General features: G+C 61.4%; 51 protein-coding genes (2 of these 51 running past the window's edge). 23 read left to right on the top strand and 28 right to left on the bottom strand.

The window, feature by feature from the left end:
- Positions 1-401: the 3' portion of a hypothetical protein gene (locus ACQKPS_RS19135; RefSeq protein WP_254480138.1), read on the top strand. The gene continues 169 nt to the left of window position 1, outside the view; the window shows 401 of its 570 coding nt (coding positions 170-570); the start codon falls outside the window, past its left edge; the stop codon is at positions 399-401.
- Positions 402-476: 75 nt separating this feature from the next.
- Here ACQKPS_RS19135 and ACQKPS_RS19140 read toward each other — a convergent pair whose 3' ends face one another.
- Entirely contained in the window at positions 477-2150 is a 1674-nt protein-coding gene (locus ACQKPS_RS19140; RefSeq protein WP_313202993.1) for an MFS transporter, read from the bottom strand.
- A gap of 236 nt (positions 2151-2386) precedes the next feature.
- On the bottom strand, positions 2387-3316 hold the full coding sequence (locus ACQKPS_RS19145) for an alpha/beta fold hydrolase (protein WP_427605347.1): 930 nt from the start codon (positions 3314-3316) through the stop codon (positions 2387-2389).
- Positions 3317-3486: 170 nt separating this feature from the next.
- Here ACQKPS_RS19145 and ACQKPS_RS19150 point away from each other — a divergent pair, with 170 nt between their 5' ends.
- Positions 3487-8367, top strand: coding sequence for an NEL-type E3 ubiquitin ligase domain-containing protein (locus ACQKPS_RS19150; protein ID WP_427605348.1), 4881 nt, complete (start codon positions 3487-3489; stop codon positions 8365-8367).
- Here ACQKPS_RS19150 and ACQKPS_RS19155 read toward each other — a convergent pair whose 3' ends face one another.
- Positions 8368-10884: a UvrD-helicase domain-containing protein gene (locus ACQKPS_RS19155; RefSeq protein WP_427605349.1), complete on the bottom strand. Its 2517-nt coding sequence runs from the start codon at positions 10882-10884 to the stop codon at positions 8368-8370.
- A gap of 175 nt (positions 10885-11059) precedes the next feature.
- On the opposite strand from ACQKPS_RS19155, the gene ACQKPS_RS19160 reads away from it, so the two are divergent.
- Complete coding sequence (locus ACQKPS_RS19160) at positions 11060-11758, top strand: pirin family protein (protein WP_427605350.1); 699 nt, start codon at positions 11060-11062, stop codon at positions 11756-11758.
- Positions 11759-11794: 36 nt separating this feature from the next.
- Here ACQKPS_RS19160 and pgm read toward each other — a convergent pair whose 3' ends face one another.
- The 6 genes from pgm to ACQKPS_RS19190 form a co-directional block, all read right to left on the bottom strand.
- Positions 11795-13432 (bottom strand): phosphoglucomutase (alpha-D-glucose-1,6-bisphosphate-dependent), encoded by a 1638-nt coding sequence (pgm, locus tag ACQKPS_RS19165; RefSeq protein WP_283722859.1) that lies wholly within the window; start codon positions 13430-13432, stop codon positions 11795-11797.
- Between the two features lie 86 nt (positions 13433-13518).
- Positions 13519-15780, bottom strand: a complete 2262-nt coding sequence (locus ACQKPS_RS19170) for an ATP-dependent DNA helicase (RefSeq protein WP_427605351.1) — start codon at positions 15778-15780, stop codon at positions 13519-13521.
- Positions 15777-17426 (bottom strand): VRR-NUC domain-containing protein, encoded by a 1650-nt coding sequence (locus ACQKPS_RS19175; RefSeq protein WP_427605352.1) that lies wholly within the window; start codon positions 17424-17426, stop codon positions 15777-15779. Before ACQKPS_RS19175 ends, ACQKPS_RS19170 begins: the two co-directional genes overlap by 4 nt.
- Positions 17427-17511: 85 nt before the next feature.
- Entirely contained in the window at positions 17512-18822 is a 1311-nt protein-coding gene (locus ACQKPS_RS19180) for an aminotransferase class I/II-fold pyridoxal phosphate-dependent enzyme (protein WP_427605487.1), read from the bottom strand.
- Positions 18822-20174 (bottom strand): hypothetical protein, encoded by a 1353-nt coding sequence (locus tag ACQKPS_RS19185; RefSeq protein WP_427605353.1) that lies wholly within the window; start codon positions 20172-20174, stop codon positions 18822-18824. Before ACQKPS_RS19185 ends, ACQKPS_RS19180 begins: the two co-directional genes overlap by 1 nt.
- A gap of 460 nt (positions 20175-20634) precedes the next feature.
- Positions 20635-21657 carry a zinc-dependent alcohol dehydrogenase family protein gene (locus tag ACQKPS_RS19190; protein ID WP_254480147.1) on the bottom strand — a complete coding sequence of 341 codons (1023 nt, stop codon included), beginning with the start codon at positions 21655-21657 and terminating at the stop codon, positions 20635-20637.
- A 206-nt stretch (positions 21658-21863) separates the two neighbouring features.
- Here ACQKPS_RS19190 and ACQKPS_RS19195 point away from each other — a divergent pair, with 206 nt between their 5' ends.
- The 3 genes from ACQKPS_RS19195 to ACQKPS_RS19205 all read left to right on the top strand — a co-directional run bounded on the left by ACQKPS_RS19195 (position 21864) and on the right by ACQKPS_RS19205 (position 23638).
- Positions 21864-22778, top strand: a complete 915-nt coding sequence (locus ACQKPS_RS19195; RefSeq protein ID WP_427605354.1) for a LysR family transcriptional regulator — start codon at positions 21864-21866, stop codon at positions 22776-22778.
- An 81-nt stretch (positions 22779-22859) separates the two neighbouring features.
- A complete protein-coding gene (locus ACQKPS_RS19200; protein ID WP_427605355.1) occupies positions 22860-23177 on the top strand; it encodes a type II toxin-antitoxin system PrlF family antitoxin in 318 nt (105 codons plus the stop codon).
- Complete coding sequence (locus ACQKPS_RS19205; protein WP_427605356.1) at positions 23177-23638, top strand: type II toxin-antitoxin system YhaV family toxin; 462 nt, start codon at positions 23177-23179, stop codon at positions 23636-23638. Before ACQKPS_RS19200 ends, ACQKPS_RS19205 begins: the two co-directional genes overlap by 1 nt.
- A 140-nt stretch (positions 23639-23778) precedes the next feature.
- Here the strand turns inward: ACQKPS_RS19205 and ACQKPS_RS19210 are convergent, their stop codons facing one another.
- Entirely contained in the window at positions 23779-24666 is an 888-nt protein-coding gene (locus tag ACQKPS_RS19210; RefSeq protein ID WP_427605357.1) for a MerR family transcriptional regulator, read from the bottom strand.
- 152 nt (positions 24667-24818) lie between these two features.
- On the opposite strand from ACQKPS_RS19210, the gene ACQKPS_RS19215 reads away from it, so the two are divergent.
- Positions 24819-25265, top strand: a complete 447-nt coding sequence (locus ACQKPS_RS19215; RefSeq protein WP_254480150.1) for a PAS domain S-box protein — start codon at positions 24819-24821, stop codon at positions 25263-25265.
- A gap of 36 nt (positions 25266-25301) precedes the next feature.
- Here the strand turns inward: ACQKPS_RS19215 and ACQKPS_RS19220 are convergent, their stop codons facing one another.
- The 14 genes from ACQKPS_RS19220 to ACQKPS_RS19285 all read right to left on the bottom strand — a co-directional run bounded on the left by ACQKPS_RS19220 (position 25302) and on the right by ACQKPS_RS19285 (position 36143).
- Positions 25302-26828 (bottom strand): cryptochrome/photolyase family protein, encoded by a 1527-nt coding sequence (locus ACQKPS_RS19220; RefSeq protein ID WP_427605358.1) that lies wholly within the window; start codon positions 26826-26828, stop codon positions 25302-25304.
- A gap of 8 nt (positions 26829-26836) precedes the next feature.
- Positions 26837-27142 (bottom strand): DUF6482 family protein, encoded by a 306-nt coding sequence (locus ACQKPS_RS19225; protein WP_313203002.1) that lies wholly within the window; start codon positions 27140-27142, stop codon positions 26837-26839.
- Positions 27139-27675 carry a DUF3833 domain-containing protein gene (locus ACQKPS_RS19230; protein WP_427605359.1) on the bottom strand — a complete coding sequence of 179 codons (537 nt, stop codon included), beginning with the start codon at positions 27673-27675 and terminating at the stop codon, positions 27139-27141. Before ACQKPS_RS19230 ends, ACQKPS_RS19225 begins: the two co-directional genes overlap by 4 nt.
- A gap of 2 nt (positions 27676-27677) precedes the next feature.
- Positions 27678-28214 (bottom strand): chalcone isomerase family protein, encoded by a 537-nt coding sequence (locus tag ACQKPS_RS19235; protein WP_313203004.1) that lies wholly within the window; start codon positions 28212-28214, stop codon positions 27678-27680.
- Positions 28215-28318: 104 nt separating this feature from the next.
- Complete coding sequence (locus tag ACQKPS_RS19240) at positions 28319-28678, bottom strand: cupin domain-containing protein (protein WP_254480155.1); 360 nt, start codon at positions 28676-28678, stop codon at positions 28319-28321.
- Positions 28675-29268, bottom strand: coding sequence for a GNAT family N-acetyltransferase (locus ACQKPS_RS19245; protein ID WP_283722873.1), 594 nt, complete (start codon positions 29266-29268; stop codon positions 28675-28677). The genes ACQKPS_RS19240 and ACQKPS_RS19245 overlap by 4 nt, the downstream gene beginning before the upstream one ends.
- 151 nt (positions 29269-29419) lie before the next feature.
- Positions 29420-30784: a sensor histidine kinase gene (locus ACQKPS_RS19250; RefSeq protein WP_427605360.1), complete on the bottom strand. Its 1365-nt coding sequence runs from the start codon at positions 30782-30784 to the stop codon at positions 29420-29422.
- On the bottom strand, positions 30781-31443 hold the full coding sequence (locus ACQKPS_RS19255) for a response regulator (protein ID WP_427605361.1): 663 nt from the start codon (positions 31441-31443) through the stop codon (positions 30781-30783). Before ACQKPS_RS19255 ends, ACQKPS_RS19250 begins: the two co-directional genes overlap by 4 nt.
- Positions 31444-31445: 2 nt before the next feature.
- Positions 31446-32087, bottom strand: a complete 642-nt coding sequence (locus ACQKPS_RS19260; protein WP_427605362.1) for a hypothetical protein — start codon at positions 32085-32087, stop codon at positions 31446-31448.
- Positions 32084-32890, bottom strand: a complete 807-nt coding sequence (locus ACQKPS_RS19265) for an SDR family oxidoreductase (protein ID WP_427605363.1) — start codon at positions 32888-32890, stop codon at positions 32084-32086. Before ACQKPS_RS19265 ends, ACQKPS_RS19260 begins: the two co-directional genes overlap by 4 nt.
- The gene (locus ACQKPS_RS19270; RefSeq protein ID WP_283722878.1) at positions 32877-33557 is read right to left on the bottom strand and encodes an iron-containing redox enzyme family protein; all 681 of its coding nucleotides are present in this window, start codon (positions 33555-33557) and stop codon (positions 32877-32879) included. Before ACQKPS_RS19270 ends, ACQKPS_RS19265 begins: the two co-directional genes overlap by 14 nt.
- A gap of 8 nt (positions 33558-33565) precedes the next feature.
- Positions 33566-35029 (bottom strand): AMP-binding protein, encoded by a 1464-nt coding sequence (locus tag ACQKPS_RS19275; protein WP_427605364.1) that lies wholly within the window; start codon positions 35027-35029, stop codon positions 33566-33568.
- Positions 35019-35696: a thermostable hemolysin gene (locus ACQKPS_RS19280; RefSeq protein WP_427605365.1), complete on the bottom strand. Its 678-nt coding sequence runs from the start codon at positions 35694-35696 to the stop codon at positions 35019-35021. Before ACQKPS_RS19280 ends, ACQKPS_RS19275 begins: the two co-directional genes overlap by 11 nt.
- 111 nt (positions 35697-35807) lie before the next feature.
- Positions 35808-36143 carry a hypothetical protein gene (locus ACQKPS_RS19285; protein ID WP_427605366.1) on the bottom strand — a complete coding sequence of 112 codons (336 nt, stop codon included), beginning with the start codon at positions 36141-36143 and terminating at the stop codon, positions 35808-35810.
- Between the two features lie 211 nt (positions 36144-36354).
- Between ACQKPS_RS19285 and ACQKPS_RS19290 the strand changes: the two genes are divergently transcribed.
- Genes ACQKPS_RS19290 through ACQKPS_RS19300 form a run of 3 tightly spaced genes read left to right on the top strand, consistent with a single transcriptional unit; the run spans position 36355 to position 39489 of the window.
- Entirely contained in the window at positions 36355-37557 is a 1203-nt protein-coding gene (locus ACQKPS_RS19290) for a zinc-dependent alcohol dehydrogenase (RefSeq protein ID WP_254480158.1), read from the top strand.
- A 19-nt stretch (positions 37558-37576) separates the two neighbouring features.
- Entirely contained in the window at positions 37577-38902 is a 1326-nt protein-coding gene (locus ACQKPS_RS19295; protein WP_427605367.1) for an SDR family oxidoreductase, read from the top strand.
- A gap of 47 nt (positions 38903-38949) precedes the next feature.
- Positions 38950-39489 (top strand): type 1 glutamine amidotransferase domain-containing protein, encoded by a 540-nt coding sequence (locus tag ACQKPS_RS19300; RefSeq protein WP_176506724.1) that lies wholly within the window; start codon positions 38950-38952, stop codon positions 39487-39489.
- A gap of 67 nt (positions 39490-39556) precedes the next feature.
- Here ACQKPS_RS19300 and ACQKPS_RS19305 read toward each other — a convergent pair whose 3' ends face one another.
- On the bottom strand, positions 39557-40081 hold the full coding sequence (locus tag ACQKPS_RS19305; RefSeq protein ID WP_254480160.1) for a hypothetical protein: 525 nt from the start codon (positions 40079-40081) through the stop codon (positions 39557-39559).
- A 185-nt stretch (positions 40082-40266) separates the two neighbouring features.
- Between ACQKPS_RS19305 and ACQKPS_RS19310 the strand changes: the two genes are divergently transcribed.
- A complete protein-coding gene (locus ACQKPS_RS19310) occupies positions 40267-41124 on the top strand; it encodes an SDR family oxidoreductase (RefSeq protein WP_283722884.1) in 858 nt (285 codons plus the stop codon).
- A gap of 38 nt (positions 41125-41162) precedes the next feature.
- On the opposite strand, the gene ACQKPS_RS19315 is transcribed toward ACQKPS_RS19310, so the two are convergent.
- On the bottom strand, positions 41163-41396 hold the full coding sequence (locus tag ACQKPS_RS19315; RefSeq protein WP_054887750.1) for a PLD nuclease N-terminal domain-containing protein: 234 nt from the start codon (positions 41394-41396) through the stop codon (positions 41163-41165).
- 206 nt (positions 41397-41602) lie between these two features.
- Here ACQKPS_RS19315 and ACQKPS_RS19320 point away from each other — a divergent pair, with 206 nt between their 5' ends.
- The 3 genes from ACQKPS_RS19320 to ACQKPS_RS19330 all read left to right on the top strand — a co-directional run bounded on the left by ACQKPS_RS19320 (position 41603) and on the right by ACQKPS_RS19330 (position 43077).
- Positions 41603-42106, top strand: coding sequence for a CinA family protein (locus ACQKPS_RS19320; RefSeq protein WP_254480162.1), 504 nt, complete (start codon positions 41603-41605; stop codon positions 42104-42106).
- Positions 42107-42171: 65 nt separating this feature from the next.
- Positions 42172-42624 (top strand): hypothetical protein, encoded by a 453-nt coding sequence (locus ACQKPS_RS19325; protein ID WP_254480163.1) that lies wholly within the window; start codon positions 42172-42174, stop codon positions 42622-42624.
- A gap of 9 nt (positions 42625-42633) precedes the next feature.
- Positions 42634-43077 carry a DUF421 domain-containing protein gene (locus ACQKPS_RS19330; RefSeq protein WP_283722886.1) on the top strand — a complete coding sequence of 148 codons (444 nt, stop codon included), beginning with the start codon at positions 42634-42636 and terminating at the stop codon, positions 43075-43077.
- Positions 43078-43545: 468 nt separating this feature from the next.
- On the opposite strand, the gene ACQKPS_RS19335 is transcribed toward ACQKPS_RS19330, so the two are convergent.
- Positions 43546-44781, bottom strand: a complete 1236-nt coding sequence (locus tag ACQKPS_RS19335; protein WP_427605368.1) for an aromatic ring-hydroxylating oxygenase subunit alpha — start codon at positions 44779-44781, stop codon at positions 43546-43548.
- A gap of 207 nt (positions 44782-44988) precedes the next feature.
- The gene (locus ACQKPS_RS19340) at positions 44989-45972 is read right to left on the bottom strand and encodes a LysR family transcriptional regulator (protein WP_427605369.1); all 984 of its coding nucleotides are present in this window, start codon (positions 45970-45972) and stop codon (positions 44989-44991) included.
- A 467-nt stretch (positions 45973-46439) separates the two neighbouring features.
- On the opposite strand from ACQKPS_RS19340, the gene ACQKPS_RS19345 reads away from it, so the two are divergent.
- From ACQKPS_RS19345 to proX, 9 genes are all read left to right on the top strand, one after another.
- Positions 46440-47453, top strand: coding sequence for a GlxA family transcriptional regulator (locus ACQKPS_RS19345; protein ID WP_427605370.1), 1014 nt, complete (start codon positions 46440-46442; stop codon positions 47451-47453).
- Positions 47454-47564: 111 nt separating this feature from the next.
- Positions 47565-48884, top strand: coding sequence for an NAD(P)/FAD-dependent oxidoreductase (locus ACQKPS_RS19350; RefSeq protein ID WP_427605371.1), 1320 nt, complete (start codon positions 47565-47567; stop codon positions 48882-48884).
- A gap of 139 nt (positions 48885-49023) precedes the next feature.
- Entirely contained in the window at positions 49024-50352 is a 1329-nt protein-coding gene (locus ACQKPS_RS19355; RefSeq protein ID WP_427605372.1) for an MFS transporter, read from the top strand.
- Positions 50353-50420: 68 nt separating this feature from the next.
- The gene (locus ACQKPS_RS19360) at positions 50421-51314 is read left to right on the top strand and encodes a dihydrodipicolinate synthase family protein (protein WP_427605373.1); all 894 of its coding nucleotides are present in this window, start codon (positions 50421-50423) and stop codon (positions 51312-51314) included.
- A gap of 11 nt (positions 51315-51325) precedes the next feature.
- A complete protein-coding gene (locus ACQKPS_RS19365; RefSeq protein WP_427605374.1) occupies positions 51326-52816 on the top strand; it encodes an aldehyde dehydrogenase in 1491 nt (496 codons plus the stop codon).
- A 271-nt stretch (positions 52817-53087) separates the two neighbouring features.
- Entirely contained in the window at positions 53088-54425 is a 1338-nt protein-coding gene (locus tag ACQKPS_RS19370; RefSeq protein WP_427605375.1) for an MFS transporter, read from the top strand.
- A 177-nt stretch (positions 54426-54602) separates the two neighbouring features.
- Positions 54603-55748 (top strand): quaternary amine ABC transporter ATP-binding protein, encoded by a 1146-nt coding sequence (locus ACQKPS_RS19375; RefSeq protein ID WP_427605376.1) that lies wholly within the window; start codon positions 54603-54605, stop codon positions 55746-55748.
- A 67-nt stretch (positions 55749-55815) separates the two neighbouring features.
- Positions 55816-56769 carry a glycine betaine/L-proline ABC transporter permease ProW gene (gene proW / locus ACQKPS_RS19380; RefSeq protein WP_427605377.1) on the top strand — a complete coding sequence of 318 codons (954 nt, stop codon included), beginning with the start codon at positions 55816-55818 and terminating at the stop codon, positions 56767-56769.
- 36 nt (positions 56770-56805) lie between these two features.
- Positions 56806-57671, top strand: partial view of a glycine betaine/L-proline ABC transporter substrate-binding protein ProX gene (gene proX / locus ACQKPS_RS19385; protein ID WP_427605378.1) — the 5' portion only. It continues 163 nt past the right edge of the window; only the first 866 of its 1029 coding nucleotides appear in the window; the start codon lies at positions 56806-56808; the stop codon falls past the right edge of the window.

A 57671-nucleotide genomic window follows, 5' to 3' on the forward strand; every position in this document is an offset into this window, starting at 1 on the left:
TACCCCTGGCAGGGGTCGACAACCTGCCCTATCACATCCTGTTCACCCTAGATGGCCATCCACCCGCCCTGCTCGAACCCGGCAGCCGTCTCAAGCACCGGCGCAACGGCTATGTGCTGCACGTCGAGAACCGTGCGCTGATGCTGTACACCTGGCGCATCCTGCAGCACTTCACCCCGAAGACGCTGGGTGATCTGCTGGCCCGCTACCAGGTGCCGGGGCGGCCGATGATCGAGCTGGAAAACGGCTGGTATGACGTCGAGGTGCTGGCGGGGGCGCTGATCAGGGACGGGTTGTACGAACCGGCGTTCGAGTTCGTGTTGACCAAACGCTGGAGCCGGGGTGAGGCCAAGGCGGTGGATACCGGGTATGCCTTCACCCTGCGCGGCTATTTCGATTGAGCGGCCGCTGCCCCCCCCACAGGGCCCGCATTGCACCTGTGGGAGCGGCTTCAGCCGCGAAGAGGCCGGACCTGCCTATGAGATATCGCGGTCCTTGGTCTCCGGCAGGAACAAGATCCCCAACACCGCCGTCATCACCGCAATCACGATGGGGTACCACAGCCCGTAGTAGATGTCCCCGGTCGCCGCCACCATGGCGAACGCCACTGTCGGCAGGAAACCACCGAACCAGCCGTTACCGATGTGGTAAGGCAGCGACATCGAGGTGTAGCGGATGCGCGCCGGGAACAATTCAACCAGCCAGGCGGCGATCGGCCCGTAGACCATGGTCACGTAGATCACCAGCAGCGTCAGCAGCAACAGCACCATCGGGTAATGGATCTTCGCCGGATCGGCCTTTTCCGGGTAACCGGCCTCCTTCAAGGCCCCGGCCATGGTCGCGGTGAAGGCATCTCCCTGGGTCTTCAGGTCGGCAGCCGCCAGGCTGCTGCCATCGAAGCTCGGGATCACCCGCTCACCGATACGGACCTGCGCCACGCTGCCAGGTTCGGCTGCCTGGTTGGTGTAGGGAATCGCGCGCTTGGCCAGGAGGCTTTTGGCAATGTCACACGAGCTGGTGAATCTGGCCTTGCCCACCGGGTCGAACTGGAACGCGCACTGGCCAGGGTCGGCGACCACCACCACCGGGTTCTGCTCCTGGGCGACGAACACGTCCGGGTTGCCGTACTCGGTCAGCGCCTTGAAGATCGGGAAGTAGGTCAGCGCAGCGATGATGCAGCCGGCCATGACGATCTTCTTGCGGCCGATGCGGTCCGACAGGCTGCCGAAGAAGATGAAGAACGGCGTGCCGATCAGCAAGGACCCGGCGATCAGCAGGTTGGCGGTCTGTGGGTCGATCTTGAGCATCTGCAGCAGGAAGAACAGCGCATAGAACTGCCCGGTGTACCACACCACCGCCTGCCCGGCCGTGCCGCCCAACAGCGACATGATCACCACCTTGAGGTTGTCCCAGCGGGCGAACGACTCGGTCAGCGGCGCCTTGGACGCCTTGCCCTCGGCCTTCATCTTCATGAACACCGGCGACTCGTTGAGCTGCATGCGGATATACACCGAAATCGCCAGCAGCACGATCGACAGCAGGAACGGCACTCGCCAGCCCCAGGCCTCGAACACTTCGGTACCCATGACGGTGCGGCAGGCCAGGATCACCAGCAACGACAGGAACAGACCGAGCGTGGCGGTAGTCTGGATCCACGCCGTGAAGAAGCCACGCCGGCCTTTGGGTGCGTGCTCGGCCACATAGGTGGCCGCACCGCCATACTCGCCACCCAGCGCCAGCCCCTGAAGCAGGCGCAAGGTGATCAGGATGACCGGAGCCGCCACGCCGATCGCCGCATAGCTGGGCAGCAGCCCCACCACTGCGGTAGACAGGCCCATGATCACGATGGTGATGAGAAAGGTGTACTTGCGCCCGATCATGTCGCCCAGGCGGCCGAACACGATGGCGCCAAACGGCCGCACGGCAAAACCGGCGGCAAAGGCCAGCAAGGCAAAGATGAACGAGGTGGTTTCATTGACGCCGGCGAAGAAGTGCTTGGCGATGATCGCTGCCAGCGAGCCGTACAGGTAGAAGTCGTACCATTCGAACACGGTGCCCAGCGAGGAGGCGAAGATGACCTTGCGCTCCTCCTTGGTGATGCCCCGTTGGGGCGCGCTACTGCCCGTGGAAGCGCTGTCGAGAACCGCCATGGGTTGCCTCCGTCTTGTCGTTATCGCAGGCCGGAGTACCTCACTTCCATTTGACCGTCGCACCCAGGCCCAAGGGCTACAAAGGTTGCGCGAAGCACGACGAGGTCAGCCGCCTCGGATCGCAGCAAGGTAACTGAAGCATAATCGGCTTTGCCGCAATATCCACTTGCCAGCATCGACAGATACCATCACCCCAGAAACCGCTGCACTGGCGCCGCCACCAATCCCATGGCCCGCTATTCGTTCACCTGGCGCTGCAGCAAGCCCCCTTCATAGCGCGCGAGGATGCGTAAAACCTGATCAACCAGCGCCCGGTCCGGCGCCTCGAGATGAAAATGGTGCCCACCGGGGTGCCAGGACACCTTGGCATGGCCCGGCAACGCCGCCTGGCGCTGCTCGAAACCGTGGCCGCCGCTGAATGCGCCCTGCCTGCCGAGCATCAGGTACAACGGGCAGCGGATTTCCCGCAACAGGTCACACGCTTCGCGCTCGGTCAGCGGCATCGGCTCGGGCAGCACCAGCCGTGGGTCGTGGCGCCAACAGTAGCCGTCGGCCAATTGCAACAGGTCGCGCTGGGCCAGCAACCGCGCGGCATCCTCGCTCAGATCGCCATCCAGGCGCTTGCGGCGTTGTTCGAGCGCAGTTTCCAGGTTGTCGAACCGGCTGCCATGGGGCTCGCCAAAACCCTGCAACTGGCTGCGCTGGACCATTTTCTTCAACCGATAGGCACGTGCCAGGTGCTGTACACGATCGTCCTCGGCCACGGTGAACGGCGCGCCGATGCCATCGAGGAAGATCATGCTGGCGATCCCACTGGTCATGGCCGCCAGCAGCGAGGCGATGCCGGTGCCCATGCCGTGGGCAATTACGTGATACCGGGACAGGCCCAGGCTGTCGGTGACCGCCAGCATGTCTTCGGCATGCTCCCAAAGATAATAGCCACTGTCGTGGCGGCGGTGATCGGAACGGCCATGGCCGACCAGGTCGGGGGCCACCACGAAGCAACCTTCGAGCAACGGCCCCAGACGCTCGAACGAGGCGGCATTGTCCAGCCAGCCATGCAAGGCCAGCACCGGGATACCCTCTTCGGGTCCCCAAGTGCGGACCGCAATTTCAATGCCATCGAGATCCAGCAAATGATCCTTGGGACTGCACAGCGAATGCATTGGCGTTCTCCCTGAAAACATGCCGTACGCCACCATCTCTCAGTCCGCCTGCCCTCGCTGGCCCCTCGCCGACCCCTGCATGCACAGGACCGACGGTGCAGGCAACTAACTACCACCTCCTGAGGCCGGGCAGGTCGCCGAATGGCGCTTCTTTCGACAGGAGTACCCTCATGGCAACCTCACCCACGCCCTACCATCAAGCCCAGATTGACCGCAGCCTGCCACTCTGGGCGAAAACCATGCATCCTGAGCATACCCGCCGGATTGTCCAGGCCGTGCGCAAGGACTACCTGGATGAAAATGGCGCGCCGTACAGTTGGTACGCTGCGGCCAGTCAGCAAGACCAGGCGCTTGTGCGGCAACTGATTGGCGGCCGCGATACGCGGCTCAAGGCGCTGCATGGCGCGCTCGGCGAGCTCAAGCAGATCCATGAATTCTGCAAGCCGTTGTTGAGCCAGCGACTGGGCCTGGATATCGAGGTGGACCAGGCCCGATACATCCACCAGCCTTACAAGGTATTGGCCGCGCAAGAAAATGCGCCTGGCCTGGAGTTTTCACTGGGAGAACCGCAGCCGCTCATCACCCAACCCGATGGGCCGGCTCAACCGCGTTCCCTGCTGGAAGCCGCGTTGCACAATTTTGCAGGGCCTGAGGATGTAGGCCCTTATGACACCCTGACCCAAGGCCGTGACAGCGACGCAACGCTCTACGGCCTTGAGCCAAAGGCGTTCGTCGATCACTGCCGAACGCTGAACCTGGGCCAACGCTATCAAGACCACCTGCAAGCCATTTACCACGGGCCGCGGCAAGCAGAAATCGAAAAGCTGTGGATTGACGCAACCCGCCAGTCGCTGAAAACCCAGGCGACGATTGCCTACCTCAAAGGCCTTTTGACGCTGAAGGGGCGCGATGCACTGACCCAGTTATGCGATAACCACCCTACTCCGAGCTATGGCGAACACACGCTTCACTGCTGGCGCATGAGCCTGTTCGACATCCCGTTACCTGACGTGCTGCTGATTGGCCCGGATCGCACCGACCAGGCCAATCCTTGCATCCTCTATGTCCCCCAGGACAGCGAGCACCCAGTCAGGGAGTTCCCCTCGCTACAGAAGGCCGGCGCGCATTTGCGCCAACGCCTGCTGCACACCCCGTTTCGCCGCCATCTGATCGCTTTCGCTGACCAGGACAGGCAAGCCGAACTCACCGCCAAGCTGGAAGACGCCCTGTTCGAACAATCCACCGCCGGGCGCAAGCCTACAGCCAATCCCAAACTGAAGTTCGACACCGCCAAGCTGGCATTGCCCATCTGGACTGCGCTGTACCGCAACCACACGCGGCGCCTCAAGGCCGATGCCCGAACGATCGCTGTCCCCACTGCCGAGGCCGATGCCAAGGCACGCAAGGAACGCTTGGCGCGCTGGCTCGACGCCGGCATGAACGTGCTCAATGTGGCTGCGTTCTTCGTCCCTGGGCTGGATGCCGTCATGCTCGGCGTGTTCGCCTACGACATCATGGATTCGGTGTTCACCGGCTTCGAAGCCTGGGAGGAAGGCGATACCCATGAAGCGTTGCTGCAGCTGGAATCGCTGGCCATCAATGCCGCCACGATCGGCGGCTTTGCAGTCGGTGCAAAACTGGTCAAGGCATCGGGCTTCGTCGATGCACTGGAAAGCGTCTGGATAGATGGCCGGCAACGCCTCTGGCAGCCCGATATGCGCCCATATGCCAGCGACGCAGAATTGCCTGCGCAGGCGCAGCCCAATGACCAGGGGCTCTACGTCATCGGTGACAAATACCATGTGTTGCTTGAAGGCCAACTGTACGAAGTGTTCGAGGACGCAGACGGCAAATGGCGTGTCCGCCATCCTGAAAACCCCGATGCCTATAGCCCGGCATTGCGCTACCTGGGGGAGAAACGCTGGCAGCTGGAGCATGACAACCCGCTCGAATGGGACGATGGCCAACTGCTGAAAGGGCTTGGCCGCTTCAGCGAGGGCCTTGAACCTTCGGAACAACTCACTGCCTTGCGCATTGTCGGCGACGAGGCAGACAGCCTGCGCCACAGCCAGATCAACGCTACCCGCCCGCCAGCCCTGCTGGTCGACACCCTGCTGCACCTGCGCCTGGACAACGACACTCAGAGCATCATCACCCGGGTACGCCATGGCCTGCCACTGGCGGCATACAAGAATTTCGCGCTGCCGGAGCTGACCGGCATGCAGGGCTGGCCAGCACGCTACAGGTTGAAGGTGTTCACGGGGGCTGAAAAATGGGGGGATGCGATCTACTTCGGCGCTGCAGACGCCCCCGATACCGTATCGATCGAGATCGGCCGGGAGGACCTGGACGCCGGCAACCTGAGCAGTGTCGTCGTCGGGCAGATGGATGAACAAGCCCTGCAAGCGTTGCTGCCAGGCACGGCTGCGCAACAGCGTGCACGCGTGCTGGACGAGCAACTGGCGAACCGTCTGACAGAACGGCGCAGCGACATCTTCGAAAGCATGTACAAAAGCCAAAGTACTCCGCCCAGCGTTGAAACACAGACACTCGGCCGCCAGTTCCCCGGCTTGCCCGACACCGTCCTGCAAGAGCTGGTCGAGCATGCCAGCAGCAGTGAACGCCAACGCATGGCAAGTGGCCGCGTCCCCTTGCGCGTGGCTGAAGAAGCACGCTACCTGCAAGCCCGCGCCCGCCTCGAACGTGCCTTGCTGGGCCTCTACCGGCCCAGCCTGGCCAATACTGACAGCGAGTTGCTGCGCCAAGCCCTGCAAGCCGCACACCCGCAAGCGAGCGCAGCGCAATTGCTGGACATCGCGCTTGCCGACCGCCCCGGCTGTGCCAGGCTGCTTGGCCAGCAACCGATCAAGCCCGGTTGGCGCTCGCCCATGCGTCTGGCCCATGGGCGCGTCGGTTACCCGCTCAGCGGCCGCGGCGCAGCCAGTCTCGATCCGAGCGTGGCTACGCGGCGCCTGCGCTCGCTCTTCCCGGCCCTGGACAGTCGCCAGATCGCCGCCCTCCAGGCCGAACTGGGTGAGGCTGGCGACCTCGGATCCGCGATCGGACGGTTGCAGGCAGAATTGCGCGATCTCAACCATGACCTGGACGATTGGGTGCGCAACGCACGGGGCCTGGATGATCGTCTCGAACGTCAACAATGTGCCGAGCAACTCAAAGGGGCCTGGCGCCGGGAAGGTGGCAGCGACCAACACACGCTTGTGCTCGAGCGCATGCGCCTGGACCGGTTACCCCTGATCAAAGGCCGCCTGCCCCACATCCGCGAACTGAAGCTGAACGGGTTGGAGCTGGAAGACCTGAGTGCTCAGTTCCTGTCTTGCTTCCCCAACCTGCAATCGCTGGAAGTGACCGGAAACCCGGCAATCAATGCAGAGGGGCTGTTCCTCGCCCTTGAATCAGCGCCCAGGTTGCGCACGCTGGACCTGACCGGTAATGCCCTGCAGTCCCTTTCGCCAGCAGCGCAGCGGGCGCTGGCGGCGATGCCGGACCTGCGCGAACTGAACCTGCGCCGTAACCAGCTGACCCTCGACGAAAGCACGCTAACATTCCTCTGCCAACGGCCTCTGGATGTCCTCAGGCTGGGGAGCAATCGCATCACGCTCGATCAACGCCTGGCGGCAGGCTTCCGGAACCTGGTCCATCCGCAACGGCTGGACCTGGACTTCAACCCGTTGCATCACGCGCCCGATGTCAGTTTCATGGCTCGCCTCCGGCACCTGAACCTGAACAACTGCCAGTTGCAGGCATGGCCCACCGGCCTCACCACCTTGATGAGCCAGGCACAGTATCAATTGCGGTATCTGGACCTGTCGTTCAACCGCATCCACCACATCCAGGATCTGGCAAACATACTTCGCAGCCCGTATGCACGTGATGTCGCCGCACGGCTGCCTGAGCGCAACTGGCTGTTCAACTACAACAATATCGAAGCCGAATCGCTGAGACGCCTGCGCGCCAGCGGCGTGAATGCTTTCGAGCACACGCCCGAGCGCCCCGAGTGGCAGGGCTTCTGGCGCGACTTGGCGAGCAGCCGGCAGGATCAGCTGTGGACCGAGTTGTTCGACCAGGACGAAAACGGTGACCTGCAAGCCGTGCTCGAACGCCTGACCTACGCCAAGGAAGCGCAAAGCGATCCCCAGGGCCTGCGCACGCGGGTATGGTCGCTGCTGGAGCAGGTCAGTACAGACACGGCGCTGCGAGAGCGCCTGACGGAGGTGGCGCAACTCTTCCCGCCCACCTGTGGTGATGCCGGCGCCGAGGCCTTCAGCGCCCTGGAAGTCGAAGTGCTGGCCAACCGGGCAGCTGGCCAGGCACATGGCAGCGCCAAGCCGCTTGTCGACTTGTACCGCCGGTTGTATCGCCGGGAAAAGGTCAACCAACTGGCTGATCGCATCAGCCTCAAGCGCACCCTGCGAAAGCAGGCGCTGCAGGAAGATGTAATGGACCATCTACTGCCAGCCTACGATGAGCTGGACTACCCTCCGGCCTTTCCCGATGTCGACCTGGAAACAGGCCTGGTCGATGACGTCGAAGTCCGCCTGGCCCTGCGCCAGTCCCTGGCCGAGCGTCTCGACTTTCCCGAACCCAGCAGCGGCATGCTCTATCGGAGTACGGCAAGGATCAACCAGACGATAATCGACAACGTGAGCGCTGCCGTGCTCAAACTCGATGCCGACGCTACTGCCCGACAACAGTGGATGACCGAGCAACCCGTATGGGTCGCCTACCTGAAAGGCAAATTTGCCGGCCAGTTCGAGGCTGTCAACGACTTCTGGCGCCCGGGGATCGATTACCTGTTCAATTGCCGGGATGCAGACTATGAGCCCGTCACCCGGCTGGACAGGGCCATAACGCAGGCGCTGAGCCCGGTCATGCCGTCTTCGCCGCTGGACGAAAACGGCCTGCTACGCCGTGTGCCACTCGAGCAGGCTGCGTTCGACAAGGCCATGGGTGCCTTGACCCAAGCGCAGCAACAGGTCGAGGCCGGGCTACTGCTGAGCCTTACCCGGCAAGCGGAAACCCTCGACCACTGATCATTGACCGCGCAGGTCTTCGAAGAAGGCCTGCCGCCCATCCACCTGGCTCGACGCGCGGGGCACGCCCGCTGCCTCTGCGTTGGCCGCTTCCACATGCCAATAGCAGTGCCTGACCGCACGCGTCACCGCCACGTAGGCCAGGCGCTGCACCTCCTCCTTCTGCGCCGTGTCGAACGGCTGGGCATCGCCGGCCTTGCCCAGGCCCGCCTGGCGGTACACCTGGTTCTTGTACGGCGAGCTGGTCAGGTACTGGCAATCGCCAAGCATGAACACCGCATCGGCCTGCAAGCCCTTGGCGCTGTGGTAGGTGAGCTGGCGCAGGCGCCGTTGTTCGGCAGGCAGTTGCGCTTCGGCATGCAGGACGCTCTGCAGGTGCTCGTTCATCAGGGCTTTGTCGCTGCCCTTGCGGTACAGCATCATCACCGACTCGCCGCGCTGGTAATGCTCTATCAGCGTCTCACCCAACGCCGCCTCATCGCGGTCGAAGACACGCACCGGGGCCACCGGCAGCTCAGCGGCCGGCCCACTGGCGCGGGCCTTCTTGCCGGCAATCGCCGGGGTGCCTTTGACCAGGTGTTCGGCGGCATCGATCACCTGCTGCTGGCAGCGGTAGTTGTCGACCAGCATCACCCGGGTATTGGCCGGTGACGGGAAAGCCTTGGTGAACTCCATGAAGTACTTGGGTGAACTGCCGCGCCAGCCATAAATCGACTGCCAGTCATCGCCTACGCACATCAGCGAGGCATGCCGGGCATTGCGCCCGGTGTGCATGGCCGGGCCGCGGCGGCGGATTTCCGCGAGGCAGGCGCGCAGCCAGCTGACGATCTGCGGCGAGACGTCCTGGAATTCGTCGATCATCAGGTGCGCCAGTGGCCGCAGCAGCGGGTCGGGCAGCAGCTGCAGGTTCTCCGGGTTGTTCTCGCCGAACAGGGCGAACATGCGGTTGTAGCTCATCACCGGTGGCGACTGGTCGAGCAAGTGCGCTTCCAGGGCTTTCCAGTACAGCGCCAAAGCTTCGAAGAACAGCGCGTCGGGATCGCCGGGCGGGAAGCTCATGGCCGCCACGGCCGGGTTCACCTCAAGGCCCAGGTTCTCGATGAAGTTGGCGGCACCGACGAAGGCGTCGAGCAACGGCGCCGGGGCCAGCTCGCCCTTGACCTTGTACTCGAATCCCGGCCCGGCCACCGCATCACCGGCCAGCGATGCGGCTAGGCGCCGGGCCATGGCGTAGTTGTCCAGCCAGATCAACGGCTTGTCGCAGAACGCCTGCAGCAAGGTGCGCTTGACCGCCCACTCGGCACGCACCGCCAGTTTGGCGCCGGGGCGTTGGTACTGGGCACTTTCCGCGGGGTCGAAGCCCAGCACCACCCAGGCATCGAGGCCTTCCAGGCGGCCATGCACATGGAAACGGCTGCCGCGGATCTCGACCGTTTCGCGGCACCGCTCGATGCCCTTGATCGGCCAGGCGCCAGCGGCGAACCACAGGTCTTCGATCACGTCGCACAGTTCTTCGTCACGCTGGGCGGCCAGTTGGGTAACCTGCACGCGCTTCTGCACGTCCGGGTGGTCCGGGTCCAGCGGCTTGAGTTGCAGGGCCTCGCGGCGCAAGGTGGCGATGATTTCGGCGAAGCGCGGGCTGGCGGCGAGCAACTGGCTGTAGCACTGGTTGAGCTGTTGCCGCTGGGCATCGTTCAGGCGCAGGTCGAACGGGTTGCTGTCGGCCTCTGCCTCGCGGCCGGCCGGCATCTCGTTGCCCAGGGTCTCGAACGCGCGCACCTGGCCGAAGCCCGGCAAGCTGCGCACCAGTGGCAGGATCCGTGAATGGAAGGTGCGCACCAGCTCACGCGCCTGGGCCGGTTGCAAGTCGAGCTGCCACAGGGCGAACACCTGCACCAGGCGCTTGATGAAGTCCTTGCGCGACTCACGGGTGAAGGTGACCACGGTCATCGCGTCCAGCTCGTAGCCCAGGTAGTGACGCAACAGCAGTATGCGCAGCACCAGCGAAGTCGACTTGCCTGCCCCGGCGCCGGCCACCACACAGGTGGACGGTGTGTCGCTGAAGATCAGCTTCCACTGGGCAGCGCTGGGCTGGGCCTCGGCGGGCAGGCGCTGGGCAACGTCGGCCTTGAAGCGCTTTTTCAGGTCGGCGCTCAAGGGTAGCCGCCAATCGTCGAACAGATTGTCGTCCTGCCCAGGCACGGCGGCGGTATCAGGGCGGGCGTCGCGGATCACCAGCACCTGGCGCCCGGCATCAAAGCCTTCCGCCCGCCCGCGCTCGAACCCTTCGCGCAGGCCGTCGGCATGGCCGCTGCGCTGGCCAATGGCGTGCCCCAGGAACCAGGAGTCGCGATGTTGTGCCTGCAGGCGGGTCAAGCCGCGGCCCAGCAGGCGGGCCGCCAGGCGGCGCAACCAAGGTAATTGAGCGGGCGGGGTCAGTTCGGCGGGGGCCTGGGGTTGCTCGTGGGCCACGGTCACTCCGTTGAAAATCAAATCAGCAGGCCATGTTCGCCGCATCTGCTGAAAATCGCCAGCGAATGCTTGCAGATCAGTGAATTAGGCGATGAATCGCATAATCCACATCGCCATCATCAATCGATTTAAATGATGATTATCAGCCGATATTTACGCTTATTTTCGATGTTTTTTTGGCGCATCATGGTTTCATTCCACTGATTCAAGGAGCACGACCATGCTGCAACTGCGACCGTTCGAAGGCCTCGGCCACGCCAACCACGGCTGGCTCGACGCTCACCATCACTTCTCGTTCGCCGAATACTACGACCCGGCGCGTATGCACTGGGGCAACCTGCGGGTGTGGAACGATGACCTGATCGCCGCCGGCAGCGGGTTCCCACCGCACCCGCACCGCGACATGGAGATCATCACCTATCTCCGTGAAGGCGCCATTACCCACCAGGACAGCCTCGGCAACAAAGGCCGTACCGAAGCTGGCGACGTGCAGGTGATGAGTGCGGGTAGCGGCATCGTGCACAGCGAGTACAACCTCGAAGAGGTCGATACACGCATCTTCCAGATCTGGATCGTGCCGGAGAAGGTTGGCGATGCACCGTCCTGGGGGACCCGCCCGTTCCCTAAAGGTGAGCGCGGCGAAGGCTTCGTGACCCTGGCCAGCGGCCGAGCCGGTGATGAAGACAGCCTGCAGATCCGTACCGACGCACGGCTGGTGGCTGCGACACTGCGGGCTGGCGAAACCGCCGAATACCGCTTCGATGCCGGGCGCCGGGGTTACCTGGTGCCGGCCAAGGGGCTGGTGGAGGTCAATGGCCTGCGGGCCAAGGGCCGGGATGGCGTGGCGATCGAGCAGGAAGAAGTGTTGCGAGTGACCGCGATCGAGGACAGCGAGATCGTCCTGGTCGATGTTGCTTGAGTGTGCGGGGCCGCGCTGCGGCCCCACTCAGGTCAATCAGGCAATCGCCGCATCAACCAGCACCTGCGCCTCTTCTACCAGGCGCTTGAGGTGCGCCTCGTCGACAAAGCTCTCGGCGTAGATCTTGTAGATGTCTTCGGTGCCTGAAGGCCGTGCAGCAAACCAGCCATTGGCGGTCATCACTTTCAGGCCACCAATCGCCTGGCCATTGCCCGGCGCCTGGCTGAGGATCTGCACGATCGGCTCTCCCGCCAGTTCGGTCGACTTCACCTGCTCCGGTGCCAGTTTGCTCAGGGCAGCCTTCTGCCGGGCATCGGCCTTGGCCTCGACGCGGGTGGCGTATGGCTTGCCCAGCGCCGCGGTCAAGTCGTTGTAGGCCTGGCTCGGGTTACGGCCGGTGCGGGCGGTCATCTCGGCCGCCAGCAGCGCCGGGATCAGGCCGTCCTTGTCGGTGGCCCAGACGGTGCCGTCCTTGCGCAGGAACGAAGCACCGGCGCTCTCCTCCCCACCAAAGCCGAGCGAGCCCTCGAACAAGCCCTGGGCGAAGAACTTGAAGCCCACCGGCACTTCGTACAGCTCACGGCCCAGGCGCTCAGTGACGCGGTCGATCAGGCCGCTGGACACCACGGTCTTGCCCACCGCAGCGTCGCTGCGCCATTGCGGGCGGTTGCGGTACAGGTAGTCGATGGCCACGGCCAGGTAGTTGTTCGGCTGCAGCAGGCCATCGGCGGTGACGATGCCGTGGCGGTCATGGTCCGGGTCACAGGCGAAGGCCACGTCAAAGCGATCACGCAGACCAATCAGGCCCTGCATGGCGTAAGGCGAGGATGGGTCCATGCGGATCTGCCCGTCCCAGTCCACGCACATGAAGCGGAAGGTCGGGTCGACTTCGGTGTTCACCACTTCCAGGTTCAGCTGGTAGCGCTCGGCGATCGCCGACCAGTAGCGCACCCCAGCCCCACCCAGCGGATCCACGCCCAGGCGCAGGTTGGCGCCACGAATGACGTCGAAATCGATGACGTTTTCCAGGTCGGCCACGTAGTTGGCCACGTAGTCGTGGCGCTGGGTGGTGGCAGCCTGCAGCGCCTGGGCATAGGCCATGCGCTTGACCCCGGCAAGGTCCGCAGCCAGCAGTTCGTTGGCCTTGGCCTCGATCCACTTGGTCACGTCGCTGTCGGCCGGGCCGCCGTTGGGCGGGTTGTACTTGAAGCCGCCGCTCTGTGGCGGGTTGTGCGACGGGGTGATGACGATGCCATCGGCCAGGCCCTGACTGCGGCCGCGGTTGTAGCAGAGGATGGCATGGGACACTGCGGGTGTCGGGGTGTACTCGTCATCCTTGGACAGCATCACCTGCACGCCATTGGCGGCCAGCACTTCCAATGCACTGGCGGCGGCCGGCGCGGACAACGCGTGGGTGTCGGCGCCGATGAACAGCGGGCCGTCGATGCCTTTTTCCTGGCGGTACAGGCAGATGGCCTGGGTGATCGCCAGCACGTGGTGCTCGTTGAAGCTCAGGTCGAACGAGCTGCCCCGGTGCCCCGAAGTGCCGAAGGCCACGCGCTGGGCCGCCACGGCGGCGTCGGGGCGGCCGGTGTAGTAGGCGGTGAGCAGGCGGGGAATATCGACCAGCACGCTGGCCGGAGCCGGCTTGCCTGCCAAAGGACTGAGCGTCATGCAAAAACCTCGAGTTCAACCAATGTGGGTGTTGGAACACGCAGTGTACTGGGAGTTGCAATGCCGTGCGATGGGGCCACCCGGGATTATTTAACGGCCACCTGCCACCATGCGGGAAACATCTGCTGCACCCGAGACTCGGCGAAACGTTCGTCGATCAGCACCAGCACACCGCGGTCCTGGTCGCCCCGTATGACCCGGCCCGCGGCCTGGATGACCTTGCGCACACCGGGGTACAGGTAGGCGTAGTCGAAGCCGGCGCCAAACTGCCGCTGCAGCCGTTGCCTGAACTGTTCGTTGACCGGGTTGACCTGGGGCAGGCCAAGGGTGGCGACGAAGGCCCCGATCAGGCGCGTGCCAGGCAAGTCGACACCCTCGCCAAACGCGCCACCGAGCACGGCAAAGCCCACGCCCTGCCCGTGCGCAACGAAGCGATCGAGAAAGCCCTGGCGAGCGCTTTCGTCCATGCCCGGCGCCTGCACCCAGAGCGGGATGCCCGGATAGCGCTGGGCAACCAGCTGGGCCACCTGCTGCAGGTATTCGAAACTGCTGAAGAACGCCAGGTAGTTGCCGGGCTGGCGCTGATACTGGTCGGCAATCAGCTCGGTGATCGGCGCCAGTGAGGCCTGGCGTTCGCGATAGCGAGTCGAGACCTGGCTGGCGATGCGTACTTCGAGCTGCTCGGCACGGAACGGCGCTGCTACATCCAGCCACGCGGTGTCCGCCGGCATGCCGAGCAGGTTGGTGTAGAAAGGCCTCGGGCTCAAGGTGGCGGAAAACAGCGTCACACTGCGCGCGGCCTGCATGCGCGGCGCAAGCAACCGGGCCGGGGTGACGTTACGCAGGCACAGGCTGGCCAGGCGCCGTTTGCGCGAGCCTTCGCGCAGGCTGACGTCGAACAGGAAGTCCTCGCCGAACAGTTCCGCCACCCGGCTGAACTGCAGCGCCTGGTAGAAAAACTGCAGCACCTGGGCATCGACCTCGGCGGGCTTTTCATTCATCCGCTCCTGGATCAACCCGATGCATTGCTGCAGGGCACGCAGGAAAGCCTCCGGCAACTGGTCACTGGCCTGGTAAGGCGCGCGCTGCTCCTTGTACAGCGCGTTCCACTGCCGGTTCAGCCGGTCCAGGGCACTGCCGAGCCCTTGCGGCTTGCTCTGGCGCAAGGCGAGCAACTGGCCTTGGTCAAGGCTGGCGCTGTACATGCCGCGGCCGCGCTCCACCAGGTTGTGCGCCTCGTCCACCAGCACCGCAACCCGCCATTGGTTGAGCTGGGTCAGGCTGAACAGCAACGCGTGGGCATCGAAATAGTAGTTGTAGTCGGCTACCAGCACATCCACCCAACGGGCCATTTCCTGGCCGAGGTAGTACGGGCACACCTGATGCGCCAATGCCACTTCGCGCAAGCCGGCGCGGTCGAGCATGGGCCGCAAGGCCGCCGCAGCGCGTGCGGCCGGGAGGCGGTCGTAGAAGCCTTGGGCCAACGGGCAGGACTCGCCATGGCAGGCTTTGTCCGGGTATTCGCAGGCCTTGTCCCTGGCGATCAGCTCGAGGGTGCGCAAGGCCGGCTGTGGCGAGCCCGCGCTGATCTGGCGCAGGGCGTCAAGCGCCAGCGCCCGCCCGGGGGTCTTTGCAGTCAGGAAGAACACCTTGTCCAGCTTCTGCGGGACCATCGCCTTGAGTAGCGGGAACAGCGTGCCGAGGGTCTTGCCGATGCCGGTGCTGGCCTGCGCCATCAGGCAGCGGCCGGTGCTGACCGCCTTGTACAAGGTTTCGGCCAGTTGCCGCTGGCCCTGGCGAAACTGCGGGTAAGGAAAGCCCAACCCCAGCAAACCCTGGTCGCGCTCGGCAAGCCGCTGTTGCTGGGCCTGGGCCCAGGCGAGAAACCGTTGGCACTGGGTTTCGAAGAAGCCTTGCAACTCATCAGCGCGACAGGGCTGGCTGATCAGCGTCTGGCTGTCGTTGTCGACATCCAGGTAGACCAGCGCCACCTCGATGGCCGGCAACTGCCGGGCCTGGCACAGTAGCCAGGCATAAACCTTGGCCTGAGCCCAGTGCAGCTGCCGGTGATTGGCAGGCTGGCGTGCCAGGTCACCACGGTAGGTCTTGATTTCTTCCAGGCGATTGGCGGCCGGGTCATAGCCATCGGCACGCCCGCGCACCAGCAATCCCTGGTACTCGCCCTCAAGGGCAATTTCCGCCTCGTAGCCTGCTGCGCGCCGGGCGACCACCCGGCGATGCCCTTCGATACCTTCCTGGGCCGTGGGGGACGGAGTAAAGCGCAGGTCCAGGTCACCGACCTTGGCGCTGAACTCGCACAACGCCCGCACTGCCACGCGGTAGTTCATGATGACCCGCTCCAACGCACATGGCAGACCGCAACCGGCAAACCATGTTCGGCGCAGAACTCCAGCCAGCGCAGCTGATTGTCCTGCAGGCGATCACCCGGGCCCTTGACCTCGACCATCCGATAGCGCTGCTGCTCTGGCCAGAACTGGATCAGGTCAGGCATGCCGGCGCGGTTGTTGCGAATATCCTGCAACAAACGCAGAAAACACTGTTTCAAGTGAGCGGCGGGCAGACACGCCAATGCCTGATCGAGCAGCGCTTCGCTGAGCATGGGCCAGAACACGAACGGCGATTGCAGGCCTTGCTTGGCCGCGTAGCAGTCGAGAATGGCCTGGCGATGGGAGCCATCGTCCAGGCGCCCCAGGCAGGCCTGGAACTGTTCCGCACGCCGGTGCTGGAAGTCGCTGTCATGCAAGTCCTGGGGCGCCGCCTGGAACGGGTTGAAGAAGGCCCCCGGTATCGGCGCGAAGATCGCCTCCCAGCACAACAGGCCAAACAGACTGTTGAACAGCGTGTTTTCCACGTAATGCGCCTGCCCTCCGGCTTGCGCCAGGTATTGCCGCACGGCCTCCTCGACACCCAGCCCTGCCTGCTCGCGTGGCAGCTCCAGTTCGATCAGCTCCAGGGGGGCTGCACGCCGGCGGCGCTGCGCCGGCCCGCCGAGCTTGCGTGCCAGCCGCGGCAACATGCGCTCCAGCGCTTGCACTTCCAGGGCGTTGGCCGGTGCAGCCGCCAGCGCCTGGGCATGGGCGTAGGCCTGCTGCCAACGCTCGCTGCGCTCGAACACGCGAACCTGGCGGATACGCGCTTGCGCATGGCTGCTACGGGCATAGACCGCCAGGGCCTGGTCCCAGTCACCCAGGCGCTCGCATTGCTGGCCCATGGCAAACAGCAATCGGCCATGGCGCCGCGCCAGCCACGGGTTGTCGAAGCGCAGGTCGGCCAGTGACGCCAGGATCGATGCGGGGTCCTCCCCCCGCTCCAGGCGCTCGGCACACTGGTGCAGCGCCATTGCCTGATCGACCTCGCTGCGCTGCTGCAGAGCGCGTGAGTCAGGGGTGAAGGCGACCTGCTCGAAACGCAGCAGGCCCAGGTCGGCCAGCACGAAGTCCGACCAGTCTTGATACAGGTTGCCGAAAAACAACAGCCGCATGCGATCGCACAGTGGTTGCAGGCACCATTGCACGATCCTCACCGGGGCCTGGGCAAACCACTCGCGCAACGGCCTGGGGACCAGCGACAGCGGCCGCAGTTGTTCATACAGGTCGCTCTTGGCCGCCCGCGGGCGGCTCAACTGCCCCGCAAAACCTGCGGCGAGTTCATCCTTGCGCAACAGCGCGAACAACTGCTCAAGGCTCAGAGCCTCGGGCTCGCGCACCCAACCCAATGCCAACAACGGTTGCAAGGCAGCCATGCTGTCGCCGATTTCGGCATAGTCCAGGCGGTCACAGCGAAACAGCTCGCCTTTGCGCATCACCATGCGCACCATCAGCGCCTGGGCCGGCTGCGCCAGTTTGGCAAAGGCATGGAGAAAGGCCCGCTCCTGCTCGTCGAGCAGGTCGGCGTAACGTGAGTCGACCCACAGCAGTACCTGGCGGAAATTGTGCAGGTAATACAGCGGGTCATCGACAGGGTGAGCAATCACAAGACGGGGTCAGGCAGCCAGAGTGGATACTGTTTATACATACAGACCACCTGCACAGGCAAGCACCCTGGTTGATTCCGGCGCGCTACCGACGAATGGTGTCAACCGCCAAAGCCAGTGCCAGGCTTTGCAGCGCCTCGATCAGTGTACCGGGCTGCTCGCCCAACCAGGTCAGCAGCAGAAATTGCCGATAATGCCCGTGGACGCTGAACTGCTCACCGGCCAGCACCTGTAATGCCGTGCCCGCTGTCGCCGCCACGGCGCGCGCGCCCACGCTGCCTGGTGACAGGCGCACCCACAACGCGCAACCACCCTCAGGCATGTCGAACGCCACCTGCTCTCCCAACACCGCCCTCAGATGCTGGCAAAGTTGCGCCATACGCCCCTGCAGTACCGCCCTCATCCGCCCCAGGTGCTCGTCGATTTCACCTGAACTGATCATCTGCGCCAGCGCCTGCTGACGCAGCGGGGCAAGCTGGAAGGCTCGCTGGGAGAACGCATCGGCCAACGCCGGATGGCACCCCAACAAGTAGGCATAGGGTACCTCGGGCCCCATGGTCGCCTCCAGCGAACCCAGCACCAGCAACCGGCACGGGTCAACCCAGTCGCGCAGCCGAGCGCCCACAGGCAAGGAAAAACACAGTTCGCTGTCGAGATCGTTCTCCAGCAACCAGACCGGGTGCAACGCCAGCAGCTCGGCGATTTGCTGCTGGGCGCGCTGGGGCATCAGGCGCCCGGCAGGAAAATTCAGGCACGACGGCATGATCATCATGCGCACCGGCTCACAGCCCAGCAGCGTGGACAGCCTGCCGATGTCCGGGCTGCCGCCGCTATCGAGCGGCAGTTCGAGGACCCGCATGTCACAGCGTTGCAATACCCGCAGGATCCGCCAACAGCAGGGTGAAGCGACCACCACGGTGCAGCCACGCAGCCCCAACGCCTGCAGCAGCGTTTCCAGCAACGCCTGCACATCCGGGCCCAGGTGCACATCCTCAGGCCGCCAGTACTGACGCGAAGCGCGTGTGTAGCGTTCGGCCAGGGCATCACGCAGGCGCGGCCCGCCCAGCCCCCGCGCGGGCTGCGTACGCAGCCGCCCCAGCCGCCGCTCATGGGCGAACAGTGCGCGCAGCAGCGGCTGCGCGGGCAGCGCCTGGGCCACGTCGGCCCGGCCGGCTTGCAGGCCAACCTGGGCGAAATAGCCGGACTTGGGCACCGAATGTACCCGCCCTTCATGCTCGAGCAGGCTGTAGGCCGCTTGCACCGTGGCCAACGAAACACCCAGGCGTCTGGACAAAGCCCTCAGCGAAGGCAAGCGTGGCTGCCCTCCCCGCTCGGCTTCGTCGATCAAGGCGACGAGATAGCGGTACACCACCTGATAGGCGAACTCACGCCCCATCAGGAGGAGGCCTTGCACGGTGCAGGGCGGCTCAGCAACCGCAGCTGCACATCGCGCCTTGCCAGGTTGTCGAGCAAATGCCGTACTCCCGTGCCCAACCGCCCCTTGTAGACCATGCGCAACTGTGCCAGCTGCAAGCCGCTGGTGTTGACGATCCAGTCCTTGACTGCGTCAGGGCAGGACTTGCCCTGCAAGGCCCGATGCAGGTATGGCAACGCGACCAGCATGTCAGCGTGACAACATTGCAGAAACCGCTTCAGACCCGCCCCCTGGTCACAGAATGGCCGGTGCAACATACAGGCGACCTGGGTCTGCTCAAGCCCGTAGGCCTTGGCGAAGCGCCCCGGCTGCAGCGCCTGCGAACCGGCTGGGCCGCTCTGGCTGCATCGGGGTGCGTCAGGTAATTGGCCGCGAGCGCCCGTCTCTGGCAGCTGCGCCAGCGCCAGCGGGTCGACAAACCCCGCCAGCGGCGGGCTTTCCTGCATCGCCTCGAAGCCCCACCCCAAGACCAGATCCAGTTGGCTGTCGCTGAGTAGCTGGGCCAACAGGTCGTCGATCACGATGACCCGCATCGGCAATGCCCTTGAGCGGGTGCCGTCCGGCACAGCGATGGCCGCACCCGGTGAATCGGCGGCGGCCTGCAACTGGCCCAACCCCCTGGCCAGGCTATCGACGCATTGATGCAGCGAGCCAAGGCGGGTGGCACCTGCCAAGCGCAGGCTGCGCCGCGCCCAGGCCGCAAAGCGCCGTCGCTGATGGGCGGGCACGGCGGTAACCAGTGCATCGGCACCCGGGTACTCGGCCAGTGCCCGGCGAACGGCATCGGCCAGTTCCAGGTGGGTGCGGCTGCCCAGCAACGCTTGCGGGCGTGCATCGACCAGGTGACCGAACAAGAGCAACGCTTCGCGTGTCAACGGCCGCCGCCGGGCTGCGGCATCGGCGCGGCGACAGAAGGGCATCACGTCGGCGCCCTCGACCATCTGCAACAGCACCCGTGGGTCATCATGCATGAACAAGGCGCTGAAGGTGCGCTCGTGCTGCTCTAGCAGGGCGCTGCTGGTTATCGGCAAACAGGCCACCAAAACCCGTAACTTGAATGTGACCGGTGCTCGCAAGGCGATGCTCAGCTGGGCGGCGCGCAAGATCGCCAATAGCCGGGCACTACGGCGGTCCGCCCCGTGTACCACCAGCAACCTGAAAGTACCGATATATTCCGGCCCGCCAGCGGCCACCAGCAGACGCTGAATCAACAACTGCAGGGATGCGCGTTGCTCCTTCGACATATGGCTCAACAGGCGCTCCAGCACCTGTTGGTAGATAAAGTGCATAGCCTGGTCGTGCACGATGCTCACGGCGTTACCTCACAACTTCATTTCCAACAAAACTCGGTGCACTGGACTTAGTGCAGCGGATTTAATTTGAAGAAATTTCCTACAAAAAGCCGGGAAACTTCGAAGTTGCAAAACACTGTCGTTCCAATAACGAAAAACATGAACCCTTCCATGGACTTACCATCGTCTTCAATCGCGCACTGCTGTGCCTGTTGTTCTCCACCGCACGCTCCTTGCGCCAACTATCGATACGCCATTATCGAGCGTTGACTAAGGATTAAAAGATACAGATCCTGTTGAAAACACCATTCAGAAGTCGGCAAACACAACCCGCACAGCGCGGAAACACCCCTTGAAAAGGCTGCCATGTTGCTCAAGGCAACATCTATTTACAAAGCTCATGTCTGCGGCCCAGGAAATATAGCCAGCCATCATGCAAAAAACCGGGCATCAGCCCGGTTTTTCGTTACCAAACATGCGTTCAGGCCGTAGCCATGTCCAGCACGACCCGCCCACCACATGGGCACTCGTCCATGTACCGATGGGCCTCGACCACCTCGGCGAACGGATACACCTTGATGATCTGCGGCGTCAGCAGCTGATCGGCGGTGAACTGGTTGATATCGCGCAAGGCCCGTTGCAGCGCCACCTGATCCTGGCTGATGCCCAGTTCCGGCTTGCCGGTGAAGTTGCCGATACAGTGCACGTAAAACTGGATGTTCTTCTGGAACGCCGCGCAGGCCGGAAACGGAGTCTGGTTGCCCCCCTGCAGGCCATACAGCACCAGGCTGCCACGCGGCGCCAGCACATCGCCCAGCAGCGACATCTGCGGCCCGCCCATGCCATCGAGGACCATGTCCACGCCGCGCCCATCGGTGTACTTGCCAACCTGCATGAGCAGGTCCTGCTCCTCGGTGACGATCACCTTGTCGGCCCCCAGGCCGAGCAGGTAGTCCCGTTGCTCGGGCTCGCGGGTGGCGGCGAACACCTTGAGGCCGAGCGCCTTGCCCAGTTGCACGAAGGCCGGCCCGGCACAATGGCTGGCATCGGTGACCAGCGCAGTCTGCCCGGCCTTGGCGCGTGCCAGGTCGACGTAGGCGAAATAGGCAATCAGCAGCGGCGTGTAATGCACGCTGGCCTCGATCGGCGTAAGCAGGTCCGGATAGCGGGTAATGGCGGTGCGCGGCAGCACGATAACGTCACCATACACCGGGTGATCGTTGGCACTGGTGGCCGGGAAGCTGGCGACCCGGTCGCCTACTGCGATGTCATCGACGCCTTCGCCGACCGCCGTCACCACACCGGCCATCTCGTGGCCGATCCCCGCGGGCAGACGGGCTTGTGAGGGCGCCAGGTTCTGCCGCCAGAGCACGTCATACCAGCTCACGCCGATCGCCTCGACGCGGATCTGCACCTCGCCGACGGCAGGTGACGGTTCGGCCTGCTCCTCGCAACGGAGCACATCGGCAGCGCCGAACTTGTGGAAACGGATCATGCGGGACATCGCATACCTCGCCTGTGTGAATCTCGTATTACCACGGACTTTATCCGGGCTTTTGCAGTTAGGCCATCAGTGGCTATTAATAGTCGACATGCCTGTCATCGATTGGGCACCCGACTTTCCTGTGCATTGGCCCCCGGAAATCGGTGCAGGGTAACAGCCTTTGGCCTTAAGATTCACCCCTGCCCCACTTTAGGCGAAGCGCACCGATGAATCGAAACGACCTGCGTCGCGTAGACCTCAACCTGCTGATCGTGTTCGAAACCCTCATGCATGAGCGCAGCGTGACCCGCGCTGCCGAGAAGCTGTTCCTCGGCCAGCCGGCCATCAGCGCGGCCCTGTCGCGCCTGCGCAACCTGTTCGACGACCCGCTGTTCGTGCGTACCGGCCGCAGCATGGAGCCGTCGGCACGCGCCCATGAAATTTTTGCCCTGCTGTCACCGGCGCTGGATTCGATCTCCACCGCCGTCAGCCGCGCGGCCGAGTTCGACCCGGCCACCAGCAACGCGGTGTTCCGCATCGGCCTGTCGGACGACGCCGAATTCGCCTTGCTGCCGCAGTTGCTAAAGCGCATCCGCGCCGAAGCCCCCGGCATCGTCCTGGTGGTACGTCGGGTCAATTACCTGTTGATGCCGACCTTGCTGGCCTCGGGCGAAATCTCCGTGGGCGTCAGCTACACCAGCGAACTGCCGGCCAACGCCAAGCGCAAGGTCCTGCGGCGCAGCAAGCCCAAGCTCCTGCGTGCAGACAGCGTGCCGGGCAGCATCACCCTCGACGACTTCTGCGCGCGGCCGCATGCGCTGGTGTCGTTCGCAGGGGACTTGTCGGGCTTCATCGACGAGGCACTGGAGGAGATCGGTCGCAAGCGCCATGTGGTACTGGCCGTGCCTCAGTTCAATGGCCTCGGCAGTTTGCTGGCCGGGACCGATATCGTCGCCACGGTGCCGGACTATACAGCCGATGCCTTGACCTCGGCGGGTGGCTTGCGGGCCGAGGACCTGCCGCTGGACGTGCGCACGTTCGAACTGCACATGGCCTGGCGTGGGGCGCAGGATAACGACCCGGCGGAACGCTGGTTGAGGTCAAGAATCCAGATGTTCTTCGGGGATCCTGACAGTCTCTAGTTCTTCAATGCCGCTCCTGCCAAAATTGACCAAGTAAGGATTATTCCTTACTATTGATTCTGTACATCCGGGAGAACGCTCATGCCTGCCATCCACGAAATCGCCACATTGACCTCGAAGGGACAGATCACACTGCCCAAATCCGTTCGCCAGCTTCTGGGCATTGACACAGGTGGCAAGATCGCATTCGACGTACGTGGGGGCGAAATCGTGGTCAGCCGCGTAGAAACCACCCATGAAGACCCTGCCATCGGTGCGTTCCTGGGTTTGCTGGAGGCTGACATCCGAGGCGGCCGCAATATCACGACTCTGCCGGAGGACTTGGCGCAAACCATGCTCGCCAACGCAAACCACTCCGTAAACCTGGACGAAGATATCGATGGTGAGGTCGCGATCTGATGCTGCGACATGGCTGGACACTGTTATTCCATGAAGGTGTGACTCTACAGCTACGCAAATTGCAAGAAGCCGCCGCCCGGGCCGAGCAGAACGACCCGCAAGGTTTTGAGAGCAACGCCAACGTCAAGCTGTTCCGGGCATTGAGCCATCTGATCATGGAGGCTGTGCCTGCCGATCCGGGCCGTGATGAGTTCCGCCAAGGCAATACGCTGGGCACCGCCTACCGACATTGGCGGCGGGCAAAAATCGGCAGGCGCTTTCGGCTGTTCTTCCGCTATGACTCAAGATCCAAGGTCATCGTCTATGCATGGGTCAACGACGAAAATACCCTACGGTCTGCAGGCAGCAAATCCGATCCCTACGCGGTATTCGAGAAGATGCTGGGCCGCGGCAACCCTCCTGATGACTGGGATGCGCTGATTACTGCAACGCGTAGCGACTGGGATGAGCCCAAAGCATAAGCTGCGCGACTGGGTGAGGGACCGCACGTTTGACACCGGCCCTACCCTCGGTGCGTCCATTGAGTACGTGCTGTTATTTGCCCCGTTGAATCCTGAGCTGTTCTGGAAGACGAGGTGGTGTCCAGACGCAAGCCCATCGATCAAAGGTCAAGAGCACCCCGGTGCAAGGCGTTCAGCATGTGCGCGGCGTCAGCGCTAGCCTCGTCCAGCAGACCCAGGGGGATCTCACTCAAGGCGGGTTGAGTATCGGCAAGCCCCTCGCCGACCAAGGCCAGCGGGCATTCGATTTCCATCTGCAACGCGCGCAAGCGCCTGATCAAGGCCGGGCTCAGCGGGGCCTGGACTTTTATCACCAGTGCCGCAGGCCGCATCGCCGCACACACGATAGGGAGTTCTTCCAGCGGCTGCCCGCTACCGAGCACTTCGATACGCTGATGGGCACTGCTCAACAGCAGCCCGGCGCACAGCACCTTGAGCTCGGCTTGCCCCTCGGTAGCGGCCAGCAACACTCGCGGCGCATCGGCCTGGTTCATTTGCAGACGCAGCAGCAAGCGTGCGCGCAAGAACGTGTCGAGAAACAGCCATTGGCTGCGCTCGCCTGGCGCAGCCCCTGCAGCCAAATCGTGCCAAACCGGCATCAGCACGTGCCGCAGGACGGTGGCCGTGGGGAAAAGTGTGTACAACTGTCCATGTATGCCTTCAAGCGCCGTTGCATCGAAAGCCCTGGAGGCGCGCGCCACGCTGGCGCGCCATTGGTCAAAGGCCGAGAGCTGCTGGGCAGAGACCTCAGGCTGGCCTGCGAGCCTTTCGCCGACCTTGCTGATCGGCACGCCGTTGCCAGTCCAACGCAAGATGTCGCGTATGCGCTGGACATCCCGCGCCGTGTACAGGCGATGGCCGCCCTCGGTGCGCTGCGGACTGATCAAGCCATGGCGCCGCTCCCAGGCACGCAAGGTCACCGGGTTGATGCCGGTCAAGCTGACCACATCGCGCATCGGTAGCAGGTCGGGTGAAATGGCGTCAGTCATAACGAGGGGCATCCAGAGGAGGAAACATTCTAAACCCAAATGCGCCTTCTGCGCTGAGCCGCCTTGGTTCATCATGCAACACACGTCGCTGAAACCTTCTGCATAGAAGCTACGCTGCGCATATCGCATACGAAACGCCTGTAGGTGGCCCCATGATAAACGCGAAACTCCTGCAACTGATGGTTGAGCAGTCAAACGATGGCATCGTCGTCGCCGAGCAGGAAGGCGATGACAGCATCCTTATCTACGTCAACCCCGCTTTCGAGCAGCTCACCGGGTACTACGCGGAAGACATCCTCTATCAGGACTGCCGCTTTCTTCAGGGCGAGGATCATGACCAGGAGAGCCTTGCAGCCATCCGCAAGGCGATCCGCGAAGGCAAGCCCTGCCGTCAGGTGCTGCGCAACTACCGCAAGGACGGAAGCCTGTTCTGGAACGAATTATCGATTACGCCCGTGCGCAACGAGGCGGACCAGCTGACGTACTACATCGGCATTCAGCGCGACGTCACTGCACAGATTTTCGCTGAGGAAAAGGTACGCGAGCTGGAAGCTGAAGTGGCGGAATTGCGCTGGCAACTTGGGCAGGCTGAGCGCTGACTGGACATCCATACCCGCTCAGGGTAACCCGCTTTTTCATATGGGTTGCGCGGCATCGAGCCGGGCCAACAGTACCTGGCCACGCTGCCACACCGCATCGCGACGGCCGGCCGACATTTGATCGAGGCTACGATAGACCAGCGCCAGCCTCGGATTGGCCGAGAGCACAGGCCGGTGACGGATTAGAAAATGCCAGTAAAGGGCATTGAATGGGCAGGCATCTTGCTCGATCACCTGATCGACCCTGTAGCTGCACGCCTTGCAGTGATCGGACATGCGCTGGATGTAACGACCACTGGCGCAGTAGGGCTTGGACCCCAGGTAGCCGCCATCGGCATGCATTACCATGCCGAGCGTGTTGGGCAACTCCACCCAGTCGAAGGCATCCATGTAAACCGCCAGGTACCATTCACAAATCGCGCTAGGCACGATACCGGCCAGCAAAGCGAAGTTGCCAGTCACCATCAGCCGCTGGATATGGTGAGCGTACCCCAATCGCAGGGTCTGCCCGATAGCTTGCTCCATGCAACGCATGCGGGTGCGCCCGGTCCAGTAGAATGCCGGCAGCGCACGCTCGTTGCCCAGGTGATTGAGCCCGGCATATTCCGGCATGCGCAGCCAGTAGATGCCCCGCACATACTCGCGCCAGCCGATCAACTGGCGGATGAAACCTTCGGCTGCATTGAGCGGCACCAGCCCCTCGCGCCAGGCTTTATCAACCTCTTGGCACAGGCAACGCAGATCCAGCAGGCCGATGTTGAGCGCCGCACTGATGCGCGCATGGAACAGGAAGGGTTCGCCTTCGGCCATGGCGTCCTGGTAGTCACCGAAGGCCGCCAGCCCGAAGCCCAGAAAATGTTCCCAGAGCTGACGTGCCTCGGCATGGGTCACCGGGTAGTCGAAGCCGTCGATGGCTCCATAGTGGTCGCTGAAGCGCTGGCGTACCAGGGCGACCACCGCTGCCGTGATCCCGTCCTGCGCGAAATGCGCAGCGAACGGCCCGCGCAGCTGGCGCGGTAACGGCTTGCGGTTGTCGCCATCAAAAGTCCAGGCCCCACCTGCCGGGCTGCCATCGGCCTCCATCAGCAGGCCGGTCCGCTTGCGCATGCCACGGTAAAAGTGCTCCATACGCAGTTGGCGACGCGCGTCTGCCCAGCGTGCGAAGGCTTCGCGGGAGCATAGAAAACGCGTATCCCGATGCCACACAAGGGGCAAGCCGGCATCGCGCAAAGCCTGCTCCAGGCGCCACTCCCCGCATTCGGTCAGGTGAATGTGGGTGGCGCCCAAGGCGTGTTGCCAGCGCCGCAACTCGCCAACGATGCTACCGCTGTTGCCGTCAGCATCGAGCTCGACATAATGCACTTGCCAACCCCGCTCCCGCAGGGCCTGGGCAAAGTGCCGCATGGCACTGAAGATCAGCACGATCTTCATCGGATGGTGCGGCACGTACCGGGCCTCACCCTCGACTTCCGCCATCAGGATCGCATCACGGGCAGGGTCAAGCGTGGCCAGGCTTGCCAGGTCGAACGACAGCTGGTCACCCAGCACCAGGCCCAGGCGCATCGTTCAGGCTACCACTGGCTGGCGAGCGATATCGGCAGCCGCAGCGGCGCAATCGGGCCGTCACGTTGCCCGCACATCTCATCATGCACCACCTGCTGTACCAGCATGCACGGCACGGGGGGCAGGCCGTCGAGCAAATGCCTCAGTTCAGTAGTGGAGCGCACCCGAACGGGCTGCCCGAGGGCATCGCTCAAGGTCACGGGGCCTACGTCAGTCAAGGCGCGCAGGAGGTAGAAGCCCCCTTCCAGCGACAGCAGTTCAAGTTCCTTTGCCTCGCCGGTCGAAACCAGCTGAGTGAGCGCGGTCAAGTTCATGGTGTGCCCTCCGGCAGACGGCGAAAGAACAGGGTGATCTGCCCTATTTCCACGCCCAGTTTGCTCATGCTCGAGCGGTTGATCAGGGTGTCGTCATCCATGAGGTACATCCAGTCGTCCAGGTCTACTTGCCAGTGGTTTCCGTCAACTGGCAGGTCCAGCTGGTAACGCCAGCGCAGCGCGTTGCCCGCCACTTCGCCTCGCGCCTCACCGATCACGTCACCCGCCGTTCCGCGCCAGCGGCCGGGGCCGTCAGGCACCAGCGTCCAGGTACGTTGCTGGCGTGTGCCATCGCTGTAGAGAAACCGCTCGTCGAGAATCAGCCGCTCACCTTCGCGGTGACTGTCGATGCGCACATGGAAGCGCTTGACCACCTCCCCGGAACGCTTCTGGAACATCCCCCAGGCCTGCACCGGTCGCGAGAAGAACGCAGCCAGGTCCAGTTTGGGTTGCTGCTGGGCATACTGCTCGACACCGACATTGCCACAGCTGCCCAGAAGCACACAGAAAGCCAGCAACAGTGCCTTGTACATGTTCATGGTCCTCGGTCGCTGCCAGCCAGCCCAAGCAGGCGCTGGCGCAGTTGGGTATCCCTGGCGCGGGGGTCGAGCCAGATGGCGAAGAACTGGCGGGCAAAGACCGGGTCGGCAATTTCGCGGCTGAGCTTGCCGTCGACGTAGAAGCGACAGCCCTGCCCCGGCAGGTACAGGCCGGTAATGCGCGTACCGGCATGCACGTCGACGAATGCCTGCTCGATTGCATCGGTCCATGCGGCACGTTGCTGCGGCGTCATGCCGCCGGTGTCGAGGCGGCGCATTTCCTCGAGACTGGCCTGCACCAAGGTGTCCCTGGACAGCGAGCGGTGGTAGAGCAGCTCAAGGGCGAAAGGCTGGTTCCAGTCATGGACAGGCCCTGCTGCCCACAATTGAGCCGTGTAAAGACGCAGGCCAAACCAGGTGAACTCACCGGCACCCAGCCGTTGCGCAGCTGGCAATTCCGCCCGCCAGTCCGCCGCCGCTGGCAGGGCAACCAGTAGCAGGCAAAGCACGGCCCAACGAGCAGGGTGCGCCATACTGACCTCGCACACGTCGAAATACTGTACAACACTAGTGCAATGTACAGATATTTTACAGGTCTTGTACAGCTTTTGACATCGAAGGAATTATTTGAACGGTCCTAGTTCGTGGGCACGAGGATCACGAAGTTCTTTTTCATGTCTTCCAGCACGGTCCATTTTCCCTTGGCGCCCGGTTCGATGATGAACGTGTCGCCAGCGGCCAGTGTGACGGGGGCGCAACCCTCTAGCTCGATGACACAGCAGCCACTGAGCACATGGCAAAACTCCCAGACCTGGTAGTCGATGCGCCACGCTCCGGTAGTGGCCTCCCATTCGCCGGAAATGCGACCTTGCTGTTCATCGTGATAGTACTTGGACGTCAGCGTATGGGGGCTGCCTTCCACGACCTCTGCAAAGAAAGGAAGGTCGCGTACCGGTTGGACATCCAGTTCGCGGAACACGGTGAGTTTCTGGTTCATGATTTTTTCTCGAGCACGTGGTGGTTAGGGCGATACATCAGATAGGCGTCACCAGTGACCCCCAGCATGGGGTGCGCAACGATCTGGCAGGTTTTCACAATCTGAAAACCGTGACGCTCGTAGAAGCGGCGTGCACCGTGGTTTTCGGCATAATCGATCAGGCACAGCCCATTCAGGCCAGCGTCCTCGGCGCGCTGCTGGGCATGGCGAAGAAACTGGGCGCCCAGCCCCTGGCTGCGCCACCCCTCATCCAGGGCCAGGCTGGATATGTACAAGGTGTCGGGTATTTCCATGTCGGAATAAGGCGCGAGGACCGGGTCTGTCTCGACAGGCCGGTCAGGCGTCTCGTGCAAGGCATAGCTGTGCATCATGCCGATCACGCGCCCTTCGAACGTGGCCATCAGGCAGTTCTTATAGGAGAAGTCGCCCTGCTCCCTGGCGTAGCGAGACGCACCGACGCTGAGCAATGCTTCTCCGGGTGCGGCAAGCTTGCTCCATATGTAATCGGCCATGCCCTCCGATGTCAGTTGAAAGAAGCGCGCAATATCGTGCGCGTCCGAGGCTTGGGCAGGCCTGAAGTCGATAGGCATTACAGTGCTTCCATGGGATCGGGTGGCTGATTTGAAGGATTGCGCCTTTGACAGGCAGGCAGGGTAGCCAGGTTGAACGGTCCCCATCATGCTCGGGGCGAACACTGTCAGCACAGCATGCGACGCCGGGGCTCAGTTGACTGAGGCGGCCTCAGGCCAGCGGCAGCGACATGGTGGCAGCCAAGCCGCCACTGACACGGTTTTCGAGATGCACGTGGCCGCCGAGCCGGTCGATGATGGTGGTCACGATGGACAATCCAAGGCCAGCCCCATTGGGGCTGTTACGGCTGTAGAAACGCTCGAAGACGCGCGACAACTCCGCCTCGGCGATACCCGGCCCCTCATCCTCGACGATCACTTCGAAACGACTGTCCAGACGCCTGAGCAGCACCGTGATGCGCCCACCGGGGGGTGAGTGTTCCACCGCGTTGGAAACCAGGTTCTGCAGGGCGATCGACAGCGCACCGGCATCGATGGCCAGATGATGATCCCCTTCGCCAATATCCAGCGAAGGCTCCAGGCCACGGTCCAGTATCCAGGGGGTCAGCTCGGCCATGGTATCGGTCACCACCTCGGCAAGGTCGACCTGAGCGGTAGCGCGTTGCCCCAGGCGAGGCTCGACACGGGCCAGGGTCAGCAGTTGATTGACCACCCGGGTCAAGCGGTCGACCCCGCCGATGACAAACCCCAAGGCCTTGTGGCGCTCCGCCTCCTGACTGGCCTCGAGCGCGTTCTGCGCGTGCAGGCGCAGTACCGCCAGCGGTGTACGCATCTCATGGGCGGCATCGGCAATGAAGCGATGCTCACGCCGCAGCAAGTCCTCGATCTGCGCCAACAGGCGGTTGATGGCCGCCTGCATGGGCTCAAGCTCCAATGGCAGAGGTACCAGTTGCAGCGGTTCCAGCGAATTGGCGTGCCGCCCACGGATGACATTGGCCATGTTCTGCAACGGCCGCAGCCCCCAGCCAATGGCGGCCCAGACCAACAGCGCCAGGGCCAGGCTACCAACCAGGAACGGGAACACGGTGTGGCGGACGATCCGGTCGATCAGGTCGTAACGCACATCATCACGCTCGCCGACCCAGATCAACCAGTCCTTTTCCGGTACCGGCAAGACGAAACCGCGCCATTGCTCGTCGCCACTGGCAAAGTCGTAGAAACCCGGCGCGCTCGGCAACGGGTCAAGCCGGGGGGCACTCGGCGTATGCACCAGCAGCACACCACCCTCCCCCCAGACTTGAAATGCCAGCTTGCTTTCGTAAGGGTGGCCGACCCCTCTGCGGCCGGCTTGCCCCAACGCTTCGTTGAAAGCGCGGTACATGGCGTCACGCGAGTTGCCCTGCACCGGCATGCTCATGACCCCCTGAAGCAGGCGCGCGTTCTGGGCGAGGTGCGCGTCATACACTTCGTTAATTTCATGGCGGCTGTCGTGGTAGTTGTAGAGCACCAGCAGGCCCGTGCCGACCAACAACAGGAACATGACCCGCCAGAGTGTGCGTTGACGCAGCGAACTCATGCCTTGCCCTCGACCAGATAGCCAATACCGCGGACCGTGCGGATCAGGCCATTGAAGAGTTTCTTGCGCAGGTGGTAGATGTTCACTTCCAGCGTATTGCTCTCGGGCTCCTCATCCCAACCGTACAGCAGCTGGGTCAGGCGTTCGCGGGTGAAGACCTTGCCGGGTTGGGCCAGCAACTCATGCAGCAGTCGATACTCCTTGGGGGTCAGGATGACTTCCACACCTTTGTAGTGCACTTGCTGCGTGGCAGGGTCGAGGCTCACACCGGCATGTTCGATCAGCACCGTCGCACGCCCGGCGCTTCGCCGCAGCAAGGCACGCAACCGGGCCTTCAGCTCGTTGAGGTCGAAAGGCTTCACCAGGTAATCATCGGCGCCTGCATCCAGCCCGGTGATACGATCATCGAGGCTGTCCCGTGCGGTGAGGATCAGCACCGGCAGGCTGTTACCCGCTGCCCTCACGCGACGCAGCAGTTCGATACCATCGAGGCGGGGCAAGCCGAGATCCAGGACCACCAGGTCGAACCCCTCATGCTGCAACGCATGCAAGCCACTCAGGCCATCACGCAGCCAGTCGAGCGTGTAGCCCGCCTGGCGCAAGCCGTCGCAAATGCCCTCACCCAGCGCGGTATCGTCCTCAAGCAGCAGCAGCCGCATGTTCAGTCCTGTTTGTCCTTGATGGCCTTGAGTAAAGCATCGATATCGCCACGCCGGCCCTGGTCGGCCAGCTCGCGCCCTGGCCGGGGCGGCGCCTGCAAAGCCTTCTGCAAGGCAGCGGTGGCTTCAGGGTAGCGCTTTTGCCGATAAAGATGATCGCCCCAGAAGTAGTTGCTGTCGATCCCGTTGGGATTGACCTGCAGTGCCTTGCGCAGCAGCTTGTCGGCCATTTCACTGTCGCCAAAACCGATCGGCCAGCCCGGGACCTGGTCGTAGAGCGTGCCCAGACTGGTATAGGCCGAGCCCTGCAGGGCGTTGGGGTCGAGTTTGATGGCCTGTTCCAGGCTGGCCTTGGCCGCCTTGACCTTGCCCAGCGCGCCCAGGCCACCGACGGCGCCCGCCCAACAGCTGTGGATGATGCCTTCCCAGATCAGAGGCTCAGGCGCACCGGGGTATTGATGCACGAACGCCGTGGCATCAGCAGCCAGCTTTTCGAATGCATCGGCACGTTTTTCTTTGGGTAACTGGTACTGGATCTGTGCCCAGCGTTGCTGCAAATCACTCAGGTGCTGCGTGCCTGCAGTGTCCAGTGCCCAGCTGAAGGGGGCGAATGCCAGCAAGCTGGCGATGAGCAGACGCTTCATTTGCTCGACTCCTTGGTATGGCTACCGATATAGCGGCGAATGACAGGCAATTGCTTGCGCAGCGCACGGTCGACCATCCCCGGCAGCATGCCGTTGATGCGCACGAACAGCTTTTCTGGCCAGCCCAGGTACAGTTCGCTGCGCTCGGACTGCACCGCCTCGAGCACGGCACGGGCGACATCGGCGGGGTCGTCCATGCCGACTTTCAGCGCCTGGTTGAGCGCTGTCGCGGCACTGCTGTTCATGGCTGTGCGGGTCGCCCGCGGCGCGGCATACAACACGTTCACCGGGGTGTCGGCCAACTCCCGCCGCAGCGCTTCGGAGAACCCTCGCAAGGCAAATTTGCTCGCGCAGTAGCTCGCGTAGCCGGGGTAGCCGATCGAGCCATAGGTGGACCCGACATTGACCACCAGCGCCTTGGGTTGCTCGCGCAGCAGCGGCAGGCACGCCCGGGTCAGCTGCAGAGGCGCCTTGAGGTTGATGTCGAGCAATTCGTCCAATGCGTGTTCGTCCAACTGGTCAAGCAAGGCGAACCGGTTCACACCGGCGGCGTTGATCAGCACATTGACCCCGCCCATCTCCCGGGCCCGGCTGACGACTTGCTCGCGCCCGTGCGCGGTTCGCAGGTCGGCGGTCTGCCAGCGCAGGCGATCCGGGTAGCGGTTCATCAGGCCCGCCAGCTTGCCCAGGTGCCGGCTCACCGCGAGCACCCTGGCCCCGGCCGCGCACAGCTGCTCGGCCAGCTCCAGGCCAATGCCGCCGCTGGCACCAGTCAATACCACCACTGACTCAGGCAAGCGCATGCTGCACCTCGGCCTGGCTCGCACGCGGCAAGCCTTCGAACATCTCGGTGTACAACCGGTACACCACCTTGGCGGCGTGGATCACCGCCTGATGGTCATCGACCTCGTCCAGGCGGTCCATCAGCCGCTTGTAGGTGACCATGTGGTCCTGGTCCAGCGCGCCGTGGGAGCTGAGATAGCTGAACGCATTGTCCGGCAGCCGCAGGCTGCTCTGGATGGCACCTGCAGCATGGGTGGCCAGGGCGATGCTGGTGCCCTCGAGGACGTTGACCATGCCGAACAGCCCCACCGGGTTGCCCCGCGCAATCAGGTCGTACAGGTAGGCGACCATCAGCTCGATCGGCATTGCCGGCCGGCCGTCGCGCACTGCCTCCCAGTCAGCACCGCAGGCATTGATATCGTTGAGGATCCACTGCTCGTGGCCGTATTCCTCCTCGATGTATTCGCAGACGGCGCCGCGCAACCATTCCAGGCGCGAGGGCAAGCGCGCGCCGCAGGCCATCATCAGCGGCACGGTGTGGCGCACGTGGTAGTAGGCCTGGGTCAGGAACGCGATATAGCCGTCGCGGCTGACCTGGCCGGCCAGCGCCTCACGGATCACCGGCACCGCGAACAGGGCCTGACGTTCATGGCTGGTTTGCAACTGAAGGGTGTCGAAAAATGACATGACGGACCTCACAACTGGATGTCGGACAACAGGGTGTGATAACGCTGCAGGATCGCCTCGCGTCGTGGGCGGCCATTGGCGGTCAGGGTGTTCTCGGCGGCCGTCAACGGCCCTGGCAGGCGCCGCCAGGCATGCACCCTGGCGTAGTCGGGCAAGGTTGCATTGCTGCGCTGCACGTCCTGCTCGATGGCCTCGTCGCTGGCACAAGGGTCAAGCGGCCAGAGCAGCGCCAGGTTGCGCGGCAGGCCTTCACCGTGCACGAACGCCTGGGCGATCACGCCGCTCTGGGTCAGCTCGGCTTCCACCCATTCAGGGTTGACGTTGCGCCCGAAGCTGGTGATGAACTGGTGTTTCTTGCGCCCATCGAGGTACAGATACCCATCGTCATCGAAGTAACCCAGGTCGCCCGTGGCCCACCAGGCCGACGAAGCGGGTGCTTCCCCCAGGTAGCCAAGCAGCACCGAGCCGCTGACCAGCACCTCGCCATCCTCGGCGATTCGCACCTGAACGTGGGGCAGTGGCCGGCCCACGCTGCCCCGACGCATCGCGCCCGGACGGTTGAGCGCCACCACCGAGGCACACTCCGACAACCCATAGCCTTCGAAGACCGGCAAGCCGATGGCCTCGGCCCGCGCCAGCAGGCCAGGCGATACCCGCGCCCCGCCGACCGCGACGAAGCGCAGAGGGCCCACCTTCATCAGGCCGCGTTCGATCGCCGTGACCAGGCCCATCAACAGCTGCGGCACCAGGATCAGGCTCTGCGCGCCGCTCAAGGCGATGGCCCCGAGCAGGCGCTTGAAGTCGACCTGGCTGGCGCCGCCCATGCCCAGTTGCGCCTGGGGGTAGAGCAGCACCCTGGCCCCGGCCATGAGTGCGGCGTAGACGCCCAGGTTTTCCAGCAGTACGCCCAGCGGCAACACCGCCAGGTAGCGCTGCGGCTCGGTGGGTCGGCTGGCCAGCTCCAGTTCGTGCGCGACACGCAGCATGGCATCGGCGCCCAGGCAAACGCCTTTGGGCGTGCCCGTGCTGCCGGAGGTATAGGTGACCTTGGCGGTGCCGACAGGAAGCTCGGCCGGCGCTGCCAGCTCGCGACTCCAGAATGCCTCCTGCTGGACGAAGCCCAGCTGGCTGAACAGCCCCTCCCAGGCCGGCTGGCAGAGCACCAGGCTTGCGCCGCACTGTTCGATGCAGTGCTGCACCTGCGCCCTGCTGAAGAAGGTTGGCACGATCACGCAGATCCGCTCCGAGACCAGCGCCGCCAGGTCCCAGAACAGCAATTCAGGGCCGTTATCCAGCGCCAGCGCCAACACGCCTGGGGGGTGCGCGCTCAAAGCCTTGGCGCGCAGCCAGACTTCGGCGAGCACCTGCCTGTAGGTGAACCGCTCGGTGTCTCCCTCCACCGCCAGGGCATCGCCGTGCTCACGGCCGAGGTCAAGCAGCAATTGCCTGAAGCGTTCCAGTTCATGCGGCATGGCCGGTCTCCTCATTGAGCACGGGCAGCCCCAGGCGCCGGAACACACCGGCCGACTCCAGGCGCTCGAAGCCATGGCGGATGTTGCCGACGAACACCTGCGGATGCTGGTCGTAATAGTGCCCCCATTGCTGCGCCGCCTCGTCCAGGCGCGCGGGGTCGGCCTGCGCCACCACCGTTGGCACCAGCCCCAGGCGCTGGAAACTGTTGATCAGGGTCGATGCGCCGGTGAATGCCACCCACTGCAGCCCGCGGGTGGCGAGCAGCCAGGTCACGGTGGTGATCATGATCCGGGCGCTGCCGGCGCTGAGCGAGGCCAGGTTGCCGACCTCGACCATGCACTCGCGCCCCAGCGTCACGCCCGCCACCCTGGAGATCGCGTTTTCCAGGGGCTCATCCAGGTAGCCTTCGAGAAACAGCGGCCCGCTGCTGGCCGGGCGCATCCCCGCCGCCGCCATCAGCCGCCCCTGGCTGTCGCGAAGGGCCAGTAGCTCTGGCAGGTAATGGTGGACATCGGCCTGGTGAACGTTTGCGAAACACTGATGAATGAAATGCTCCAGCTCGCCACGCCCCTGCTCGCCCTGCAGATGCAGGGACAAATGGCCATGGTGCTCAGCGTGGGTGCCGATGGGTAATGGGAGCAGGCTGCTCCATAGGGCTTGAGTCATGAAACGCCCCCCGAATGGGTTGGTCAGGGGGAGTATCCGTGGCGAATCTGAAGGGAATCTGAAGCGCACTGAAAAAAGCAGCTCGCCTGAACCTCCGTATCAACCAGCCTTTCAGCCCTCTCTATCGACCTGCAGAATTGAGGCACTTTCTCTTTCATCGGTTTGTTCTTCTCGGCTGAGAACAATCCGTTCGCCAGGGACGCAGTGATAGTCCGCGCCGGCTATGGCTTTTAGAAACGCACGGTCGGCGAGCCGCCGCAGGTCCCGCCACTCGCGCCATTCGATCAATCCCAAGCGGTCCATCTCGTCGGCCTGGCGTAACAGCGCTTCGTGGTAGGTACTTGGGCAATGACGCCTGCGTTCGAGGTCGTCAAACAGCAGGAACCAACGGTTCACCGCAGCCAGTCGGCGCTGTTCTTGAGTGATCTGCTGCGTCATCGCGTTCATCTGGCAGGCCTCGGATCTTTGTCAGTCGAGCACAGCGCCTGCGCAAGGTTCACCTGGGACGCGTAGAAGGTGCTCGTCTGCGCCTCATTCCAGGGTTCTCTTCGGTGCAGCGGCGCGCAGGATCACCACTGAACAACTTGGTCTGAACTTTGACCGCCCACCAGGCTTCCCCTGCATACCCCCATGATTTTCTGATGCAGGAGCGAAGCGCATGAGAGCACTGACTTACCACGGCGCCAACGATGTCAGGGTCGATACCGTCCCTGACCCCATCATCACCGAAGCGGACGACATCATCCTGAGGGTGACTGCCACCGCCATCTGCGGATCCGACCTTCACCTCTATCACGGCAAGATCCCGGCCACGGAGCACGGCGACATCTTCGGCCACGAGTTCATGGGCATCGTCGAAGACGTCGGCAAAGGCGTGACCAACCTGCAGGTCGGCGACCGCGTCGTGATCCCGTTCGTCATCGCGTGTGGCAGCTGCTTCTTCTGCCAGCACGATCTGTTTGCCGCCTGCGAAACCACCAACACCGGGCGCGGAGCGATCCTCAACAAGAAGGGGATTCCACCCGGCGCAGCACTGTTTGGCTACAGCCACCTGTACGGCGGCGTGCCGGGAGGCCAAGCCGATTATGTCAGGGTGCCGAAGGGCAACGTCGGGCCTTTCAAGGTGCCGACGAGCCTCGCTGATGACAAGGTGCTGTTCCTCTCCGACATCCTGCCCACCGCCTGGCAGGCTGTCATCAATGCCCAGATCGGCCAAGGATCATCGGTGGCGATCTATGGCGCGGGGCCGGTGGGGCTGCTGAGTGCCGCCTGCGCACGGATGCTGGGCGCTCACACCATTTTCATGGTGGATGACAACGACTACCGGCTGGCCTATGCCCAGGATGCCTACGGCGTCATCCCGATCAATTTCGAAAAGGACGACGACCCAGCCGACAGCATCATCCGCCAGACACCCGGTATGCGCGGCGTCGACGCGGTCATCGATGCCGTCGGGTTCGAAGCCAAGGGCAGCACCACGGAAACCGTCATGACCGCCCTGAAGCTGGAGGGCAGCAGCGGCAAGGCGCTGCGCCAGAGCATTGCCGCGGTGCGGCGAGGCGGCGTGGTCAGCGTGCCAGGTGTCTATGCCGGGTTCATCCACGGCTTCTTGTTCGGCGATGCCTTTGACAAGGGCCTGACCTTCAAGATGGGGCAGACCCATGTTCAAAAGTACCTTCCCGAGCTGCTCGAGCATATCGAAGCAGGACGGCTGCAGCCGGAATTGATCGTGACCCATCGCCTCGCGCTGGAAGAGGCAGCGCTGGGCTACAAGATGTTCGATCAGAAGGAGGATGACTGCCGCAAGGTGATCCTTGTGCCAGGGGCGGCATCCGGGACCCTCGGCCCCGACCACGTTTAACCGCACAGGAGCTTGCACCATGATTGATCAAGCGACAGGAATGAAGCCAGGTGAGCGTTACTGTGTCGAAAACATAGAGCGGGCCCATCAGTTCCCCGGTTTCTTTCAGGATGGCAAGTATTACCTGGGCCCGGAGCTGTTGACGGCGGTTGGATGGCTGGAGGGTGACCGGTTCATCTACGACAGTCTGGATGCTCAAGGAGAGCCCGTATTCCCCGATCGGGTGGCCGGCACCATCAGCAACCTGACATTGAACCTGGTGGACGGCACCGTGCTCCAGCTGTCGCCCATTGAAGTCAGTGAGACCTTCACGGCACCGATAGACCGCTCCGTTGCACCGGACCAGCCACCGCCGCTGACCGGCTCGCCGATCAAGGGCCCGCTGCGTGGCAAGGTGGTTGTGATCACTGGCGCGTCCAGCGGCATAGGGCGAGCCGCTGCCCATGCCTTTGCCTGTAAAGGCGCTCGTCTGGTGCTGGCGGCACGGGATGAGGAAGCGCTGTTTGAAACGCTGGACGAATGCACCGATTGCGGCACCGACGCGGTGGCCGTGACCACTGACATGACCCAGAGCGACCAGGTGCAAGCCTTGGCAGCCCGCGCCGCCGAGTTTGGCCATGGCCGCATAGACGTCTGGGTAAACAATGCAGGTGTGGGAGCGGTAGGCAGTTTCGAGGAAACACCGCTTGAAGCGCATGAGCAGGTGATCCAGACCGATTTGCTGGGCTACCTTCGAGGGGCCCACGTTGCGCTGCCCTACTTCAAGCAGCAAGGCAGCGGCACACTGATAAACACCCTGTCATTGGGCAGCTGGCTCGCCCAACCCTATGCCGCCGCCTATTCAGCCAGCAAGTTCGGCTTGCGCGGGCTCTCGGAGGCACTGCGGGGGGAGCTTACCGAGTACCCCGATATCCACGTCTGCGACATCTACCCCGCCGTGATGGATACCCCAGGCTTCCGCGATGGTGGCAACTACACCGGTCACGCCCTCAAACCGCCAGGGCCAATCTACGACCCGGAGCGGGTGGCCAAGGCCATGGTGGCCTGCGCGATCTCGCCTCGCGCCAGCACTACCGTCGGCGCAAGCGCCCGCATCGCCCATTTGGCCAGCTACCTGGTGCCCGGGCTACCGGCACTCTCCGGGTGGCTTGCCCGCAGGGGTCTGCTGCGCAGTCCCAGCGCAGAAAAGTCCTCAGGCAATCTGTTCGAGCCACCCAGTGGCCGTCGCAGTGTCGAAGGCGGATGGCGAACGCCAAAAGATAAAACCCCGCTCCTGCTCAGCGCAGCCGTTATCGGTTTCCTTACCGGCTTTGTCATTACCCATTCGCAGCGACGGCGAGGCTGAATGACCCCGCCAAACTGACCCCTACCATTGAGAACGGAGATTAAACGATGAGCACACAATTGAACGGCAAGCGCGTGGCCTTTCTGGTCACCGATGGTTTTGAACAGGTCGAGCTGACCGGGCCGCGTGACGCCTTGATAGAAAGCGGAGCTGTGGTGGACATCCTGGCTGACAAGGAAGGAACGGTACGCGGCTGGAACCACGACAAGCCCGCAGACGCGTTTGAGGTGGATGCCACCTTTGACAGTGCCCACCTCGATCTTTACGACGCCATCGTGTTGCCTGGCGGCGTACAGAATTCCGACACGATCCGGCTGATTCCGGGGGCACAGAAGCTGGTGAAAAGTCACCACTCGGCCGGCAAGCCGCTGGCGGTGATCTGCCACGGTGCCTGGCTGCTGGTGTCGACGGGCCTGACACAGGGCAAGCGGATGACCAGTTACAAGACATTGCAGGATGACATCCGCAACGCGGGTGGCAACTGGGTGGATGAGCAAGTGGTGGTGGATGGCAACCTGATCAGCAGCCGGCAGCCGGACGATATCCCGGCCTTCAATGAGCAATTGATCAAGGCCCTGGCCAGCTGAGCCCCTTATGCATTCGGCCCCTTGTCGTGCATGGCTTGCATCGGCAACGGGGCCTTGCCCTGCCGCTTCAAGCCAGCTGAATGTAGACCGAGTAGCTGCCCAGCACGATCCAGAAGCAAAGGAATATCCACGGCGTGCGCAAGGAAAACAGCAGCGATTTGCGGTGGCCTGCCTGCGAAGTCTCGACCTCGCAAAACAGCGGTGACTCGTCGTAAGCCAGCCCCATCAACGGTTCACTGCGCAGCAGATGGCTCTGTTTCAGCTGCCAGTGGTCAATGATGCGGTAGGCAGCGCGAATGCCCGGCCAGGCGTTGAGCGAACTCAGCACGCCAAGCAATGCGAGAAAGGCGGGCACGAGCAGGGTGAACATTTCTCCCCACCCTGGGTTGAGGTTGCCCATCGAGGACACGAACGCGATGACCAGGAACGACTGGGCCGCCAGGTAGGCGTCTGTCCGGTTGGCCAGGATGCTGGTCTCGTACTGGATTTCCTTGCGGTAGAAATCCAGGCGCTCCTTGGGCGAGCCGAACATCCTGGCGTTGCGCTCCTCCTGCTCGTGCTCAGGTGTGCTGGGCGTGATGATACGGGGCACTCGATTCCTCCTGGGTCAACTACTGAGAAGATTGGCTTCTCTGAGGTAGAGCTGAGCCCCTGTCGAAAATTCAGTGCAATTCGCAGCACACTCCGTCCGTCGCGGCGACAGCCAATTTCGTCCAACACTTTGCTTGGTGCTCTTTCAAACGGGTATGTCCATTCGTTAATGCAGGAGCTACCACCATGCGTGAATACCCCACCCCGCCCTTCCCTTCACAACCGCAAGCGGTGCCCGGCTCGCAGAGCCGGATGGATCCGTATCCGGACTGCGGCGAACAGACCTACACAGGGCATGACCGGCTTGCCGGCAAGGTTGCCTTGATCACCGGTGCCGACAGCGGCATAGGCCGCGCTGTGGCCATCGCCTACGCGCGCGAAGGCGCTGATGTCGCCATTGCCTACCTCGATGAGCATGACGATGCTCAAGAGACCGCCCGCTGGGTAGAGGCCGCGGGTCGCAAATGCCTTTTGCTCCCCGGTGACCTGGCGCAGAAGCAGCATTGCTATGACATCGTCGACAAGACCGTCGAACAGTTCGGCCGCATCGATGTGCTGGTCAACAACGCAGCGTTCCAGATGTCGCACGAAAGCCTCGATGAAATCGACGACGATGAATGGCAGATGACCTTCAACGTCAACATCACGGCCATCTTCCGCATCTGCCAACGGGCGTTGCCCTCGATGCCCAAAGGCAGTTCGATCATCAACACCAGCTCGGTGAATTCGGATGATCCTTCGCCGCAGCTGCTGGCGTATGCCACGACCAAAGGCGCCATCGCCAACTTCACGGCTGGCCTGGCCCAGTTGCTGGGCAAGAAGGGCATACGGGTGAACTGCGTGGCGCCGGGCCCGATCTGGACGCCTTTGATCCCCGCGACCATGCCGGATGAAGCGGTCAAGAACTTCGGCTCCAGCTACCCCATGGGACGGCCTGGCCAACCGGTCGAAGTCGCGCCGATTTACGTTCTGCTTGCCTCGGACGAGGCCAGCTATATCAGCGGGTCACGCTATGCCGTCACGGGTGGCAAGCCGATCCTCTAGCCAAAAAAAGGGCTCGCCTCGCGGCGAGCCCTGCCCCACTACCCTTTGCTGTGTTCGGGTGAGGTCGGCCCCGTGCCGCGCTTGATCCCGCGCGGGCCAGCGACGCCCCATATGGCCAGCCCGACGACGGGCAGCACGATGAGTATCAACGACCACATCACCTTGACTGCGTCAGATTTGTCGCTTCGAAACACACTGACAATCGCCCATAGATCGACCAGCAGAATGATGGCCGCCACGGCAATCCAGAAATACGTTGCGAGATCGCCCATTTGCCTGTCTCCATTGTTCCGTTTGAGAAGCCGCAGCGTTGATACCGGTTGATGCCGTAGGTCCGCTGCCCCTAAACAAGTGAAGGCAGCAAGCCGGACAAAGTTCAGGCCAGGTTTCAGGCTTGGGACAGGCGGATCGAACAATGGCTGAACCAATCGCGCCGAGGCTGCGTCAACAGCAAAAGAACAAGCGAGTCGAAACCTTCATGACGTCCGATCCTGTACTGGCCGCGATTGGCTATCTCAAAGACAACCAGTTGATTCTTTCCACGGCTGAGTCGTGCACGGCAGGTTGCATGGTCGCCATGTTGGCGGCGGTCCCGGGCACCGGCGAGGTGCTGGAAAGCGGCTATGTCGTGTATTCGCCCAGTGCAAAAAAGCGCTTGCTGGGCGTCAGTGGCGAAACGATCGAACGCTACGGGCTGACCAGCGAGCCAGTGGCCTGGGAAATGGCCCTGGGTGCGTTGCGAGACAGCGATGCCAACGTAGTGATTGCCACCACCGGCGTCGCAGGGCCCGGCCCTGAGTCCGGGGTGCCGCCCGGGACGATGTGCTTTGCCTGGGCCTTTGCCGGCGAACCTGTCGCGGTCTTTACCCGTACCCAGCGTTTCTTTGGCGAGCGGACGGAGGTGATGCGCCAGGGTGCGCAGTTCGGCCTGACGCGCCTGGCTCACTACCACCAGCGCTGGCTTCGCGGCGAACGTGCCTGAGGGCCAGTGCAATGGCGGACGATGAGCTGTGGTCCAGGCGTCACCCCGTCCAGGAGAACATGCGGATGCAGCGCCGCGTCTGGCGCTTTGAACGTGTGGGCTGGTATGTGCTGGTGGTGATCGTCTTGCTTGCCTTGGCCGGGCTGTTTGGTAACGGCCCGTTGAGCGATGCCGAGGCGCTGAGCCAGGATGGCCGCTTGAAGGTCGAATACCAGCGCCTCAGCCGCAGCGGCACGACCGACAGCCTGTTCATCACCGTCCAAGGCGTACCGGGCAAACCGGTGAGGGTCGAACTGGCAGGGCCACTGCTTCGCGAAGCCAGTATCGAGACGATGCAGCCCGAGCCGCAGGTTTCGATGTCCCATGGCTCCGCCCTGCTCTTGCAACTGGGTACGACCAATGACGGCGTGGCCACCCTGTACCTGACGCTACGCAGCGAGCACGTTGGTACTTTGCAAGGCATCGTGAGGGCAGGCTCGCAGACTGAGGTCCATTTCTCCACCTTCCTCTACCCCTAGGAGTGCGTCATGGATTCGATCCTCCGCGCAGCCGGGATGTACCTCGCCCTGATGCTGCTGTTCCGCGTAGCCGGGCGGCGCTCGCTGGCCGACCTGACCACCTTCGACTTCGTCTTGCTGCTGATCATTGGCGAGGCGACCCAGCAGGCGCTGCTGGGCGAGGACTTTTCCTTCACCAATGCCATGCTGGTGATCGCCACATTGATCGTGCTGGATGTTGGCCTGTCGCTGGCCAAACTGAACGCCCGCCCCCTTGCACGCTTGCTGGATGGCCATGCAACCCTGGTGGTCGAGCATGGGCAATTTCTGCACCAGCGAATGCGCCGAGCCCGGTTGACCGAGGACGACATTCTGGAATCAGCTCGCGACAGCCAAGGACTGGAATCGGTGCAACAGATCAAGTTTGCGATCGTGGAGCGAAACGGAAAAATATCGATAATCGCAAACGAATGACTGCCTCCGGTTATCGCATCAATATCGCTTGATGGGCCTCTATGGTAGGGACCGCTGCGACATCACGACACGTCCCAAGCCAGTGTCTCATCTTTTCCGCATCGAAGATCTGGCCCTCCTCCATCATCGAGGCAATGAGCGCCTGGGACATTCGGTAACACCCACAGCGGGGGCAGTTCCGCTCTTCCCAGCCGACCGTACATTGAACAGATACCGCACTTCCTGCGCAGATAAGGCAGCTCATATAGCCCCCGTATTTATTTTGGTTGGAAATAACATGGATCTAACGCAAACCATGAGAATTCCATGCCATTTATTGCATAGAGACGAGTGGCATTTGCCGGAGGCGTGTGGATACCACCGAGATACCTGATGTGGTTAACCCTGACTGGGAACGCTTCAAAGGTATAGCCATACCGCCGGAACAAACGAAAACGGCGCCCGAAGGCGCCGTTGCAGGGACGTGGATCAGCCTACCGATTTCAACTGCGGGCGCCCTTCCAGGCGCTCCAGCATGGTCGCGCAATACCAGTCGTCGAACTGGCAAACACCGTTCTCGGCGTTTTCCGAGAAAGGCCCTGCCTCATAGGCTGGCGAAGAAACGCCCGCAAAGGTACCTTCCACCAGGCGTCGATCCTGATCATTGGTAGCCAACCAGACTTTGGTCAGGCGATCCAGATCGTAGTCCACACCTTCAACAGCAGACTCCGGCACCAACCATTTGGTAGTCACCAGGGTCTCGCCAGGCCCGATAGGCAGAACACGGAAGCTCAGCGCGTGGTCGCCCAGAAAGTGGTTCCAGGTCGACGGGTAGTTGAAGTAAAGCAGAGCGCCAATGTCCGGCTCACCGCTCTTGTCCAGTCGACCCGCCACTGCCGGCTTCCCGTCCATGGTGTAGCTGACCGCGCCGGCGGAGAGCGGGATGCGAGTCATACGGAAGCGACCCAGCGGATCCATGTTCAGCCGGCTTGGCATGCCAGCCGCTTCGCAGCGATCCCAGTGGGCAACGAGCTCCGGATCGTCATCACCGCCAACACCTGCTACCGACAGGTTCTCAACAAATGAGTTGAGCAACTCTGGGTGCGTACCGTCGCAGTGGTAGCATTCACGATTGTTTTCGAAGACCAGCTTCCAGTTGCCCTTTTCGATCAGGTTCGATTCGAAGGCGACCTTGCAGTTTTCCAGGAAGTGCGGCGCGATGAACGGGGTCACGGCTGCACGGAAGCTGGCGAAATCGGGCGCGACTTCTGCGACGCACACATAGATGTAGGTATGTACCACCTCGACATGGACGGTCTTCAGACCGTAGTTCGAGCGATCGAAGTCATTGCCCATGTTGCCTGCGTAGATCAGATTGCCGTCGAGCTCGAATGTCCATTTATGGTAGGGGCAGACCAGCTTCGCCACCTTGCCGCTCGCATGTTCGCAGACCTTGGCACCACGGTGGCGGCAGGCGTTATGAAAGGCGCGAACTTCACCCTCCTTGCCACGGACAACGGCAACCGGGTAATCGCCGATCTGAAGGGTAAAATACTGGCCCGTCTTTGGGATTTCAAAGGTGTGCCCGGCAAATACCCAGTCTTTATGCCAGATGTGTTCGAGGTCCTGACGATAAACCTCAGGGTCGAAATAAAGCTCCCGTGGCAATACATGGCGAGGCTTGCGTTGTTTGATCAGGCTAATGACGGATTCGTTGCTATTCATTATTTGTCCTCCCTGTACCCTACCCGTTCAGGCAGGCACAAACGACTGAAACATTGTTCTTGTTAAGGGTCTTACGCAGCGCCCAAGCAAAGACATAGCGCCCCGTTAATAAACGGATCAGGGGCGCAGCGAAGCTTGCGCACAGGGTAATGCGGTGCTCAGCAACTACTCAAGCTACATTTTCTGGCTGAAATCGATAATGTCCGGTTATGCATTTCTCGCTTGAACCTTCCACCATGAAAACTTGGTCATTATCCAATCCCTGACTCTGGCACAGGCATCTTTGGCGACCGTGTCTTCACGACACGCCAGGTAATGAAGGCTGTTCCGCAGCGTGACCTGTTCTTTAACAGGTTTCACCAGCCGTCCAGACTCCACCATGTGCGCCACCAAGTGGTTCCAGCCCAACGAAACACCCTGATTTGAAAGCACCATATTAACAATCAGGTTGTAATCGTTGGCATGGAAAATCGGTGGCCCCTCGGAAGATCTTTCGTCGATATCAACATTCTGAAACGCCAGCCATACACTCCAGTCGACATGCTCAGCCACGCCCGACCTGCCGTAAGGACTTAAATCCAGAAGCTCAGCACTGCGCAGACCTTCCAACGTTGTTATTTCAGGATGGCGCTCAAGATACGCAGGCGAACACACCGGATAAATCACGTCATGGCAGAGCGGATACACTTTATAGCCATCACCGACATTGACGAATTTCGAGATGACAATGTCAGGCTCGACACCCGGTTCTCGCGCATGAAAATTCTGCGTGGTAATCAAATTAAGCTCGATATCCGGGTTTTTCGAACGAAAGTCCTGAATATGGTTTGAAAGCCAAAGTGCGGAGAATGCGGGGGAACACGATATTGTCAGGACATGCTTATCAACAGGCGCATTCCTGATACGCTCTGCAGCCTGAGCGATATTGACGAAAGAAATTTGCGAAGCATCGAAAAACACCGCCCCCGCCGGCGTGAGCTCAACGGTGCGCCCTACCCGAATGAACAGTGGAGCGTTGAGGTACTCCTCAAGCTCGCGGATCTGACGACTGATGGCGGCCTGTGACACGCACAACGCTTCCGCTGCGCGGGTAAAACTTTGGTACTTCGCCGCCGCCACAAAGGCTTTCACTGCCCTCAGGGAAGGCATTTTGAGGAGCAGCGTATCTGGATCGACATGCTTCTGCGACATTCTTCGTAACGCTCCCCAACTACACGAATCGACAGTTGACCATGCTACGCCCAGGCCGAACAAAGCACAGCGGCAAAAAAATTCTGGCTGGCATAACCTTAAGTTATACGAGAGCCCTGACACACTGGCAAGATCGCGCTCAATCTTAATCCGCGTTTTAAGAAGACGCCACCAGACATTGACTTCAACAAACGCCTGAGTGCAATCCAGTTAGAATGTCAGCGGCGAGTTCATTACACCGCGTATGACACAAAAAGGAGCCGTCGTTGAGCTTTGCGCATTACCCTGCTTTCCTTGAAAACAGGACTGATAACGTCACGTTATCCAAAAATACCCAGAAAAGTAGTTGGACTGGGTCAGGGGGCAATCATAAGCTGACACTCACCTGATGATTTGATTTCATCGTTCAACAGCACATCAATAAAACCGTCAAGTCAAGCATTTGGCTTGGGCTGCCAGGTGCCCCAATGAAAATAATTACAAGAGAATTCAGCCGTACTTTTGCCGACCGCAACTTGGGGTTCATTCCTCAAGCGCGAGGTGACCGTGAGCCTTCTCGAGTGGGCTTTCTTTTGCTCGAAAACTTCTCGCTGCCCTGCTTTACCCAGGCATTGGATGTACTGGTTACAGCAAATCTTATTTCTCAGGGCGCGGTACGCATACACACGTTCAGCCACAACCACGCTGAAGTCATGAGCGACCTGGGTATTCCCATCCGTCCCGATACCCCGCTCACGGACCTTCGTCTGTCCGACCTCGACCTTATTATCATATGTGGCGGACTTCGGGTTGCCCGCTCGTTGCCTGGCTGGCTATCGTCACTGCTTAAAAAGATCTCGAAGCTTCCTATTGCTCTCGGCGGCCTATGGAATGGCGCTTGGTACCTTGGCGCTGCCGGGCTGCTTGATGGTTATCGCTGCGCTATTCATGCGGAGCAACGCACCGCCCTGGCTGAACGAGCGCCGTACGCGCTTGTATCTCAAGAACCCTTGGAACTCGACCGGAACCGTATGACATCAGCCACGCCAAGTGGCGCATTTGACATGATGATCCGCTGGCTAGGTTATGGTGTACGTGCCGAGTTGGCCAATGCCGTCCTGGATACGCTTGACTCTGACCAAAGCAAACATCGGTCGTTTCAGAAACCCCAGCATCCCAAGGTGAGCAAGCCCTTGCGTGAAGTGATCACGTTGATGGAGTCGAATCTTGAGGAGCCGCTGAGTCAAGTTCAACTTGCCCAGTTGGTAGGTCTTTCTGTCAGACAAATACAAAGACTATTCAAGTACCAACTGAGCACCACCGCTCAAAAATATTACTTCCAACTCAGAATCACCGAAGCTCGCCGACTCCTACAGAATTCCAACACCTCGATATTTGATGTGTCGATCGCATGCGGTTTTGTCTCATGCACCCATTTCAGCCGGTCTTACAGAGCTTTTTTTGGGCATCCCCCTTCTAAAGAGATCCGCTATGAGATGTAGCGAGCAGACCTTCGCCGCCAAGGGATTGGCATGCCACACGGCCATATGGTCGAGATCGCGTTATCAACACCGTCAGTGTTTTGCTCAAGCCTATATCTCAGGGTCATCAAAATGACAAAAATCACTTCTTTACCCGCCGATGACAACACATGCGGTTGGTACCACTTGAGCAAAGGGCGTCGCGTCCAGCCCCCACACCAGGGCACCTCCAGCGTGCGGTGGGCCATCGTTGGAGCGGGCTTTACCGGTCTTGCCGTGGCTCGACAACTCGCGCTGAATTTTCCCGACGATCAGATCGCACTCATCGAGGCTCAAGAGGTCGGGCTGGGCTCTTCGGGTCGAAACGCAGGGTTTGCCATTGATCTGCCGCATGACATCGGGGCGGATGACTACATCGGGGATATCGATGTGGCGAAGACGACCATGAAGATCAACCAGTTCGGTCAGAATTCTCTGAAGGAACTGGTCAGCCAGTTCAACATCGACTGCCAGATGACGCACTGTGGCAAATATCAAGCCGCCGTGGAGTCCCGAGGTATTGCAGTGTTGAACGCATACCGCAGCGGCCTGGACAAGCTCGGACAGCCCTACGAGATGATCGAAGCCGACGCGTTGCCCGAGCACATCGGTACCCGTTTTTACCGCAAGGCACTCTTCACCCCTGGCACCTCCCTTGTTCAGCCTTCGGCGCTGGTGAAAGGCTTGGCAGACTCACTGCCCGCCAATGTCGTGCTGTATGAAAACACGCCGATTACCGATGTCGAATACGGGGAAAAGGTTGTCCTTCGCCATCAGAACGGCGCCATCACAGCTAACAAACTGATCCTCAGCAACAACGCGTTTGGCATGCATTTTGGCTTCCTCAAAGGCCGCATGCTACCGGTATTCACATACGGCAGCCTCACCCGTCCGTTGTCCGATGAAGAGCAGGCGGCGCTAGGAGGGAAACCGTTTTGGGGAGTGATCCCCGCCGATCCCTTTGGCACCACTGTCAGGCGGACACCCGACAATCGCATCCTGATCCGCAATAGCTTCAGCTTCAACGCCGATGGCAGGAGCAACAGCAAGTACGCTGCGCGGTTCGTCAACAGGCACCGCGAGTCGTTCGCCCGCCGGTTCCCGATGCTTCCCAACGTCAACCTTGAATATACCTGGGGCGGCGCCCTCGCATTGTCGCGAAACCATGAGGGGTACTTTGGCCGGTTGGCGCCGAACGTTTATGGGGTTCTGTGCTGCAACGGTCTGGGCGTGACGCGTGGTACCGCTACGGGAAAATTGATGGCTGACTGGCTCGCTGGTCAAAGCAACGAACTCATCGAGTTTTTGCTGAGATCCCCCGGCCCCTGCGCCAACCCACCGGAGCCATTGGTCTCGATGGGCGTGAACTTGAACCTGATGTGGGGGCAATACAAAGCAGGCGTTGAAGCATAAGCGCAGATCCCAGGTACAGGCCTAGCTCCATAACAAAAATAATCAAACCATCGCTCACTGAATTTTTTGAGAGGGTTCCCGACCCCTTTTCGCGGAGTCGCGCTGCCAACATTCAAAAGTTTTTTATCAGGAGAGAACAATGACAAGTCCTAGTACCTCAATCGAGGATGTACCGCTTAACCGGTTCCACCAGTTACTCACGCTCCGCTCCGGTGGGGGCTCGTTTGTGGACGGTTACGTGCTGAGTATCATCGGTGTGGCTTTGGCTCACATTACGATATCGCTTTCTCTGGACAGCTTCTGGGAAGGCCTCATCGCCGCATCGGCACTGATCGGCATCTTTTTCGGCGGGTTCCTTGGCGGCTGGTTGACTGATCGGCTTGGCCGCAAGCGCTTGTTTTTCGTAGGGCCCACCCTTTTTATTCTCGCCTCCATCGCTCAGTTCTGGGCCGATTCAGCTGAAGCGATTTTTATTCTGCGCCTTGTCATCGGCATCGCAGTAGGCATCGAATACCCCGTCGCCACATCGCTGCTGGTGGAATTCATGCCAAAGCAGTATCGCGGCCCACGGCTCGCGATGCTGACGATCCTTTGGTTCGCCGGCGCTGCGGCTGCCTACATCGTAGGTGAGCTGATATTGCGCACAGGTGGTGAGCAAGCCTGGCGTTGGGTGTTGGCCAGTTCAGCGATCATCGGCCTGGCCCTGTTCATCGTCCGCGTAGGCACACCTGAGTCGCCACGGTGGCTACTGAGCAAAGGACGCGATCATGAAGCCGAGCAGGTCGTAAAAAGTGTTTATGGCAACGATTTCTGCCTGAAGAACCTTCCAGAAGAAAGCCCAAACTACAAGATCAATGTCTGGAGCCTGATCTATTCGGGCTACTCCAAGCGAATGCTGTTCATCATCGTCTTCTGGACGTGCTGCATTGTGCCCCTCTTTGCCGTTTACGCCTTTGCTCCAAAAGTGCTTGCAGCGATGCAAGTCAAAGGCGATAGCGCTTCAATCGGGTCGATTCTGATCACCCTCTTCTTCGTCGTAGGGTGCGTGGTTTCAACCAAGCTGATCAACGTGGTGGGGCGCCGCAATTTGCTGCTCTGCAGTTTCGCGGTATCGGGCCTCGCCTTGCTGGGCCTGGGAGCGTCCGATGACAGCGCCGGCGCCTGGATCCTGGCGTTCTTCGCCATCTACGCGCTGTTCATCGGCGGTGCACAGGTGCTCACGCTTGTCTATCCGAACGAGATTTTCCCAACCGAGATTCGCGCCTTCGCGGTGGGCGCTGGCACCTCGATCTCTCGTATCGGCGCAGCAGTGGGCACCTACCTGGTACCCATGTCCCTCGCCTCGCTTGGCATCGCACAGACGATGTACGTGGCCGCAGGCATCACCTTTTTCGGTCTGCTCCTGTCTTGGATGCTGGCCCCGGAAACACGCTCGCTGAACCTGCAACAGGCAGCATCGCTTGGCTAATGAAGTCAGTGCCTGGCGTGGAAGCCGGGCATTGAGTGGTTTGTGGTGATAATAATCGGAGCAGCATCATGAAATTCGAAGGCATCTACACCCCTGCAGTGACCCCACTCGCCGCAGACGGCTCGATCGATAAGGCGGCATTCGCTGAAGTACTCGAATACCTGGTCGACTCGAGGGTTCACGGCGTCATCATCGGCGGTTCGACCGGCGAGTACTACGCACACACCACCCAAGAGCGTATCGAACTGGCCGCCCAGGCCAAGGACGTGCTGAACGGCCGCCTGCCGCTGATCGTTGGCACGGGTGGCATCCGCACCGAAGATGCGGTGGCCTTCGCCCAGCACGCCAAGGAAATCAAGGCCGACGCGCTGCTGATTGGCACCCCGCCCTATGCGCTGCCAACCCAGCAGGAAATCGCCCTGCACGTCAAAGCGGTCGACGCCGCCGCGGGCCTGCCGATCATGCTCTACAACTACCCAGGCCGCATGAGTGTGAGCATGGGCGAGGAGTTCTTCGACGCCGTCGCCGACGTGAAGAACATCGTCGCCATCAAGGAAAGCTCCGGGGACATGGCCCAGCTGCACCGCCTGGCCATCCAGCGCCCGAACATCCAGCTCTCCTGCGGCTGGGACGATCAGGCCTTGGAATTCTTCGCCTGGGGCGCAAAGAGCTGGGTCTGCGCCGGTTCCAACTTCATCCCGCGTGAGCACGTCGCCCTGTACGAAGCCTGCGTGATCGAAAAGAACTTCGATAAAGGCCGCAAAATCATGGCCGCGATGATGCCGCTCATGGACTTCCTCGAAGGTGGCAAGTTCGTCCAGTCGATCAAGTACGGAGTCGCCCTCAACGGTCTGAACACGGGTGGCGTGCGCAAGCCGCTCCACGACCTGGACGCTGCTGAGAAGGCAGCGCTGCAACGTGTGGTCGGTGAACTGAAAGCCACCATCGCCCAGATCAAATAAGGAGACTGGAAATGGCTGAATTGCTGAGCAAGGCACAATACGCGGCCATCGCCGCCGACCTGCAACTGCGCACCAAGGCATTCATCGACGGTGAATTCCGGGATGCCATCTCCGGTCGCACCTTCGTCACCACCAACCCGGCCACCGGCAGGCAGCTGGCCGAGATCGCCGCCTGCGACGTCAACGATGTCAACGTCGCGGTGGCTGCGGCCAAGCGCGTGTTCGAAGAAGGCACCTGGTCGAAGATGCAACCGAACGACCGCAAGCACGTGCTGCAGAAGTTCGCCCAGCTGCTGGAAGACAACGCCCACGAGCTGGCGGTGCTGGAAGCGCTGGACAGCGGCAAGCCGGTCAGCGAGTGCCAGACGGTGGACGTGCCGGAAACCATCCACACCATTCGCTGGCACGCCGAGCTCATCGACAAGATCTACGACGCCACCGCCCCGACCGGCAATGCTGCCGTGACCATGGTGGTGCGTGAAGCCATCGGTGTGGTCGGCCTGGTGCTGCCGTGGAACTTCCCGCTGCTGATGCTGGCCTGGAAGATCGCCCCGTCGCTGGCTGCCGGTTGCTCGATCGTGGTCAAACCGGCCAAGGAAACCACCCTCAGCGCGCTGCGCGTGGCCGAGCTGGCGCATGAGGCGGGCATTCCTGCGGGCGTGTTCAACCTGGTGCCAGGCGGTGGCCGTGAGGTGGGCGAGGCTATCGGCCGCCACATGGACATCCCGATGGTCAGCTTCACCGGCTCCACCGACACCGGCCGGCTGTTCCTGAAATACGCTGCTGAGTCCAACCTCAAGCGCATCGTCCTGGAGCTGGGTGGCAAGAACCCCGCAGTAGTGATGAATGACTGCGAAGACCTGGACGAAGTGGCCCAGTTCGTCACCGCCGGTGCGTTCTGGAACATGGGCGAGAACTGCTCGGCCTCCTCGCGCCTGATCGTTCACAAGGACGTCAAGGACGAGCTGCTGCGCCTGATCCCCAAGCACCTGAAGGACTGGAAACTGGGCGACCCGCTCGACCCGGACAACCGCTTGGGCGCGATGGTCAGCAAGTCGCACTTCGAGAAGGTCAAGTCGTATCTCGAATACGCTGCCGAGCAGAACCTCAGCATCGTCCAGGGCGGCGAAACCGAGGAAGGCGTGTTCGTGCAGCCGACCATCGTCGACAATGTTGGCCGCGACAACAAGCTGTTCGTCGAGGAAATCTTTGGCCCGGTGCTGAGCGTGACCAGCTTCGAGACCATCGACGAGGCGATCGAGCTGGCCAACGACACCGTTTACGGCCTGGCCGCGTCGGCCTACACCGGTAGCCTGCGCAATGCGCTGCGCCTGTCGCGAGAAATCCGCGCCGGCGTGGTGACCGTGAACTGCTTCGGCGAGGGCGATGTGACCACGCCGTTCGGTGGCTACAAGGAGTCTGGCTTTGGTGGACGCGACAAGTCCATCTGGGCCCACGACCAGTACACGGAGCTGAAGACCATCTGGATCAACGCTTCGTAAAAGAGCAGTACCGGTGCTGTTCTGACGGAGTTCAGCACCCCAAGGGCCACTGCCTCATGTGGGCAGTGGCCCTTCCCTTACTGTTCGTTTAGTTACCTGCGACCGCTCAGGTGAACAAGGCATTCAAATTCGACCGCTGAGTCGAATGCACACAAGCGCTAGAGAAAACTGCTAAACGCCGGCTGAAGCAGCCCGCGCTCAAATCATCCAACGATAAAAACAATGCGGAGATGTATTTGTGTCCAACCACGTAACACAGCCTGAGAAGGCCATGTCCGATAAACAGCGTAAGTTCATCATCAAGCTGACCACCCTGATTTCGGGCGGCATGCTGATCGATGGCTTCATCCTCGGCGCCATCGGCATCGTCATGCCGGCGATTACCAATGATCTGGAGCTCTCGCTCACGTGGCAGGGTTTGATTGGGGCCTCCGCCCTCATCGGCATCTTCCTCGGTGGCCCTCTGGGCGGCTACTTGGCCGACAAGATAGGCCGCAAGCCCATGTTTACCATTGACCTTGCCATTTTTCTGGTGGGGTCGGTCTTGCAATTTTTCGTCACAGAGGCGTGGCAGCTTTTCGCCGTCCGCCTGCTGATGGGAGTTGCCATTGGCGCCGACTACGCCATCGGCTGGCCACTGCTGGCAGAGTTCGCACCCGCGCGTCTGCGTGGCAAGCTCCTCTGCGTTCAAGAGGTGGGTTGGTATGTGGGCTATCTCGCTTCCTATGCCATCGGTTGGGCCCTTACGATCTCCGACACTGCTAACTGGAACGTCATCCTCGGACTAAGCACCATCCCGACCGTGATCGTTCTGCTCGCTCGTCTGGGCACCCCAGAGTCACCGCGTTGGCTGATGAGCAAAGGGCGAACAGCAGAGGCCCTCGCGCTTGCCGATGAATACATGTCGCCCGATGAGCGAGCTGACTTGGGAGCGAAGTACGAAGGCAAGAAGCTCGGGTTTGCCAGTCTGTTCTCTGCGGACTACGCCAAGGCAACGATATTCGTCTCGGTATTCTGGATCTGCCTCGTGACCCCCTACTTTGCCATCGGTACTTTCGTACCCACCGTGCTGGAGCACCTGGGTCTCGAAGACGGTCTTACCGGAGGCCTGGCTATCAACGCGATCGCAGTGGGTGGCACCCTGATTGCGGTGGCGCTGATCGAAAAAGTGGGACGCCGCAAATTGGCGATCCCGCCTTTCGCCATCGCCACAGTCGCCTTGTTCATCGTCGCGTTCTTCTGGAACGTGTCGCCGATGGTCACGGTTGTGTGCTTCCTGACCTTCTCTCTGGCAAATGCTGTTTCCACAACCCTCACTGGCGTCTATCCGGGTGAAGTATTCCCGACTGAGATTCGTGGTGTAGGGGTTGGTTTCGCTACGGCTGCTTCACGCGTTGGCGCAGCGGCAGGCACCTTCCTGCTCCCGATCAGCATGCAAACCTACGGAGTCACGACTACGGTGCTGATCGCCGGCGGCGTCAGTCTCTTCGGTTTGATCGTCACTTACTTTCTCGCACCCGAGACCAAGGGCAAGCTGCTCAGCGAAACGTCTGCGCCAGGTGCGAAACGTGATAACCCCACGTTATGCGTTATGGCCGATAAATGTTGATGGTCGTTGAGGCCGGATACGCATAAATTCTAGGAAAGCCCATCTGGGGCAACAAGAATAAAAAACCCAGGAAGCCGCCATGCCTAAGCCACCCCTTTGGTACTGCCTCCCCCCACCTATACGCCCTTCGATTGCCGAAGCCACCGTATCCCCTAAAAAGATATTAGGAGGGAAGTCATGACCAATACCGACGAAATTCTTTCGATCAAACATATCTATAAGGTGTTCGGATCGCATCCGGCTGAAGCCATGCAGATGGTTGAGGCCGGGTTCAGCAAGAAAGAAATCTTCGAGAATACAGGCCAAGTTATCGGCGTATTTGACGCCACCTTTTCAGTCAAGCGTGGCGAAATCTTCGTCATTATGGGCCTGTCAGGGTCTGGCAAATCGACAATGGTTCGGCTGTTCAATCGTCTGATTGAGCCTACCGCCGGAAAAATTTATCTGAACGGTCGAGAAATTACCGGCCTGACTGATAAAGCGCTCTTGGATGTACGCCGTAAAGAAATGGGCATGGTGTTCCAGTCCTTTGCCTTGATGCCTCACATGAGTGTTCTTGAAAACACCGCCTTCGGATTGGAGATCGCGGGTGTAAACGAGTCGGAGCGCCACAGACGTGCCAAGGAGGCACTCCAGCAGGTTGGACTGTCCGGACAAGAGCACAGTTACCCCCACCAGCTTTCCGGCGGCATGCAACAGCGTGTCGGCTTAGCCAGGGCGCTGGCTAACGATCCAACCATTCTATTGATGGACGAAGCCTTTTCAGCGCTTGATCCGCTCATTCGCAGTGAGATGCAGGGTGAACTGATCAAATTGCAGGCTGAGCAGAAGCGTACGATCATCTTCATTTCTCATGATATCGAAGAGGCCATTCGCATCGGGCATCGTATCGCAATCATGGAAGGTGGCCGGGTTGTACAAATCGGCACGCCCCAGGAACTTATCAGCCAGCCAGCCAACGACTACGTGAGAACGTTCTTCAAAGGCTTTGATAGTTCCAAGATCCTCAAAGCGGGTGACTTGGCCCGCCTTGACCCTGACTCCACGTGCCACGTAGAAGCGCCCAAGTCATTCAAACCGGGGATCGGCTTTGGGTACTTGTTGAATGATCAAGGCCAGCTGGTTAGCGTTGTAGACGCTGACACGTCAACTACTCACTATTCCCAGCATGAACAGCAGCCCGTGTACCTGGATACCCCTCTGCATGAGGTACTGAGTATTGCGGCGGCATTACCCTACCCTGTGCCGGTTCTGGATCGAAATGGATTCTTGAAGGGAACGCTTTCAAAAAATCAGCTCCTGCAGACGTTGGGCAGCCACTGAATCAACTGATCAAAAATGTAAGTTCGCAATGGCTACAACTGCGAAATGCGTTATGAGGATTGTCGAAATGTCTGACTTCAGTTTTCTGGATCCCTTCCAGACCACCGTTATCCCGCTTGGCGATTGGGTCACCAGTACGCTGAACTTCCTTGTGCACAACTTCAGGGACTTTTTCAGGGCTGTTCGGTGGCCAATCGACCATGTGCTGAACAGCATTGAATGGTGCCTTCAGAGCATTCCTCCCACCCTCGGCATTCTCCTGTCCAGCCTGCTTGGCTGGCAACTGGCAGGACAGCGGATGGCTTTGCTTTGCTTTGTCACGCTGACCTTACTAGGGCTCATCGGCGTTTGGTCGGAATCCATGACGACCCTGGCCCTGGTGCTGACTTCAGTATTTTTCTGTGCCGTTATTGGCATTCCGCTTGGGATACTGTGTGCCCGAAGCGACCGGCTTGAGCGTGTAGTCAGACCAGTGCTTGACGCCATGCAAACCTTGCCAGCGTTCGTTTATCTGGTCCCTGTGGTCATGCTGTTCGGCATCGGTAACGTTCCTGGGGTTCTGGTCACCATCGTATTCGCCCTGCCTCCACTGGTGCGCCTGACCAACCTGGGTATTCGCCAGGTTCCCGACGACAAGATCGAAGCAGCCCGCGCGTTCGGCTGCACGCCCCGGCAAATGCTGGTTCGCGTGCAATTGCCATTGGCCACTTCCACCATCATGGCCGGGCTCAATCAGACATTGATGCTGTCCCTTTCGATGGTAGTAATCGCATCGATGATTTCTGTGGGTGGTCTAGGGCAAATGGTACTTAGAGGGATTGGTCGCCTCGACATGGGCCTGGCCACGGTGGGCGGCGTTGGCCTGGTATTGCTGGCCATTTTCCTGGACCGCCTTACCCAAGCCATGGGCGCGCGTACCCATTCAGATCCCAGCCTGAAATGGTATCAAACGGGCCCGATCGGCGTTGTACTTGGCGTTTTTGGCAAACGGAAATCGACGGCACATCATAAAACTGCCTGAGCGTTCAAAACCTACAGTCTCGGTTAAGGAGTCATAATGTTCACAATTACTGTTCCCCGCCGCGTTCTGCAATTGGCAACTGCGCTTTTCTTCGGCGCTGCCGCCATCAGCGCCAATGCCGCCGCCACTTCTCCCGGCAACGGCGTGAGCGTCACGCCTATTTTCCCATCGATTGCTGAAGAGCGCTTTCGAGGCGAGATCGCCATGCAAGGCTTACGCGAACTCGGCTATCAAATACAAACGCCCAAAGAAACAGACTACGGCGTCATGATGATGGCGCTCGCCAACGGCGATGCTGATTTCACTGTGCATCTTTGGGACAAGTTGCACGATAAGTTTTACACGCAAGCCGGGGGCGACGATGTGATGGTCAAGACTGGCCACATCATGCCGGGTGTTCTGCAAGGCTATCTCATCGACAAAAAGACGGCACAAGCGCACAACATCAAATACATCACCGACCTGAAGAAACCCGAGATTGCACAGCTGTTCGACGCTGACGGCGATGGAAAGGCAGACCTGACCGGCTGTAACCCAGGCTGGGGTTGTGAACTGATCATTGACCACCAAATGAAGGCATACGGGCTTGAAAAAACTGTCCATGTCAACCAAGGCTCCTATTTTGCACTGATGGCCGACACCATTGCTCGGTACAAAGAAGGGAAGCCGATCCTCTACTTCACTTGGGTACCGCAATGGATCGCGAATGTGCTCGTGGAGGATAAAGATGTTGTATGGCTGGAAGTTCCCAACACTGACCTTCCTGGCGGGAACAATGATGTTGACACCACCTACAATGGCAAAAACCTCGGGTTTGCTGTAGACAGCGTGCGCGCGGTACTGAACAAAGACTTTGCTGAAAAAAATCCCGCTGCACTCAAGTTCTTGTCTGTCATGACCAT

The organism is Pseudomonas sp. NPDC086566 (genome assembly GCF_050280885.1).
Lineage (GTDB): Bacteria > Pseudomonadota > Gammaproteobacteria > Pseudomonadales > Pseudomonadaceae > Aquipseudomonas > Aquipseudomonas vlassakiae.

Bases quoted from the DNA above. Each gene is read 5' to 3' on its own strand.
- ACQKPS_RS19140 (WP_313202993.1), bottom strand. From the start codon at position 2,150: ATGGCGGTTCTCGACAGCGCTTCCACGGGCAGTAGCGCGCCCCAACGG.
- ACQKPS_RS19145 (WP_427605347.1), bottom strand. From the start codon at position 3,316: ATGCATTCGCTGTGCAGTCCCAAGGATCATTTGCTGGATCTCGATGGC.
- ACQKPS_RS19150 (WP_427605348.1), top strand. From the start codon at position 3,487: ATGGCAACCTCACCCACGCCCTACCATCAAGCCCAGATTGACCGCAGC.
- ACQKPS_RS19155 (WP_427605349.1), bottom strand. From the start codon at position 10,884: ATGCGGCGAACATGGCCTGCTGATTTGATTTTCAACGGAGTGACCGTG.
- ACQKPS_RS19160 (WP_427605350.1), top strand. From the start codon at position 11,060: ATGCTGCAACTGCGACCGTTCGAAGGCCTCGGCCACGCCAACCACGGC.
- pgm (WP_283722859.1), bottom strand. From the start codon at position 13,432: ATGACGCTCAGTCCTTTGGCAGGCAAGCCGGCTCCGGCCAGCGTGCTG.
- ACQKPS_RS19170 (WP_427605351.1), bottom strand. From the start codon at position 15,780: ATGAACTACCGCGTGGCAGTGCGGGCGTTGTGCGAGTTCAGCGCCAAG.
- ACQKPS_RS19180 (WP_427605487.1), bottom strand. From the start codon at position 18,822: ATGGGGCGTGAGTTCGCCTATCAGGTGGTGTACCGCTATCTCGTCGCC.
- ACQKPS_RS19190 (WP_254480147.1), bottom strand. From the start codon at position 21,657: ATGTCCCGCATGATCCGTTTCCACAAGTTCGGCGCTGCCGATGTGCTC.
- ACQKPS_RS19195 (WP_427605354.1), top strand. From the start codon at position 21,864: ATGAATCGAAACGACCTGCGTCGCGTAGACCTCAACCTGCTGATCGTG.
- ACQKPS_RS19200 (WP_427605355.1), top strand. From the start codon at position 22,860: ATGCCTGCCATCCACGAAATCGCCACATTGACCTCGAAGGGACAGATC.
- ACQKPS_RS19205 (WP_427605356.1), top strand. From the start codon at position 23,177: ATGCTGCGACATGGCTGGACACTGTTATTCCATGAAGGTGTGACTCTA.
- ACQKPS_RS19210 (WP_427605357.1), bottom strand. From the start codon at position 24,666: ATGACTGACGCCATTTCACCCGACCTGCTACCGATGCGCGATGTGGTC.
- ACQKPS_RS19215 (WP_254480150.1), top strand. From the start codon at position 24,819: ATGATAAACGCGAAACTCCTGCAACTGATGGTTGAGCAGTCAAACGAT.
- ACQKPS_RS19220 (WP_427605358.1), bottom strand. From the start codon at position 26,828: ATGCGCCTGGGCCTGGTGCTGGGTGACCAGCTGTCGTTCGACCTGGCA.
- ACQKPS_RS19225 (WP_313203002.1), bottom strand. From the start codon at position 27,142: ATGAACTTGACCGCGCTCACTCAGCTGGTTTCGACCGGCGAGGCAAAG.
- ACQKPS_RS19230 (WP_427605359.1), bottom strand. From the start codon at position 27,675: ATGTACAAGGCACTGTTGCTGGCTTTCTGTGTGCTTCTGGGCAGCTGT.
- ACQKPS_RS19235 (WP_313203004.1), bottom strand. From the start codon at position 28,214: ATGGCGCACCCTGCTCGTTGGGCCGTGCTTTGCCTGCTACTGGTTGCC.
- ACQKPS_RS19240 (WP_254480155.1), bottom strand. From the start codon at position 28,678: ATGAACCAGAAACTCACCGTGTTCCGCGAACTGGATGTCCAACCGGTA.
- ACQKPS_RS19245 (WP_283722873.1), bottom strand. From the start codon at position 29,268: ATGCCTATCGACTTCAGGCCTGCCCAAGCCTCGGACGCGCACGATATT.
- ACQKPS_RS19250 (WP_427605360.1), bottom strand. From the start codon at position 30,784: ATGAGTTCGCTGCGTCAACGCACACTCTGGCGGGTCATGTTCCTGTTG.
- ACQKPS_RS19255 (WP_427605361.1), bottom strand. From the start codon at position 31,443: ATGCGGCTGCTGCTGCTTGAGGACGATACCGCGCTGGGTGAGGGCATT.
- ACQKPS_RS19260 (WP_427605362.1), bottom strand. From the start codon at position 32,087: ATGAAGCGTCTGCTCATCGCCAGCTTGCTGGCATTCGCCCCCTTCAGC.
- ACQKPS_RS19265 (WP_427605363.1), bottom strand. From the start codon at position 32,890: ATGCGCTTGCCTGAGTCAGTGGTGGTATTGACTGGTGCCAGCGGCGGC.
- ACQKPS_RS19270 (WP_283722878.1), bottom strand. From the start codon at position 33,557: ATGTCATTTTTCGACACCCTTCAGTTGCAAACCAGCCATGAACGTCAG.
- ACQKPS_RS19275 (WP_427605364.1), bottom strand. From the start codon at position 35,029: ATGCCGCATGAACTGGAACGCTTCAGGCAATTGCTGCTTGACCTCGGC.
- ACQKPS_RS19280 (WP_427605365.1), bottom strand. From the start codon at position 35,696: ATGACTCAAGCCCTATGGAGCAGCCTGCTCCCATTACCCATCGGCACC.
- ACQKPS_RS19285 (WP_427605366.1), bottom strand. From the start codon at position 36,143: ATGAACGCGATGACGCAGCAGATCACTCAAGAACAGCGCCGACTGGCT.
- ACQKPS_RS19290 (WP_254480158.1), top strand. From the start codon at position 36,355: ATGAGAGCACTGACTTACCACGGCGCCAACGATGTCAGGGTCGATACC.
- ACQKPS_RS19295 (WP_427605367.1), top strand. From the start codon at position 37,577: ATGATTGATCAAGCGACAGGAATGAAGCCAGGTGAGCGTTACTGTGTC.
- ACQKPS_RS19300 (WP_176506724.1), top strand. From the start codon at position 38,950: ATGAGCACACAATTGAACGGCAAGCGCGTGGCCTTTCTGGTCACCGAT.
- ACQKPS_RS19310 (WP_283722884.1), top strand. From the start codon at position 40,267: ATGCGTGAATACCCCACCCCGCCCTTCCCTTCACAACCGCAAGCGGTG.
- ACQKPS_RS19315 (WP_054887750.1), bottom strand. From the start codon at position 41,396: ATGGGCGATCTCGCAACGTATTTCTGGATTGCCGTGGCGGCCATCATT.
- ACQKPS_RS19320 (WP_254480162.1), top strand. From the start codon at position 41,603: ATGACGTCCGATCCTGTACTGGCCGCGATTGGCTATCTCAAAGACAAC.
- ACQKPS_RS19325 (WP_254480163.1), top strand. From the start codon at position 42,172: ATGCAGCGCCGCGTCTGGCGCTTTGAACGTGTGGGCTGGTATGTGCTG.
- ACQKPS_RS19330 (WP_283722886.1), top strand. From the start codon at position 42,634: ATGGATTCGATCCTCCGCGCAGCCGGGATGTACCTCGCCCTGATGCTG.
- ACQKPS_RS19335 (WP_427605368.1), bottom strand. From the start codon at position 44,781: ATGAATAGCAACGAATCCGTCATTAGCCTGATCAAACAACGCAAGCCT.
- ACQKPS_RS19340 (WP_427605369.1), bottom strand. From the start codon at position 45,972: ATGTCGCAGAAGCATGTCGATCCAGATACGCTGCTCCTCAAAATGCCT.
- ACQKPS_RS19345 (WP_427605370.1), top strand. From the start codon at position 46,440: ATGAAAATAATTACAAGAGAATTCAGCCGTACTTTTGCCGACCGCAAC.
- ACQKPS_RS19350 (WP_427605371.1), top strand. From the start codon at position 47,565: ATGACAAAAATCACTTCTTTACCCGCCGATGACAACACATGCGGTTGG.
- ACQKPS_RS19355 (WP_427605372.1), top strand. From the start codon at position 49,024: ATGACAAGTCCTAGTACCTCAATCGAGGATGTACCGCTTAACCGGTTC.
- ACQKPS_RS19360 (WP_427605373.1), top strand. From the start codon at position 50,421: ATGAAATTCGAAGGCATCTACACCCCTGCAGTGACCCCACTCGCCGCA.
- ACQKPS_RS19365 (WP_427605374.1), top strand. From the start codon at position 51,326: ATGGCTGAATTGCTGAGCAAGGCACAATACGCGGCCATCGCCGCCGAC.
- ACQKPS_RS19370 (WP_427605375.1), top strand. From the start codon at position 53,088: ATGTCCGATAAACAGCGTAAGTTCATCATCAAGCTGACCACCCTGATT.
- ACQKPS_RS19375 (WP_427605376.1), top strand. From the start codon at position 54,603: ATGACCAATACCGACGAAATTCTTTCGATCAAACATATCTATAAGGTG.
- proW (WP_427605377.1), top strand. From the start codon at position 55,816: ATGTCTGACTTCAGTTTTCTGGATCCCTTCCAGACCACCGTTATCCCG.